Source organism: Granulicoccus phenolivorans DSM 17626 = NBRC 107789 = JCM 15570, from assembly GCF_000423085.1.
In the GTDB taxonomy this organism is placed as follows: domain Bacteria; phylum Actinomycetota; class Actinomycetes; order Propionibacteriales; family Propionibacteriaceae; genus Granulicoccus; species Granulicoccus phenolivorans.
In genome coordinates this window covers 1-42,923 of the sequence record NZ_AUHH01000038.1, presented here as the reverse complement: position 1 = coordinate 42,923, position 42,923 = coordinate 1, and the positions used below count along the sequence as shown (strand labels likewise).

Here is a 42,923-nt window from a genome sequence, read left to right as displayed (position 1 = left end):
CCAGGGTCGCTTGCGGTGGTACGTCGGTGCGGATCGTCGGCTGCTGGACCAGCGGGCCCAGATCGGGCCACGCTCGGCCGCCGGCCAGCACCTCTTACGACAGGAGAGTTGTGGGTGTGCTGTCCTGCGACGGGAAAGTTGTGGGTGGGCCGTCCCGCGACAGAAAAGTTGGGCGTGGGCGCTCGTGCGACAGGAAAGTTGGGCATGGGCCGTTCTGCGACAGGAAAGTTGGGCATGGGCCGTTCTGCGACAGGAAAGTTGGGCATGGGCCGTTCTGCGACAGGAAGATCCATCTCGCATGGGCGCGGGTGATCCCGCGGTTGCTCCAACAGGCGCGGGATTCCGTCCCAGTCGCTGGGTCGTCTTTGGCGGTGCGGGAAGCGTGCCACCTGGCCGCGGGGTGCACCCGTCGGCGCCTCAGGTGTCCACGTCCGGGCTGACCTCGCCTCGTGGGTATAGGAGCCCCGGGGCTCACGGTCATCCAGCGCCGCATTCGAGGAATCGGCGATGCCAGCCACGTCCCGCGCCTGCTGCACCGGGTGCTGGTTCCGTATCTCCGTCGCGGAAGGGAGGTTGCTGTCGCGGGAGGGCTGGCTCCTCAGCATGCTGTCGCGGAATGGAGGAAGCTGTCGCGGGAGGGCCGGCTCCGGAGATTGCTGTCGCGGGACGGGCGGTGCGCTCCTGCGTCCGCCACCCACCAGCCCCCCGTCGACGCACCCGCGGTACGCCCGCCCCGCCGACGCATCCGCCGTACGCCCGCCCCGCCGTGATGCCAACCAGACACTCGGCGGGCGGCAAAGAAAGTCTCCCGAATCAGGGAATACCCGGGGATACCTCAGAGTTGAGTCTACATAGCTCAACTTTGCAGCTCACATCCTTGCGTCACCCGGACTCAAGGAGCATAGTTGAGTGCAGGCCGCTCAAGGAGTGCCGCACCGCGAGGCGCGACCCCCTCCCCGAGAGTTCGAGCGGCGAAGACCCGGCTGGGAGAACCCAGTCGACACTGTTCAACTGGAGGAACACTTATGGCCCGTGCAGTCGGTATCGATCTGGGCACCACCAACTCCGTGGTTGCCGTTCTCGAAGGTGGCGAGCCCACCGTCATTCCCAACGCCGAAGGTGCCCGTACGACTCCGTCGGTCGTCGCGTTCGCCAATGGTGGCGAGGTCCTGGTCGGCGAGGTCGCCAAGCGCCAGGCCGTTACCAACGTCGACCGCACCATCCGCTCGGTCAAGCGTCACATGGGCACCAACTGGACCACCCCCGAGATCGACGGCAAGAAGTACACCCCGCAGGAGATCTCCGCTCGCGTGCTGATGAAGCTGAAGCGCGACGCCGAGGCGTACCTGGGTGAGACGGTCACCAACGCCGTGATCACCGTGCCGGCGTACTTCTCCGATGCCGAGCGTCAGGCCACCAAGGAAGCCGGCGAGATCGCCGGTCTGACCGTCGACCGCATCGTCAACGAGCCCACCGCCGCCGCCCTGGCGTACGGTCTGGATCGCTCTTCCGACGACGAGGTCGTGCTGGTCTTCGACCTCGGTGGTGGCACCTTCGACGTGTCCCTGCTCGACATCGGTCACGACAACGGCAAGTCCTTCTTCGAGGTCAAGGCCACCAACGGTGACAACAAGCTCGGTGGTGACGACTGGGACAACCGCGTCGTCGACTGGCTGGTCACCCAGTTCAAGAACAAGAACGGCGTTGACCTGTCCCAGGACAAGATCGCCAAGCAGCGTCTGGCCGAGGCTGCCGAGAAGGCCAAGATCGAACTGTCCTCGGCCTCGGAGACCTCGATCAACCTGCCCTACATCACCCTGGGCGCGTCCGGCCCGCTGCACCTGGAGGAGAAGCTGTCGCGCGCCGAGTTCCAGCGGATGACCTCCGACCTGCTGGACCGCTGCAAGGCGCCGTTCCACTCGGTCATCAAGGACGCCGGTATCTCTGTCTCCGACATCTCCCATGTCGTGCTGGTCGGTGGTTCCACCCGCATGCCGGCCGTGGTCGACCTGGTCAAGGAGCTCACCGGCGGCAAGGAGCCGAACAAGGGCGTGAACCCCGATGAGGTCGTCGCCCTGGGTGCCGCGCTGCAGGCCGGTGTGCTGAAGGGTGAGGTGAAGGACGTCCTGCTGCTGGATGTCACCCCGCTGTCGCTGGGCATCGAGACCAAGGGGCGCGTGATGACCAAGATCATCGAGCGCAACACCACGATCCCGACCAAGTCGTCGGAGGTGTTCACCACCGCCGAGGATAACCAGCCCGAGGTGATGATCCAGGTGTACCAGGGCGAGCGCCCGATGGTCACCGACAACAAGCTGCTGGGTCAGTTCCAGCTGACCGGGATCATGCCCGCCCCGCGCGGCGTCCCGCAGATCGAGGTCACCTTCGACATCGACGCCAACGGCATCGTGCACGTCACCGCCAAGGACCTGGCCTCCAACAAGGAGCAGTCCATGACCGTGACCGGTGGCTCCGCGCTGAGCAAGGACGACATCGACCGGATGGTCAAGGATGCCGAGGCGCACGCCGAGGAGGACGCCAAGCGGCGCGAGGCGGTCGACACCAAGAACGAGGCCGAGGCCCTGGTCTTCCGCACCGAAAAGCTGCTGGCGGACAACGCCGAGAACATCGACGAGCCCGTCAAGACCCCCGTCGAGGAGTCGCTGAAGGCGCTGAAGGAGGCCATCGAGTCCGACGACACCGATCGGATCAAGGCGGCCACCGACGACCTGAACACCAAGGCTGCCGCGATGGGTCAGGCGATGTACGCCAAGGCCGCCGCAGCGCAGCAGGCCGGGGCCGAGTCGGCCCAGTCCGGCAACGCCTCCGGTGCCCAGGACAACGCCGATGACGTCGTCGACGCCGAGATCGTGGACGAGGACGACAAGAAGAACAAGTGATCCGTCGGCCCCGGGCCTGACCCCGCACGCATCGTGCGGTCCTGCCGACCGGGGCCGGGAATCCATCCCGGGTCGGGCCATCGGTACGCATCGATGGCCCGACCTGTCATGATCGGGGCATCAGCCCCGACAACCGAACCGGGGCGAACGCGCCCCACCGAAAACCGGGCGGGAGAGCAGAGCCCGCCGTCCGTACAAAACGCATGGAGGATCCGTGGCACCCGAGCAGAACCCCGACCAACCCGAACGCCAGCAGCCCGAGGACGCCCAGCCCGCGTCGGAGCAGCCGAAACCGGGGAACCCCGGGGCGGCTCCGGACGCCGAGGGCGAGGTGATCGTCCCCGACACGATCGAGGAACTGGAACTGCTGGAGGAGGCCGGTCCGGCCGATCGTGAGGCCGACCTGGCCAAGCAGCTGGCCGAGCGTACCGAGGACCTGCAGCGCCTGGGCGCGGAGTACGCCAACTACAAGCGCCGAGTCGACCGGGACCGCGCCGCGGCCCGACAGGCCGGCATCGAATCGGTCCTCAACGACATGCTGCCGGTGCTCGACAGCATCGCTGCCGCCCGTCAGCACGAGGGCGAACTCACCGGCGGCTTCAAGCTGCTGGCCGATGAACTGGAGAAGCTGGCGACCAAGCACGGCCTGGTCTCCTACGCGGCCAAGGGCGAGCCCTTCGACCCGCAGATCCATGACGCGCTGATGCAGGCGCCGATGCCCGGGGCGACCGAGCCGACCGTGCTCGACGTGATGCAGCAGGGCTTCAAACTGAACGACCGCGTCCTGCGCGCGGCCCGGGTTGCGGTGGGGATGCCGGCCGAGGAGCCGGCCACCGACAACCAGACCGACAACAACTGAACTGACCCCGAGGAGGGCGGCCGATGAGTACCAAGGACTGGATCGAGAAGGACTTCTACAAGGTTCTCGGGGTCGACAAGAACGCCAGCGCCGACGACATCAAGAAGGCCTTCCGCAAGATTGCCCGGGAGAACCACCCGGACCAGAACCCCGACAACGCTGCGGCGGAGAAGCGGTTCAAGGAGGCCTCGGAGGCCAACTCGGTCCTGTCCGACCCGAAGAAGCGCAAGGAGTACGACGAGGCGCGCAAGCTGTTCGGCGGCGGTGGCGGGGGCTTCCGGTTCCCGCGCGGCGGCTCCGGCAGCGGCGGGAGCAATCCGATGGACGACCTGTTCCGCAACGCCCAGGGCGGCGGCGGGAACTTCGGCGACCTCTTCGGTGATCTGTTCAACCGGGGCGGGCGGACCACCGGTGCCACCGGTCGTGGGCCGCGCCGCGGTACCGACATCGAGGGCGAGGTGTCGCTGACCTTTGAGGAGTCGGTCGAGGGCAAGACCGTGCCCATCCAGCTGACCTCCACCGATGCGTGTCCGTCCTGCCACGGCACCGGCGCCCGCGCCGGGACCATGCCGCGGGTCTGTCCAACCTGTGAGGGATCCGGGATGCAGACCTCGTCCTCCGGCGGGGTGTTCGCGGTCACCGAACCGTGTCGCGACTGCCGCGGCCGGGGCCTGATCGTCGATGACCCCTGCCCCGAGTGCAACGGCTCCGGGCGGGCCAAGTCGACCCGGACGATGCAGGTACGCATCCCGGCCGGCGTCAACGACGGCCAGAAGATCCGGGTCAAGGGCAAGGGCGGTCCCGGCGAGAACGGGGGCGCGGCCGGTGACCTGTACGTCCTGGTGCATGTCGCCTCCCACCCGCTGTTCGGCCGCAGTGGGGACAACCTCACCGTGACCGTACCGATCACCTTCCCGGAGGCGGCGCTGGGCGCGGAGATCACGGTGCCGACCCTGAAGGGCCCCGCGGTGCGGATCAAGATCCCGGCCGGGACCCCGAGTGGGCGTACGTTCCGGGCCCGCGGCAAGGGTGTACCGCGCAAGGACGGTACGCGTGCGGACCTGCTGGTTACCGTGGAAGTAGTCGTTCCGCAGAAGTTGGATCCGGCGGCCCAGGAGTCGCTGCGCGAGTACGCCGCCGCGGCCGGGGAGCCCGATCCGCGCAAGAACCTGACCCGCTGAGCCGGCGCACCGAGGGAGGAGACATGGCACGTATCAGGGCCGACGGTCATGGCCTGCAGAAGGTCGATCCCGACGCGCCGATTTTCGTGATCTCGGTGGCGGCCCAACTCTCCGGGATGCATCCGCAGACGCTGCGCAGCTACGACCGGATGGGGCTGGTCCGGCCCAGTCGGGCCAGCGGCCGGGGGCGGCGGTACTCCGCGCGCGATGTGTCCCGGCTGCGGCTGATCCAGAAACTGTCCAAGGAGGACGGGATCAATCTGGAGGGGATTCGGCGCATCCTGGAGATGCAGAGCGAACTGGAGGAACTCCGGGGCCAGGTGGCGGAACTGACCGAACAGATCCGGATTGCCCAGCGCGGCACCGGGCAACGGCTGTTTTCGGCCGATCGGTCGGGTGGAGTTGGTACGCTGCAACATCCGCGCCCGGCGGGCTGGCAGCGGCAACGCGCGCTCCCGGCCAAGTGATCGGGCGCTCGCGGACAGGAGGGTGAGGATGGCCGGTGCTTCTGGGCAGGGGACCGATGTGGTGGTGCCGGCGACCCGCGCAGCCGCGAAGGCGGAGCGACGCATCGAGATCCTGGCAGCGGCTGCCCGGTTGATGGCCGCTCGCGGCTTCCACAGCGTGCGCCTGGACGACATCGGCCAGGAAGTAGGCATTTCCGGCCCGGCCATGTACCGGTATTTCGACTCCAAGGAGGGGGTCCTGGCCGAACTGCTGGTCGGGATCTCCGAGCGGCTGCTGGCCGGCGGGCAGCAGGTCCGCGACGCCGACCTGGCCGCCGACGAGGTCGTGGCCGGCCTGATCGCGCGGCACGTGGACTTCGTGCTGACCGAACCCGACCTGATTCTGATCCAGTTCCAGGACCTGCGCAGCCTGCCGGAAGGGCCGCGGCACCAGGTGCGCACCCTGCAGCGCGAGTACGCCGAGATCTGGGGCGATGCGTTGCAGGCACAACAGGCCGGCCTGGACCGGACCGAGGCCCGGGCCCGCGTCCATGCGGTGTTCGGGCTGCTCAACTCCAGCCCCCGACTGCCGGTAATGGCAGCGGAGGACCTGCGTCCGATCCTGACCCGGATGGCCCTGGCGGCGCTGGCCGCCTGATTCCCCGGGCAATCCCGCGCCGCCGGATCCAGCTGGCTGCGGCGGAGTGTGCGGATCGTGCTGCTACTTCCGAGTAAATGGGCCGATTGGACTGATTCGTGCCATCGAGGGACAGAATCCGCACACAGGAGGGTTGGCAGGATCGGCCTACTGTCGTCCCAGCGATCAATCTCAGCACACATTCCACGAAACGTCGGATATGTTCCCGGAGTATCGGAAGAATCGACCCTCAGGGCATAGACATGACCCCGTGGTGCGCGTTACACTCGTCTCAGTTAATACGACTTAACTTAATTGCAACTAACTGAACGCTGGGGGCCGTCGATGGAGACCGCTGCGAACTCGCCGCGAGACGAACACCTGAACCTGGTCGCCGACCTGCGCGCCCGGCTCGATCGCGTCGCCCTCGGCGGCGGGGAGAAGGCCCGGGCGCGGCACCTGGAGCGCGGCAAACTCCTGGTCCGCGACCGGATCGACGTGCTGCTCGATCCGGGCAGCCCCTTCCTCGAGCTGGCTCCGCTGGCCGCCGAGGAGATGTACGGCGGCAAGGCGCCCGCCGCGGGCATGGTCGCCGGCATCGGCCGGGTCGAGGGCCGCGAGTGCATGATCGTCGCCAATGACGCCACCGTGTCCGGCGGCACCTACTACCCGATCACGGTGAAGAAGCACCTGCGGGCCCAGGAGATCGCCCTGGCCAACCGGCTGCCGTGTATCTACCTGGTCGACTCCGGCGGCGCGATGCTGCTGGAGCAGGACGAGGTCTTCCCCGACCGGGACCACTTCGGCCGGATCTTCTACAACCAGGCCACCATGTCCGCCGAGGGAGTGCCGCAGATCGCCGCGGTGCTCGGCTCGTGCACCGCCGGCGGGGCGTACGTGCCGGCGATGAGTGACGAGGCCATCATCGTCCGCAACCAGGGCACGATCTTCCTGGCCGGGCCGCCGCTGGTGAAGGCGGCCACCGGCGAGGAGGTCACCGCCGAGGAACTGGGCGGCGGCGACCTGCACGCCAAGATCTCCGGGGTGGTCGACCACCTGGCCACCGACGACTACGACGCGCTGATGCGGGTCCGGCAGATCATCGCGACCACGCCGCGCCCCGAGCCGGCCCCGTGGGAGATCCTCGAGACCGTCGACCCGATCCGCCCGCAGACCGAGCTCTACGACCGCGTCCCGGTTGATTCGCGAACCCAGTACGACGTCCGCGAAGTCATCGAGACCATCGTCGACGGCGGCGAATACACCGAGTTCAAGGCCGAGTACGGCACCACCCTGGTCACCGCCTTCGCCCACATCCACGGTCACCCGGTCGGCATCATCGGCAACAACGGGGTGCTGTTCAGCGAGTCCGCGCTCAAGGGTGCCCACTTCATCGAACTGTGCGACCGGCGCAAGATCCCGCTGGTCTTCCTGCAGAACATCAACGGCTTCATGGTCGGCCGCGAATACGAGGCCGGCGGCATCGCCAAGAACGGTGCCAAGATGGTCACCGCCGTGGCGTGCGCCCGGGTGCCGAAGTTCACCGTCGTCATCGGCGGCTCCTTCGGGGCCGGGAACTACTCCATGTGCGGCCGGGCGTACTCACCGCGGTTCCTGTGGATGTGGCCGAACGCGAAGATCTCGGTGATGGGTGGCGCCCAGGCCGCCGACACCCTGGCCAGCGTCCGGGCGAACCAGGTCCGCCGCTCCGGCGGGGAGTGGACCGACGCAGACCAGGCCGAGTTCACCGCCCCGATCCGCGAGCAGTTCGAGACCCAGTCCTCGGCGTACTACTCCACCGCGCGGCTGTGGGACGACGGCGTGATCGACCCCGCCGACACCCGCACCGTCCTCGGCCTCGCCCTCTCCGTCGCCGCCAACGCCCCCCTCGCGCCGGTCAACAACGGCGTCTTCAGGATGTGATCACCGTGACCTCGACTCCCACCACCGGTATCTCCTCGGTCCTCATCGCCAACCGCGGCGAGATTGCTTGCCGGGTCATCCGGACCCTGCACGAACTCGGCATCACCGCCATCGCGGTCTACTCCGATGCCGACGCCGGCGCCCGGCACGTTCGCGAGGCCGACCTGGCCGTACGCCTGGGCCCCGCCCCGGCAGCCCAGTCCTACCTCGACATCGCCAAGGTGATCGCCGCGGCCAAGGAGACCGGTGCCGACGCGATCCACCCCGGCTACGGCTTCCTGTCCGAGAACGCGGCCTTCGCCAAGGCCTGCGAGGAGGCCGGGATCATCTTCATCGGCCCGCCCGCCTCGGCGATCAACACGATGGGCGACAAGATCTCCGCCAAGGCCGCCGTGTCGGCCCGCGGAGTCCCCACGGTGCCCGGGATCAGCCGCCCCGGTCTGACCGACGCCGACCTGATCGGGGCCGCCGCCGAGGTGGGCTACCCGGTTCTGGTGAAGCCGTCGGCCGGCGGTGGCGGCAAGGGCATGCGCCGCGTCGAGCGGGCCGAGGACCTGCCGGAGGCGCTGGTCTCCGCGCGCCGCGAGGCGGCGTCCTCCTTCGGCGATGACACGCTCTTCCTGGAGCGCTTCGTGGACACCCCGCGGCACATCGAGGTGCAGATCCTTGCCGATCGACACGGCAACGTGATCCATCTCGGCGAACGCGAATGCTCGCTGCAGCGGCGCCACCAGAAGGTGATCGAGGAGGCGCCGAGCCCGCTGCTCGATGCGGCCACCCGCGACCGGATCGGCGCCGCGGCCTGCGATGCGGCCCGCTCGGTCGACTACGTCGGTGCCGGGACCGTGGAGTTCATCGTTTCGGCGAAGGCGCCGGAGGAGTTCTTCTTCATGGAGATGAACACCCGGCTGCAGGTCGAGCACCCGGTCACCGAAATGGTCACCGGCGTCGACCTGGTCGCCTGGCAGGTCCGGATCGCGGCCGGGGAGCCGCTCACCCTGGCCCAGTCCGACATCACGATGACCGGACACGCCATCGAGGCCCGGGTGTACGCCGAGGACCCCGGCAACGGATTCCTGCCGACCGGCGGCACCGTGCTGGCGCTGCGTGAGCCGAGTCGCCCCGGCGTACGGGTGGATTCGGGGTTGCGGGAGGGCACCGAGGTGGGCTCCCACTACGACCCGATGCTGGCCAAGGTGATCGCCCATGCCGCCGACCGGAGCCAGGCGCTGCGGGCGCTGGACGCGGCCCTGGCCGACACTGCGGTGATCGGGCTGCGGACCAATATCGACTTCTGTCGCTTCCTGCTGAACCGGCCTGAGGTGCTCGCCGGCGATCTCGACACCGGTCTGCTCGATCGCTCGGTCGACAGCTACACCCCGACCCCGGCCCCGGTCGGCGCCCTGGTCGCGGCCGCGATGAGTCGTACCGAGGCCCGCTGGGCCGCGGTCCCGAAGAACCATCGCAGCGCCTGGGACATCCCCAACGGCTGGCGGATCGGTGAGCGGGCCCCGGTCTACACCCGCGTCGATGCCGGCTCCGGCACCGCTGCGGTCACCGTCGGCCTGCAGGGTACGCCGCAGGACGCGACGATCACCCTCGGCGATGCGCTGATCGGCGCGGCCACGCCGACCGAGGCCCCGACCCGGCACCACGCCCGGGTCGCCCGGGACGGCGAGCAACTGCGGATCACCGTCGACGACCGGCAGCAGATCTGGCTGATCCGGCGGACCGGCGACACGTTCTGGGTGCACGGCGAGCGCGGTACCTGGGACCTGCGGCTGCGGCCGCTGATCGATCCGCGGATCCATGACGGCGCGGTCGCCGATGCCGAACTGCGCAGCCCGATGCCCGGCGCGGTGATCGCGGTCCATGTGGCCGACGGCGCCGAGGTCGCCGAGGGCGACCCGGTGATCACCGTCGAGGCGATGAAGATGGAGCACACCCTGCGCGCACCGCTGGCCGGGACCGTCCGGCTGCACGCGGCCGTCGGGGCGCAGACCACCGCCGAACAGGTGCTCGCCACGATCGATCCCACCCCGGCCGAGCCGGCCGAATCCACTGACGCAGGAAACAAGGAGTAACCCCGATGTGGGAATTGGAAGACCACTACCGCGATGTGAAGGCCCAGGTCGCCGACTTCGCCGACAAGCAGGTCGCGCCGGTCTCGGAGAAGCACGACGTCGAACACAGCTTCCCCTATGAGCTGGTCGCCCAGATGGGGGAGATGGGCCTGTTCGGGCTGCCGTTCCCCGAGGAGTTCGGCGGCGCGGGAATGGACTACTTCGCCCTCGCCCTGGCCCTCGAGGAGCTCGGCCGGGTGGACCAGTCGGTCGCCATCACCCTGGAGGCCGGCGTCAGCCTCGGCGCGATGCCGCTGTTCAAGTTCGGCACCCAGGAGCAGAAGGAAACCTGGCTGCCCGATCTGGTCGCCGCCAAGCGGCTGGCCGGCTTCGGTCTGACCGAGCCGGAGGCGGGCTCGGACGCCGGCGCCACCCGGACCACCGCCCGGCTGGTCGACGGGGAATGGGTGATCAACGGCGCGAAGCAGTTCATCACCAACTCCGGCACCGACATCACCTCTCTGGTCACCGTCAGTGCGGTCACCGGGGAGAAGGAGAACGGGAAGAAGGAGATCTCCACGATCATCGTCCCGTCCGGCACCCCCGGGTTCGTCGCTGAGCCGGCGTACAACAAGGTGGGGTGGAACGCCTCCGACACCCACCCGCTCTCGTTCACCGACGTCCGGGTGCCCGAGGCCAATCTGCTGGGCGTCCGCGGGCGCGGGTACGCGCACTTCCTGAGCACGCTGGACGAGGGGCGGGTGGCGATCGCCGCCCTGTCCACCGGTGCCGCCCAGGGCTGTGTCGACGAGTCGGTGCGGTACGCCAAGGAGCGGATCACCTTCGGCGTGCCGATCGGGCGCAACCAGGGGATCTCGTTCAAGATCGCCCGGATGGAGGCCCGCGCCGCGGCGGCTCGGGCGGCCTACTACGCTGCTGCCGGCAAGATGCTGGCGGGCAAGCCGTTCAAGAAGGAAGCCTCGATCGCGAAACTGGTCGCCTCCGAAGCGGCGATGGACAACGCGCGCGACGCCACCCAGGTGTTCGGCGGGTACGGCTTCATCAACGAGTTCCGGGTCGCCCGGCACTACCGCGACTCCAAGATCCTGGAGATCGGGGAGGGCACCACCGAGGTCCAGCTGATGCTGATCGCACGAGAGTTGGGACTGGGATGAGCGAAGGCTCGGCAAATCCGCCGCGCAAGGAAGTCGTGCAGCGCGGGCTGTGGTTCGAGGAGTTCGAGGTCGGGACGGCGTACCTGCACCGGCCCGGGCGCACGATGACCGAGGCGGACAACGTGCTGTTCACCACGCTGACCATGAACACCCAGGCACTGCATCTGGACGCGGCCTGGGCGGCGGAGAACTCCGGGTTCGACGGCCAGCGGCTGATGAACTCGATGCACACCCTGGCGACCCTGGTCGGGCTGTCGGTCGCGCAGCTCACCATGGGCACGATCGTGGCGAATCTGGGTTTCTCCGAGGTCAATTTCCCCAAGCCGATGTTCCACGGGGACACGCTGTACGCCGAGACCCTGATCACCGACAAGCGCGAATCGAAGTCGCGGCCCGGGGAGGGGATCGTCACGATGGAGCACATCGGGCGCAACCAGCACGGGGACATCGTGGCCAGAGCGACCCGCAAGACCCTGGTCAAGCTGGCACCCGAGGGGAACGCATGAGCGGGTGGGTGCCGGCCGGTCCGGCGTTCCTGTTCTGCCCGGCCGATCGGCCTGACCGGTACGCCAAGGCGGCCGATCGCTGTGACGTGGTGATCCTCGATCTGGAGGACGCCGTCGCGCCGGGCGCGAAGGCCGCGGCCCGCGAGGCAGTGTTGGCACAGCCGCTGGATCCGGCGCGGACGATCGTGCGGATCAATGCGCTGTCCACCGAGTACGCCGAGGCCGACCTGGCCGCGCTGGCGCAGACCGACTATCGCGTGGTGATGCTGGCCAAGGCGGAAACCGCGGCCGATGTGGCTCGGGTCGCCGACGCCGGGTTCGGCGTGCTGGCGCTGCTGGAGACCCCGCTGGGCATCCTGAATGCCGCCGAGGTCGCCGCCGCGCCGGGGACGGTCGGCCTGATGTGGGGCGCGGAGGACCTGGTCGCCGGCCTGGGCGGAGCGACCAGCCGGTTCACCGACGCGGAGGCGGGGCAGCCGGTCGGGAAGTACCGCGACGTGCCCCGGTACGCCCGCTCGGCCGCGGTGCTGGCGGCGGCGGCGTACGGGCGGTTCATGATCGACTCGGTGCACCTGGACATCGCCGATACTGCCGGGCTGCGGGCCGAGGCACTGGATGCGGTGAATCTGGGGCTGGCCGGGACCGCGTGCATCCACCCGTCGCAGGTGGCCGTGGTGCGGGAGGCGTACGCGCCGAGCGATGAGCAGGTCGCCTGGGCGAAGAAGGTGCTGGCCGCGGCCGAGGGGAACGCGGGCGTCTTCCAACTCGACGGTCAAATGGTCGATGCGCCGGTATTCCGGCAGGCGGAGGCGATCCTGCGCCGCGTGCGCTGAGCCGACCGCGGGTCTCCGCCGCGAAGCGTCGTTTTCGATGTAGTCAAACCGACGGCGGTCCAGTCAGACCGCATTTGAGGAGGCGTCGGGACGATCGAGTGCATCGAAAACGACGAATGCGCGGTTGTCCCCGCCCGGAGGCCTTCCCCGCTGACGGGGCCGCGCCCGGAGCTTGCAGGGCTGTGCCCGACCCACCCACGGGTACAGTCGTCCGGGTCTGATCGACCCGAGGAGGCATTATGTCCATTGGTGGTGGAGGGATCCTGGGGATCCTGCTCATCGTATTGCTCGTCATCATCGTGGGCGCGGTGATCGCCTTCGTGCTGCTTCGACGCAACAGGACCAACACGCCGCCGCCGTCGATCCCGACCGGCGGCCCGGGCTACGGCCAGCAGCCCCAACAGGCGGCTCAGCCCTGGAACCCCGGCCAGTCGGGCCAGGTTCCCGGCCCGCAGAACGGCCCGTCCGGCCCGCAGAATCCGGGCCCGCAGGCCCCCGGCCAGTGGACCCACTCGCCCCATCAGTGACCGCCGACGCCGGGGTACGCACCGGCTGAGGTGAACCCCGCCGGCCGAGGCGTCGGCGGGGCCGGTCCGGGGCGGTGCCACGCCCGACGCGGCCCAACCCGGCAGTGCCGCCGGTGCCGCATCCCCCGTCCGCATGTGCCCCGCACCCGGGACATTCGTCAGCCCAGCAGTACCAGAGCCCAAGTTGACCCCTTCTTCGCTCACGTCCTAGCATGCTAGTACGAAACACCGAGCAAAGGAGCTTGCATGTCTGCACCGACGCAGACGGACGCCATCGTGGCCCCGGACTCCACCGGCGCCCCGAAGACCAACCCGGCCCGCGTGGCCGTGGCGAGCCTGGTCGGCACCACCGTCGAGTACTACGACTTCTTCATCTTCGGGACCGCGGCCGCCCTGGTCTTCCCGCACCTGTTCTTCCCCGGCTCCGATCCCCTCACCGGCACCCTGCTCTCCTTCGCCACGCTCGGCGTCGGCTTCCTGGCCCGCCCCCTGGGTGGCATCGTCTTCGGCCACTTCGGCGACCGGATCGGTCGCAAGAAGATGCTGGTGATCACCCTGCTCGGCATGGGTCTGGCCACCGTCCTGATGGGCCTGCTGCCCAGCTACCACACCATCGGCATCGCCGCGCCGATCCTGCTGACGCTGCTGCGTCTGGTCCAGGGCTTCATGGTCGGCGGCGAATGGGGCGGCGCCACCCTGATGGCCGTCGAGCACGCCCCGGCCGGCCGCCGTGGCTTCTTCGGCTCCTTCCCGCAGATGGGCGCCCCCGCCGGCGTCGGTCTGGCCACCGCCGCCTTCCTGGTCGCCGCCACGCTGCCCGACGAGCAGTTCCTCGCCTGGGGCTGGCGGGTTCCGTTCCTGCTCAGCGCCGTGCTGGTCGTGGTCGGCCTGGCCATTCGCCTTGCGGTCTCGGAGTCCCCGGCCTTCCGCGCGATCGAGCAGGATGACAAGAAGGAAGCCCTGCCGATCGCGATCGCCTTCCGCGATCACTGGAAGTCGATCCTGCTGATCGCCGGGGTCTACCTGAGTCAGGGCGTCCTGGCCTATATCTGCATGTCCTACTTCGTGAACTACGGGTCCAAGCAGGTCGGCATCCCGCGGGTGGAGGCGCTGCTGGGCGTGCTGGTGGCCTCGATCGTCGCGCTCATCCTGTACCCGATCTTCGGTGCCCTGTCCGACTTCTTCGGCCGCAAGACCATGTACCTGATCGGTGCGGCAGCCATGCTGGTCAGCATCATCCCGGCCTTCCTGCTGATCAACACCGGCAACTCGGTGCTGTTCGCCGTGGGTGTCACGCTGATCTTCGGCATCGCGATGTCGCCGGCCTCCGGGGTCACCGGACCGCTGATGTCCATGGTGTTCCCCAAGGAGGTGCGCTACTCCGGCGCCTCGATCGGCTACACCATCTCCCAGCTGGCCGGCTCGGCCTTCGCTCCGATGATCGCCGCCGCCCTCTTCGGGGCCACCGGCAGTTGGTGGTCGGTCGCGATCTACCTGCTGGTCGTCGCCGCGATCTCGGTGATCGCCACCTACCTGCTGCCGCGTCCGATGGGTCGGGCCGAGGCCACCCTGCAGCGCGCCGAGGTGCACTGATATGAGTGTTCCCATGGATGCCGTGACCGATCCGCAGTTCGACACCGACGTGCTCGTCGTGGGGGCCGGCCCGTTCGGGGTCACCACCGCGCTCGCCCTGGCCCAGCAGGGCGTCCGGGTCCGGATGATCTCCCGCGCCCCCTGGGTGGCCAACACCCCGCGGGCCCACATCACCAGCCAGCGCACCATGGAGGTGTGGCGCGACCTCGGCGTCGAGGAGCGCGCCAAGGCCGTGGCCACCCCGTGGGACCAGATGGGCGAAGGCCTGCTCGCGGTCAGCCTGACCGGCCCGGAGATCGCCCGGATGCCGTCGTGGGGCAGCGGCTTCGCCCGGCACGGCGACTACGTCGCGCACAGTCCCTGCGACTACCTCGACATCCCCCAGGACCGAATCGAACCGGTCCTGGTGGATGCCGCCGGGCAGGCCGGGGTGACCATCACCTATCACACCGACCTGGTCAGCTTCGAGCAGGACGCGGACGGCGTCACCGCCACCCTGCAGAACCGGCTGTCCGGGGCCGAGGAGATCGTCCGGGCCCAATACCTGGTCGGTGCCGACGGCGCCCGGTCCAAGGTGGCCGAGACGATCGGTCTGCCCTTCGAGGGCCACGTCAGCCGGGCCGGGACGATCTACACCCAGTTCCGCGCCGACCTGAGCGAGTACGTGGCCCACCGGCCGAGCATTCTCAACTGGTTCTTCAACCCCGGCACCGCCGTCGGCGAGATCGGGCTGGGCCTGCTGCGCTGCACCAAACCGTGGAACGAGTGGATCTGCGGCTGGGGCTTCCTGGTCGAGGACGGCGTCCCCGAACTCAGCGACGCGGAGGTCACCGCGCGGATCCGGGAGCTGGTCGGGGTGCCCGACCTGGAGATCGACATCTTCAACCGGATGATCTGGTACGTGAACCAGCAGTACGCCACCACGCTGTCCAGCGGTCGGGTGTTCTGCGGCGGCGACGCCACCCACCGGCATCCGCCGAGCAGTGGCCTGGGCCTCAACACCTGTGTCCAGGACGCGCACAACCTGGCCTGGAAGTTGGCGTACGCGGTCAAGGGGTACGCCGGTCCGGGCCTGCTGGAGTCCTACTCCGCCGAACGGGCCCCGGTCGGCAAGCAGATCGTGCTGCGGGCCAACCAGTCCCGGCTGGACTACGCCGCGATCCGGGACTGCCTGGACACCTCCGGGGACGCCGATCCGGCCACCAACGCGATCGCCAACCTGCAGGCCCCGACCGAGGCCGGCATCGCGCTGCGCGCCAAGCTGGAGGACGCCCTGCAGCTCAAGGAGTACGAGTGGAATGCCGAGGGGGTGGAGAAGAACCATCGCTACGTCTCGACGGCGGTGCTGCCCGATCCGACCCAGGCCCCGGAGGCGTTCGAGGATCCCGAGTTGTTCCACCAGCCGGCCGTACGCCCGGGCGCCAAACTCCCGCACGCGTGGCTGGTCGGCGCCGACGGGCGGCGGGTCTCGACCCTCGACCTCGTCGGCAAGGGCCGGTTCACCCTGCTGTCCGGGCCGGCCGGAGTGGCCTGGCGTACGGCGGTCGACGGGCTCGCCGAACCCTGGCTGGACTGCGTCCTGATTGGTGCCGATGACCGGGCGCAGGACCTCTATCACGACTGGTACCGTAAGCGAGAGGTCCATGAGGCGGGTGCTCTGCTGGTACGTCCGGACGGTGTGATCGCCTGGCGATTGCCCCACGCGGTCTGGGATTCGGCAGAGGCAACGCGGCTGCTTCGGACCGCACTGGACGAAGTACTCGATGTGAACAATCCGGTTCCCGACGGAGCAGATCCGTCGGTTCCCGACGGAGGAGATCTGTGAGCATTTCTGGAGGAATATCGTGAGCGTTTCCCTGGTGTGCATGTCGCACACACCCCTGATGGCATTCAATGAGCCCGCCCCGGGCGTCCGGGATGAGGTGGACGCGATCTTCGACGAGGTCCGTGCCTTCGTCAAGGAGATTGATCCGACCCTGGTGATCTCCTTCGGACCGGATCACTTCAACGGCTTCTTCTACGACCTGATGCCGCCGTTCGCGGTCTGTCTGCAGGCCGTGGGGGTCGGCGACTTCGACACCGCCGTCGGGGATCTGAACGTCCCCGAGCAGCGCGCCTTCGACCTGGTCACCTACCTGGCCGGGCAGGAGCTGGACATCACGATGTCGCGCAAGGCCCAACTGGACCACGGCTCGGTGCAGATCCCGGAGATGGTCCTCGGTGGGCTGGACACCTACCCGATCATTCCGATCTTCGTGAACGGGGTCGCCCCGCCTTTCGTCCCGATGAAGCGGATCCGCCTGCTCGGCGAGGCGGTCGGTCGCTGGGTGAACGAGTTCGCCGCCGACGAGCGGGTCCTGGTGATCGGCACCGGCGGGCTGTCGCACGATCCGCCCGTGCCGCGCTGGGGCACCGCCACCGACCAGCAGAGGGCATTCCTGTTGGAGGGTCGCAATCCGACCCCGGAGGCCCGCGCGGCCCGGCAGGAGCGGACCATCACCACCGGGCAGAAGTTCGCCAAGGGGGAGGCCGACATCATGGACCTCAATCCCGAATGGGACCGGGAGTTCCTGGAGATCTGCGCCAGCGGTGATACCGCCAAGTTCGACGCGTACCAGCCCGATGAGATGACCGCCGCGGCCGGCAACTCCTCCCACGAGGTGCGCTGCTGGGTCGGTGCGGTCAGTGCCGCCCGGGAGGCCGGTCAGCTGCAGGTACGCACCCAGTGGTACAAGGAGATCCCGGAGTGGATCGCCGGCTTCGGCGTCCTCACCGCCACCACCGCCTGAACCAGTACTCGGCGCTTACGGCGCGATCCACGATCACATCTACGAAGGAGACAGTCCATGTCGCTGACCTACGAGAGCACCAGCCAGTTCGTCAAGACCAAGAACTGGAACATCCACACCAATCAGGCCGGCGAGGGCGAAGCGATCGTCCTGCTCCACGGCTCCGGCCCGGGGGCGACCGGATGGTCGAACTTCAACAAGAACATCCCCGTCCTGGCCGACGCCGGCTACCGGGTGATCGCCGCCGACATGCCCGGCTGGGGCGAGTCGGATCCGTGCCCCTGGGAGAAGCGTGAGCACTACCTCGCCGTCGCCGAACTCCTGGATGCCCTGGAGATCGAGAAGGCGACGCTGATCGGCAACTCGATGGGTGGTGGCACCACCGTCCGCTTCGGCTACGAGTTCCCCGAGCGGGTGAACAAGCTGATCACCATGGGCTCCTCGATGGGGGCGCCGACGCTGTTCGGTCCCGGTGGTCTGACCGAGGGTCTGAAGATCCTCCAGCAGGGGTACCGCGAGCCGACCTTCGACACGATGAAGCGGCTGGTCGACGTGATGACCTTCGATTCGTCCTTCGCCACCGACGAGCTGATCCAGGGCCGGGCGGACATGACCGCTGCCCATCCGGAGCACAACAAGAACTTCATCGAGTCGATCGGCAAGAAGGCCGTGGTGGAACTGGACCACAAGCAGGTCCAGACCATCCAGGCCCCGGCGTTGATGTTCCACGGTCGCGATGACCGGGTCGTGCACTTCGAGAACACCCTGCGCCTGGTGCAGCTGATCCCGAACGCCCGCATGGTCCTGATCAACAGGTGCGGCCACTGGCTGCAGATCGAGCACGCCGACACCTTCAACCGAATGGTGCTCAGCTTCCTCGCCGAGTGAGTCGGTCCGTGCCCGGCGTCGCACCCGGCGCCGGGCACGGGATTCGCCCGCTCCCGGCCGCCGGGTGACAGGCAGGCAGCATTCGTTTCACCCGGGCGGCCAGAATTGGCGTTCTACGCGCACCGATGTCGCCTCCCTGTCATCGGAGTCCTGAAGGAAGCAATCAGCATGGCCAGTCGTCGCCCCCTGGGCAGCCGCGCCGGCGTCGTCGGTGGGCGGCTGGCCAGCGCGCTCTACGACGACCTCAAGCAGCAGTTGATCGCCGGTCGGCTCGCCCCAGGACAGGCCCTGGTGGTCACCGAGATCTGTGCGGAGCACGGAATCAGCAAGCAACCGGTGATGGAGGCGCTGCGCGCGCTGGCCGCCGACCGGCTGGTCGAGATCCAGCCCCAGGTGGGTGTGCGGGTACGCGAGTTCACTCCCGCGGAGATCGAGGCCTTCTTCTGGCTGTTCTCCCGGTCGGAGGGTGCGCTGGCCCATCGGGCCGCACTGCAGCGCACCGACGCCGAGGTGGCGCAACTCGAGGTGTTGTGCACCCGGTTGGAGGCACTGGAGGCCGCTGCGCCGACCGAACAGCAGCAGGGCTACCTGGCCGCGAACCAGGACCTGCACGCCCTGATCCACCAGATGGCCCGCTCGGAACTGGTCGAGGAGATCAGCCAGGGCCTGTGGGATCTCAGCGACTTCCTGATCGCCACGCACGGCGACGGCGTACGCGGCCGGCTGCCCGAGCGCAATCACGGGCACCGACAGATCCTGGACGCCATCCGCGCCCGCGACGGCCATGCCGCCGAGGCGGCGATGATCGCCCACATTCTGGCCACGCCGCTGGCCGGGCGGGGTGAGGAACCGCTGTCGACGGCGTCCTGACCCAGTAGCCCCGCAGCCGGCAAGCCCGAGAGCCGGTGCCCCGGACGTTCCCGCGGCAGTGCGGGAGGCCCGGGGCGTACGGATCACTGGGCCTGGCGCGCCCACAGGTCGGGACCGAAGACCTCGTACTCGATCTGATCGGCCGGGACACCGCGGTCGATCAGGGTCTTGCGGGCCGCGGACATGAACGGCAGCGGACCGCACATGAACACCCGCGGGTTCTCCGGCAGATCGACCTTGGTCAGATCCATCCGGCCCGGGAGCGCGGGCCTGCGGGTGGGCGCGTCCTCGGCACCCTGCTCGTACCACAGCTGGCCCTCGTAGTCCTTCATCTGCAGGACCTGACCGAGCATCCGCTGGTAGAGCGCCTGCGACTCGTGGGCCCGGTCGGCATGGAACAGCCGAACCGGCCGCCGGGGCTGGCGCTGGGCCAGATCCTCCATGATCGCCGCGACCGGGGTGATCCCGATCCCGGCCGAGATCAGCACCAGCGGCTGCTCGGTGTTGTCCAGGATCACGTCCCCGGCCGGCTGGGACACATCCAGCACGGTCCCGACCTGGGCGTGGTCGCCCAGCCAGTTGGAGACCCGCCCGTCCGGGGCGCCGTCCTCGCCGCGGACCCGCTTGATCGTCACCCGGAAGGCGTCCCCGCCGGGAACCCCGGAGATCGTGTACTGGCGGGGCTGACGCTCGGTCGGCGAGAGGTCGACCGCGATCGAGACGTACTGACCGGTGGTGTGCGGAGGCAGCGGGCCCTCCACCGGCTGGAGTTCGAGGGAGAAGATCTCATCGGTCTCGTCGAACCGGTCGATCACCCGGTACTTGCGCCACGGCTGGTCCGGCGCGGAGCCGCCCAGGGTGTACAGCCGGGCCTCCTCGGCGATCAGCTGGGTCGCGAACAGCCAGTAGACCTCGTCCCAGGCGGCGGCGACCTCCGGGGTGACCGCATCGCCGAGCACGTCGCCGACGGCCCACATCAGGTGGTGTCCGACGATGGTGTACTGCGGGCCGGTGATCCCCAGCGAGACGTGCTTGTGCGCAATGCGCCGCATGATCGGGCCGAAATCGGGGGCGAACGGATCGATCAGGTGGACCGCATAGGCGACCACCGAGGCGGCCAATGCCTTCGCCTGATCCCCGGCGACCTGATTGGCCATATTGAACACCCGCTTGAGTTCGGGGCGCGCCTCGAACATGTGCGCGTAGAAGCGCTTGGTGATCTCGTCGCCATTCTCGGCGACGACTCCGGCGGTGGCCTTGACCACGGCTTCGGATTCGGGGGACAGCAGCATTGCTTCTCCTTCGGGACGGTCAGTCAGTAGACGGACAACCAATAAACACGGAACAACAGTACAAAAGCTAGCGGTCGGCACGCCGTTGTGCAGCCGGATCCGATCCGCAGTGACCGGTCTCACGATTGAAACAGTTGGCAACCCCCTCGGCGGCACCGGGGTGGGGTAAGGAGAATGAACACATGATCGAACTCCCCGAGGCAATCACGCTGGAAACCGGACGAGGCGGCCTGCCCGTGGTCAAGGTGGCTACCGCGGCCGTGACGGGGGAGGTCTACCTGCTCGGTGCCCACGTCACGGCCTGGACCCCCGCGGGCGAGGCGCCCGTGCTGTGGGTCAGCGAGCAGTCGAACTTCCTGCGCGGTACGCCGATCCGCGGCGGCGTCCCGGTATGCGCGCCGTGGTTCGGCCCCGGCCGGCACGGGGACAAGCAGCCGGCGCACGGGTGGTTCCGGATCAGCGATTGGGAGCTCACCGGCGCCGAGGTGGTCGACGACGAGGCCCGACTGACCTTCGCACTGACCGGGCCGGGCGGGATCAGCGCGGAATACCGGGTGCTGCTGGGGCGCAGCCTGCACCTGGATCTGAGCGTCACCGCCGGCGCGGACCCCCTCGACCTGGAAGAGGCCACCCACGCCTACTTCGCGGTCAGCGACATTCACGGCGTACGGGTGGACGGGCTGGCCGGGGCGCACTACGTCGACAAGGCGCCCGGCGGGGCCAGCGACAACGTCGAACTCGGTCCGGTGACCTTCACCGGAGAAACTGACCGGGTCTATGCGCACACCGGGCCGGCCACGGTGATCGACCCCGATGGCCGGCACATCACCCTGAGCAAGCACGGATCGAACAACACCGTGGTGTGGAATCCCTGGGTCGACAAGGCCGCGGCGATGGGTGACTTCGGCGACGACGAGTGGCCGGGCATGATGTGCCTGGAGGCGGCCAACGCGCTCGACGGGTATGTCGCCCTGCAGCCGGGGGAGACCCATACCATGCAGGTGACCTACGCCCTGAGCTGAGGCCGGCGCCCTGAGCTGAGGCCGGCCCCCGTCGGCGGCGGCGATCCGGCGTAGCCTGGAAGCGTCGACCGGCGGGGGAGTCATGTCGAAGTATCACCTGCTCTACCGGCTGCGGATCACGCCGTGGGAGCGGTACCGCACCGCCGCGGCCGGAAGCGTGGCCCGGTTGCTCAATCGGGAGGCGCACGAGCGCCCCGAGCTGGGCCGGGCGCTGGATCTGGGCTGCGGCCTGGGCCACTACACCCGAGAGCTCGCCCGCCAGGGCTGGACGGCCACCGGGATCGACGCCGTCGCCGGCGCGATCGAGCGGGCCCGGACCTTCGGTGACGGCGACGTCGGGGACGGCCATGTCCGCTTCGTCGAGGGCGACGTCCGGGACCTGGCCGAGGACCTGGGCACCTTCGACTTCTTCCTCGATGTGGGCTGTCTGGAGGGGCTGGACGACGCCGACCTCGCCCGCGCCGCGGCGAGCATCACCGCCCGGGCCAATCCCGGGGCGACCCTGCTGATGCTCGCCTTCGGCCCGCGCTTCCACTGGTTGATCGATGGCCTCTCCCGGGAGCAGATCGAGCGCGCGTTCGCCGGCTGGACCATGCTCCGGGTCGAACCCGCCCAGACCCGGGGGCTCGGCTGGCCGATGAACATGACCTCCCCGCACTGGTACCGGCTGCGCCTGGCGTGATCCAGCGACGGCGCCGGATCCGGTGATGCCGAATTCGGTCGGCGGGGCGCGACGAATCCGGCGGGGGTGGCACGTATATCCCGGTGACTCGAATCCAGGAGGAGCCATGACCATCGACGATCCCGAAATCGCTGTCCGCGCCGAGGGTGATCTGTACGCCCGCACCGTGGCCGAGCGGGCCCGACTCACCGATCTGCTGAGCGACCTTCCGGCGCAGGCCTGGGGCACGGCCAGCCTGTGCGCCGGCTGGAACATCCGCCACGTCGTCGCCCACATCAACATGTCCGACACCCGAACCATGGCGGAGTTCCAGGACGCGGTCGCCGCGGCCGGGGGAGACATCAACCTGGCCTGTGACCGGATGGCGCGCGCCGACGTGGCCCGGTCCAGCGACACCGAACTGCTCGCCATCCAGCGGGCGCGGATCGCCAGTCACTGGACGCCCGGCCCCGGAAACCAGCAGGGGGCGCTGGCCCACGAGGCGATCCACGGCCTCGACATCACCGTGCCGCTCGGCCTGCCGGCAGCCGCCCCCGACGTGCTCGCGGCCGCGCTCGGGGATGCCGACCCGGCCTCGCTGGCCTTCTTCGGGGTGGATCTCACCGGCGTCCGCCTGGTCGCCACCGACGGGCCGCTGCGGATCGGCCCCGGACCGCGGCACGTCGAGGTGACCAGCGCCGAACTCGTGCTGATCGTGACCGGCCGGCACCGGCTGCCCGCGCTGCCCGCAGCGACCCCGGCCGACGGCGGGGTGATGATGGGGTCATGACATCGGCGCTGGACGAGGCGGCGCTGGCCCGATTGCGCCCCGAGCTGATCGGCTACTGCTACCGGATGCTCGGCGACGGCGCCGCCGCGGAGGATGCGACCCAGGAGATCCTGCTGCGGCTGTGGCGGGCCCGCGATCGCTACGACCCCCGCCGTGCCGGCCTGCGCACCTGGGCGTACGCCATCGCGACCCGGTACTGCATCGATGTGCTGCGGGCCGCACCCCGCCGGGCGCTGGCCACCGACCTGGTCGATGTCTGCCGCCCCGGCGACCCTTTCGGTGCGCCGCTGCCGGCCGGCGGCTGGGTCACCCCGCTGCCCGACGACCCGGCCGAGATCGCCGAGCGCCGGGACGCGATCCGGCTGGCCTTCGCGGCGGCCCTGCAGCGGCTCACCCCGCGGCAGCGGGCCGTGCTGATCCTGCGGGACGTCTACGGCTACACCGCGGCGGAGACCGGCGAGTTGCTCGGGGCCGGCACCGCCGCGGTGCACTCGATCCTGCAACGGGCCCGGCGGGCGCTGGTGGACCGCTCCGATCCCGCCCGCGACCTGCCGGCGGCGGAGATCGACCCGGGGCTGCTCGCCGCCTTCGTCACCGCCTTCGAGAACCATGACGTGCCGGCCCTGACCGCCCTGCTGGATTCCGCGGTGGTCAGTTCGATGCCCCCGGTCGCCTTCTGGGTGGCCGGGCGTACCGACGTGATCGACCTGTTCGCCTCCGGCGACGGCTGCCGCGGACATCGCCTGATCCCCACCACCGCCAACGCGCGCCCGGCCTTCGGCCAGTACGCCCCCGACGGGGCCGGGTTGCGTCCGTTCGCGCTGTTGCTGCTGGCCAGCGACGGGCAGCGGATCACCCGGATGACCACCTGCCTCGATCTGGCCGACCGATTCCCGGCATTCGGGCTGCCCGCGCGGCTGCCCGGGTGAGCTGTGGCCGGGGTGGGTGCGCCGCGGCGAAACCGGCTTCCTAGGATGGCTGTGCAACCGATTGCCGACCGTACGCAGCGGGGGGCGGGTTCGCCATGTCGATTTGGCGTGTCGATTCCGGATCGGAGATCTGATTGATGGGAGCTATGGCCAACATCCATGCAAGCAATCAATGAGATCTTTCAAAATCGGCGATCTTGATATACAGTAGTTATCAAGTTCGAGACAGCATTCCACAGAGAAGAGGTTCCGCATGTCGCTCATGAACACCAAGATCAAGGACTTCAGCACCGAGGCCTACAAGGACGGCAAGTTCGTCACCGTCACCCAGGACGACGTCCTGGGCAAGTGGGCGGTGTTCTTCTTCTACCCCGCCGACTTCACCTTCGTCTGCCCGACCGAGCTGGGCGACATGGCCGACCACTACGAAGAGCTGCAGAAGCTCGGCGTCGAGGTCTACTCGGTCTCCACCGACTCCCACTTCGTGCACAAGGCCTGGACCGAGGCTTCCGAAGAGGTCGGCAAGATCAAGTACTTCATGCTGGGTGACTCCTCCGGTGTCATCACCAACAACTTCGACAACATGCGTCCGGGTGCGGGTCAGGCCGACCGCGCCACCTTCCTGGTGGATCCCGAGGGCGTCATCCAGTACATCGAGTCCACCGCTGAGGGCATCGGCCGTGAGGCCGGCCAGCTGATCCGCAAGATCAAGGCCGCTCAGTACGTCGCCACCCACCCGGGTGAGGTTTGCCCGGCCAAGTGGGAAGAGGGCGAAGCCACCCTCACCCCGGGCATCGACCTCGTGGGCAAGATCTGATCCGATCTGCAACCAGTGGTGGCAGGTCCGGTCCGGGCCTGCCACCGCCGCGGATCATCTCCGCACCCGGTTCGCCCCCGGAGCAGGTTGACCCAGGTCCTTTCGACACCGGTCCCGCCCGACGCGTGGCGACCATCCCGGCGCAGCGCCCCTTGCGGCCGCGCCCTTCCCGAATCTTCGGCTCACCGCCGACGGCCGAGCAACGGCCGAACCGCGTTTTTGCTGTACCCGCGAGGGTCCGCCTCGCGTACCAAAATTTGCGCCGACCCCGGCGCACCGACCCAGTGGAGGAATCGTGTCCGTGCTCGACGAGAATCTGCAAGTCCAGCTCAAGCAGCTGCTGACCAACCTGAAGGAGCCGATCGAGCTGCAGAGCTCCCTGGACGACTCCGCGAAGTCCACCGAGATGGCCACCCTGCTCGACGAGGTCGCCGCCCAGTCCGATCTGGTCACCGTGCGGCGTACTGATGACAACGAGCGCCGGCCGTCGTTCGCGATCGTCCGCCCGGGCAGCGACATCTCCGTCCGCTTCGCCGGTTCCCCGCTCGGGCACGAGTTCAGCTCCCTGGTGCTGGCCCTGCTGCATGTCGGCGGTCACCAGATCAAGGAGGAGCAGGAGGTCATGGACGCCGTCCGCAACCTCCCCGGCAAGTACGAGTTCACCACCTACATCTCGCTGACCTGCACCAACTGCCCGACGGTGGTCCAGGCGCTGAACTCGATGGCGGTGCTGAACCCGAACATCACCCACGTCGCGGTCGAGGGGGGCACCTTCAAGGAGGAGGTCACCGAGCAGGGGATCATGGCCGTGCCCACCATCTACCTGAACGGTGAGGAGTGGGGCTCGGGCCGGATGGGGATGGCCGAGATCGTCGCCAAGCTGGATGTGAACGCCGGCGCGCGGGCGACCGAGTCGCTGAACCACAAGGAGCCCTACGACATGCTGATCGTCGGCGGCGGGCCGGCCGGTGCCGCGGCCTCGATCTACGCCGCCCGCAAGGGTCTGCGCGTGGGGCTGGCCGGCGAGCGGATGGGCGGCCAGGTGCTCGACACCAACGCCATCGAGAACCTGATCACCGTGCCCTACACCGAGGGCCCGGAACTGGGTGCCGCGCTGGAGAAGAACGTGCACGAGTACAACGTCGACGTGATGTCGATGGTCGTGGCGAACAAGCTCATCCCCGGGGACAAGGGCGAACTGCACACCGTCGAGTTCGAGGGCGGCGGCGCGCTGAAGGCCAAGACCGTGATCATCGCGACCGGTGCCCGCTGGCGTCGGCTCGGGGTTCCCGGCGAGGAGGAGTACCGCACCAAGGGGGTCACCTTCTGCCCCCACTGTGACGGACCGATGTTCGCCCAGAAGCCGGTCGCGGTGATCGGTGGCGGCAACTCCGGGATCGAAGCGGCTCTCGACCTGTCCGGGGTGGTCAAGGACGTCACCGTGCTGGAGTTCCTGGACTCCTGCCGCGCCGATGACATCCTGATGAAGAAGGCCGAAGCCGCCGACAACATCAAGATCATCACCAATGCGGCCACCAAGGAGGTCACCGGTGACGGCAAGAAGGCGACCGGCCTGACCTACACCGACCGGGCCACCGACACCGAGCACAGCATCGACCTGGACGGTGTGTTCGTGCAGATCGGGCTGCTGCCCTCGACCGAGTGGCTGGCCGGCTCCGGGGTGGAGCTGTCCGACCGCAAGGAGGTCGTGATCGGCCACGACGGTTCGACCAACATCCCCGGCATCTACGCCGCCGGCGATGTGACCACCGAGCCGTTCAAGCAGATCGTGATCTCCCTGGGCGGCGGTGCGACCGCGGCCCTGTCGGCCTTCAACTACTTGATGCTCGCCTGATCGTGAATCTCCGCGATCTGGAGTACCTCGTCGCGCTCGATGAGCACCGCCACTTCGGGCGGGCAGCGGCGGCCTGCTATGCCTCGCAGCCGACGCTGTCCACCCAGCTCCGCAAGCTGGAGCACGAGTTGGGGGTGTCGCTGATCGAGCGCGGCGGGCGTACCGTCCTGTTCACCGCGGCCGGTGAGCAGGTCGTGGCGCGCGCCCGGAAGATTCTGGCCGAGGTCGAGGACATCCGCCGGGTGGCGCGCCAGTCGGCCGATCCGCGGGCGGGCACGCTGCGGCTGGGCGCCTTCCCGACGCTGGGGCCCTATCTGCTGCCGCACGTGATGCCACTGCTGCACCGGCAGTTGCCCGAGCTGGAGGTGCTGCTGGTGGAGGAGAAGACCGCCGACCTGTTGCACCAGGTGCACACCGGGGCCATCGATGTGGCCGTGCTGGCGCTGCCGATCGAGGACGATTCGCTGCACGTGGAACCGTTGTTCCATGAGGAGTTCCTGCTGGCCGCGCCGGTGGATTCCGACCTGGGCCGCGACGCCGGACCGGTCAGCGCCGCCGAGCTCGCCGGGCACGACCTGCTGCTGCTGACCGAGGGACACTGCCTGCGGGATCAGGCACTGTCGTTCTGCCGTACGCAGGGCGTCGCCGAACGTGACGGGTTCCAGGCCACCAGCCTGGAGACGCTGCGGCACATGGTGGCCTCCGGGGTCGGCGCGACGCTGATGCCGCGGCTGTCGGTGTCGCCGCCGGTCACGGTCAATCCGGGGCTGGCGCTGCGCGAGTTCGAACCGCCGGCACCCTTCCGGGACATCGCCATGGTCTGGCGCAAGGCGAGCGTCCAGGGCGAGCTGTTCACCGAGGTCGCCGACGTCTTCCGGCAGGTGCCGACCGAGCTGGTCAGCGCGTTGGCCCCCGAACCCGCCTGACCGTCCGGTTCGGCGTACCCGGAAAGGGGCAATTTCACCCACTGCGGGGGAGCGTCGAGGTATGTCAGGATCGGGGCTGTGCCCGACGCGGGAAGCCCCGCCCGATCAACGAGGATCATTGTGACCACTGCGAACCCGGAAATCGGCCAGTCCCTGCGGACCGGCGACATCATCACCAACTATCACGATGTCAGCAGCCCCGAGACCGCCGACGGGACGCCGCTGCTGCTGCTGCACGGGTCCGGGCCCGGTGTGAGTGCCTGGGCGAACTGGCGCCTGGTGATCGAGCGGCTGGCCCCGAAGGTACGCATCCTGGCGCCCGACCTGGCCGGTTTCGGCTTCTCGGAGGTGCCCGACGGGATCGAGTACACCCGGCAGCGCTGGCTGGACCAGATCGTCACCTTCCTCGACGAGCTCGGGGTGGACCGGGTGCACGTGGTCGGCAACTCCTTCGGCGGCTCGATGGCGCTGGCGCTGGCGATCGCGCACCCCGACCGGGTGTCGAAGCTGATTATGATGGGGGCGGTCGGCGTACCGTTCGAACTCACCGACGGCCTGGACCGGGTCTGGGGCTACACCCCGTCGCAGGAGAACATGGCGAGCCTGATGCGCGACACCTTCTCCTACAACGGGGACCTGGTCACCGACGACATGATCCGCGCCCGCTACGAAGCCAGCACCCGGCCGGGCATGCAGGAGGCCTTCTCCGCGATGTTTCCCGCCCCCCGGCAGCGCTGGGTCGATGCGATGGCCCACCCCGAGGCCGACATCCGGGCGATCACGCACCCGACGCTGCTGGTGCACGGCCGCGATGACAAGGTGATTCCCCTCAGCACCTCGCAGACCATGCTCGACTGGATCGACGACTCGCAGTTGCACGTGTACGGCCGCTGCGGGCACTGGACCCAGATCGAGAAGGTCGATCCCTTCTGCCGGCTCGTGGCTGATTTCATCGAGGTCTGAGCCGGCCCCCCAGAACGCGGTCGTCGCGGCGTCAGCCGCCCCGGGACGGGAATTCAGCGGACCGAACCGAGGTGGGCAGCGTCGCGGCGATCGTGCCCGAGACCTACGCGGTGGGCAGGACCGTCGCGGTAGCCGGGACCCGCGCGGCGATTTCGTACGCGGCGGGCATCCGGGCGGCGGCCCGGTTCGGGTCGACGAACGCCGCGGTCGCCCAGACATCGGCCCAGGTCAGGTCCGGCCCGACCACGGTGACCGAGGCCAGGGTGGACCGGGCCGGCGTACCGGTCCGCGGGTCGATGATGTGACTGCCCCGCTGCGCGGTCCCCGACGTCGCCAATGCGCCGTCGGAGATCTCCAGCACCGCCGACACCTGCCCCGGATCGGTCGGGTCGGCGATCCCCACCCGCCAGGCGCGCGGAATCGCCGGGTCGGCGTCCGGGCCGTGTCCGGCGACCAGGTCACCGCCGACATTCAGGCAGAACACGATCCCGGGGACCTGCCGCAACCCGGCGGCGGCCCGTTCGGTGGCCCAGCCCTTGACCAGGCCGGTCGGGTCGTACCCGCGGGTGCCGTCCGGGCCGGTCAGCTCGCTGGTGAACAGGCCTCCGGTGGCCGTCCCCGCCTCGGTGCAGAGGGCGCGCACCGGGGCGTACCAGGGGTCGGCCGCCGATTCGGCCAGGGCGCCCCGCCGGATCCGGAGCAGATCCGAATCCGCCCGGTAGGGCGAGAAGACCCGGTCGGCCCGGCGCAGGATGTCGAAGGCCTGCTCCGCCGCCGCGGCCAGGGCCGAGTCCGACGCGGCGCCGGGCGTACCGGACTCGGGCGTACGGATGTGCAGGGAAGCGGTCGTCCCCATCGTGTCGGCCACGAAGGCCCGGGTCTGCCACCTCACAGGTGGGCCTGATCGAGCGCGGACTGCAGGCTCTGCTTGTAGCCCTGGGAGGTGTAGGTCGCCCCGGAAACCATGTCGATGTTGGCACTCTGGGCCTTCACCGCCGCGGAGTTGAGGACGGGGATCGCGCGGGAGTTGATCATCCGGTCCTTGCCGCTCTCGGTGGGGTAGGTGATCGCTTCGGCCGCGGTGACCTTCCCGCCGGAGACGGTGATCCGCACCTGGACCGGGCCGAACTGGGTCGAGACGCTGCTGCCGGTATAGGTCTGCGAACCTGCGGTGGTGCCCGAACCCGAGGACGTGCCGGAGCCGCTCGAGGACGTGCTGGAACTGCTCGAGGGCGAGCTCGAACTGCTCGACGTCGACCCGGATCGGCGGGACGAACTGCTCGTCGCGGACGGGCTGGGAGCCGACGACGTCGACGAGGAGCCGGTGCTCGGGGCGGCCGAGCTGGTGGCGGCCGCCGGGCCCGCCGAGGTATCGGCACTCACCGCCTGCAGGGAGGTGCGGTAACTGAACAGCAGGACGAGCACCGTCGCCGTGCCCATCAGCCAGCCGAGGATGCGTTTCATGATGGTCTTCCTTCTCGTCGGTCGAAATCTGTGGTGGCGCTCAGAGGGCGAAGCGCTCGATGTGGATCTGGTTGCTGGGCACGTGGAGGCGATGCAGGGCAGCGGCAACCGCATCCATCCAGCCCGGACCGCCGCAGACATAGACGTCGCGGTCCACGATGTCGGGGCACAGCAGCAGCAACGCCTCGGTGTCGGCGAGGTGGGCGTACTCCTCGGGCAACCAACTGGCCCGCTCCCGGACCCGGTGCCCCGGCAACTGGTAGTACTGCGCGCCGCGGGCGTCCGCGATCCGGCCGATCTCGTCGGCCAGGATCAGGTCGTGTTCGTCGGAGTGGCGCTGGACGATCGTCGCCTCCAGCCGACCGGTCCGGGGATCGGTCGGGAGCGATTCCAGCAGGGCCCGCAGCGGTGTGATCCCGATTCCGGCGCCGAGCAGCAGGGCGCCCGGCCGGGTGGCAGCTCCGGCGTGCATCTTGCCGTACGGGCCCTCGACGCTGACCCGGGTGCCCGGCCGCAGCGTGGCCAGGCGGCGGGAACCGTCGCCCACGATCGCCGCGGTGAAGCGGAGGTCGGTCGAGCCGTCCCGGTGGGTCCGCGGAGCCGCCGACAGCGAGTACGGGTTCGCCCGGGTGAAGCCGGGGCCGGCGAAGCGCCAGTTGAAGTACTGACCACCCTGGGCCTGCAGCGCCGCGGCATGCCGGCCGGTCGCGGTGACCTGGACGACGCCGGGTTGCAGTTGCTCCACCTTGGTCACCCGGAGTCCGGCTCGCAGGGTGCCGATCAGCGGCTTCAGCACGCGGAACACCAGCACCGCGCCGATCGAGCCGAGGTACAGCGACCACCAGAACACGGTGGCTGCCGGCGAGGCGAGGAAGTCCCGGCCGGTCCACAACTGGTGCGGCAGCGCCAGCCCGACGCCGAGGAAGGCGTACAGGTGCAGCAGGTGCCAGCTCTCATAGCGCATCCGGCGCCGGGCCACCCGCAGGCTGGTCACCACCACCATGATCAGCGCCAGGGTGCCGGCGATCGCCAGCAGCATCGCGGGATAGTTGAGGGTGAAATCGACCAGGGTGCCCCAGATTCCGGCCTGGGTGTCGGCCGCGTAGCCGAGGGTGATCAGCACGATGTGCGCCAGCATCAACCAGAACGACCAGAACCCGGTGATGCGGTGGCCGCGGGTCACCGCATCCTGCCCGAAGGCCCGCTCCACGAAGGGGATCCGCGCCATCCCGAGTACCTGCACCAGCAGGAGGTAACTTGCCGCGAGTCCGGTCAGTCGGCCGAGCTCGTTGAGAATGCCGGCGGTTCCGGTCATCATGCCGGTAATGCCGCCGTTGCTCACCCACAGGGCGACCACGAACAGGCCGAGCGCCCACAGCAGGAACACCGTCAGTGACGACCACCAGCCCGGGACGCGCCGTACTGGGAGCGCCTCCCGACGGGCGAATTGGGCACGGGGCTTTTCCTGCAGCATTGTCATGTTTCCATCATCTGGATTCATCTGTGTCTTCGCTGTGACTGTGCCGTGGCCACGCTCAGAACCTGATTCGGTGGGGTCGGAGCCGGTTCCTGGGGCGCGGCTCGCGGGTTCCATGGCGGGTACGCGGGTGCTCCTGGCTTTTCGCGGGGTTCCATGGCGGGTTCGCGGGTGCTCCTGGCTGCTCGTGGGTCCACATCCGGTTCTGCGGGTGCTCCTGGCTGCTCGTGGGTCCACATCCGGTTCGCGGCCCCTGCAGCGCCCGCGTACCCGAATTCAGCCCGCGCCGCCGAGCTCAACCCCGCGCCGCCGAGCTCAACCCCGCGCACGCGAGTCGGGAGATCGCAGGTTCCATGCGGTTCGCGGGTGCTCATGGCTGCTCGTGGGTCCACATCGGGTTCGCGGCCCCTGCAGCGCCCGCGTACCCGATCTCACCCCGCGCCGCCGAATCCAGCCCGCGCACTCGAGCTCACCCCCGCGCCGCGGAGCCCACCCCGCGCCGCGGAGCCCACCCGCGCCGCGGAGCTCACCCCGCGCCGCGGACCCCACCCCGCGCCGCGGAGCTCACCCCGCGCCGCGGACCCCAACCCGGGGATCGCGTACAATGGTCGGCCTGTTTTGCCCCGCCGTTGCGCGGCCCGCTCCCCGAAACGGGATACGGGCGGCTGATAGCGTCGGGTTCATCCACCGAAGGGAGCACCGGATGTGTGGCATTTGTGGCGAGATTGCGAAGGACCGACCGGCCGACATGGGGGCGATCGGCGCCATGTGCCAGACGATGGTTCCACGTGGGCCCGACGCCGCCGGCAGTTGGTCCCAGGGGTCGATCGGCCTGGGGCACCGACGCCTGCAGATCATCGACCTGTCCCCGGCCGGGTCCCAGCCCATGCACGACGCGGACCTGGGGCTGACCGTGGCCTTCAACGGCTGCATCTACAACTATCCGCAGTTGCGCGAGGAACTGATCGGTAAGGGCTATCGGTTCTTCTCCCACTCCGACACCGAAGTGATCCTCAAGGGCTACCACGCCTGGGGATCGGACGTGGTCACCCACCTGTTCGGGATGTTCGCCTTCGCGATCACCGAGCGGGACACCGGCCGGGTCATGCTGGCCCGCGACCGGCTCGGCATCAAGCCGCTGTACTGGGCGCAGACCGCGGATTCCTTCCGCTTCGCCTCGTCGCTGCCGGCGCTGGTGAACGCCGGAGGCATCGACACCTCACTCGATCCGGTCGCGCTGCACCAGTACCTGAGCTTCCACTCGGTGGTGCCCGCGCCGCACACGATCCTCGCCGGCGTACGCAAGCTCGCCCCGGCGACGCTGATGTTCATCGAGCCGGACGGGACCCGCACCGAGCGGACGTACTGGACACTGGAGGCCCGGCGCCGCAGCGAGCATGCCGAGTGGACCGACGCCGACTGGACCGACGCCCTGCACGAATCGCTGCGGGTCGCGGTGCGGCGCCGGCTGGTCGCCGACGTCCCGGTCGGCTGCCTGCTGTCGGGCGGGCTGGATTCCAGCCTGATCGTCGGGCTGCTCGCCGAGGAGGGACAGCACGGGCTGGCGACCTTCTCGATCGGTTTCGAGGCGGCCGGGGGTGAGTCCGGGGACGAGTTCCAGTACAGCGACGTGATCGCACGCCACTTCGCCACCGATCATCACCAGATCCGGATCGACACCGCCCGGATGCTGCCGGCGCTGGGGGACGCGATCCATGCGATGAACGAACCGATGGTCAGCCATGACGCGGTGGCGTTCTACCTGCTCAGCCAGGAGGTCGCCAAGCACGTCAAGGTCGTCCAGTCCGGCCAGGGCGCCGATGAGGTGTTCGCCGGGTATCACTGGTATCCGCCGATGACCGCGGTCGGTGACGCCGACATCGACGGGGCGGTGGCGACCTATCGCAAGGCGTTCTTCGACCGTACGCACGACGGCGTCGCCGCGCTGCTGCAGCCACAGTGGCTGGTCGATTCCGATGTGTCCGGGGAGTTCGTCCGGGAGCACTTCGCCCGGCCCTACGCCGACTCCGCGATCGACCGTGCGCTGCGGCTGGATTCGCAGGTGATGCTGGTCGACGATCCGGTGAAGCGGGTCGATTCGATGACGATGGCCTGGGGCCTGGAGGCCCGGGTGCCGTTCCTGGATCACGAACTGGTCGAGCTGGCCTTCGCCGCCCCGGCGCACCTCAAGACCGCCCAGGACGGCAAGGGCGTCCTCAAGGACATCGGTCGCCAAGTCATTCCCGCCGAGGTGATCGACCGGCCGAAGGGGTACTTCCCGGTTCCGGCGCTGAAACATCTGCAGGGCCCGTACCTGGACATGGTGCGCGACGCGCTGACCAGCCGGGCGGCCCGGGACCGGGGGCTCTACCGGCCCGAGGCGGTGGATCGGCTGCTCGCCGACCCGAACGGCAACCTGACCCCGCTGCGCGGCAACCCGCTGTGGCAGATCGCACTGTTGGAACTGTGGCTGCAGAGCCACGGGATCGGAGGGCGCTGATGTCGCTCGAGCCCGGCGGACGCCTCGATCCCGATGGCGAGTGGAAGCACGACACGGTCCTCGATCTCGGCTGGGGGCGTCTGGTCTTCGGCAACACCTTCACCGATCATGACGATCTGGGGCAGGTGCTGCGCGATGAGACCTCCGGTCGGCGCGATATCTGCATCTACCTGACCGATCCGCACATCCTGGTCGCGCTGCACCCGGCCGATTTCTTCATCGATCCGAGCCTGACCTATCGCCGCGAGCTGACCGAACCGGTGCCCTGGCCCGATTCGGAGCTGGTCCGGATCGAGGAGGCGACCGAGGAGGACCTGCCCCGGATCAACCGGATCTACCAGATGAACAAGATGGTCCCCGCCGAGCTGGACCAGATGCTGCACAACCGGCGCGAGGAACCCGGCGTGACCTACTTCGTCGCCCGGGACGACCGGGGGGCGGTGATCGGCACCGTGACCGCGATCGATCACAAGCAGGTGGTCGGGCCGGCGGCGCACGGGGCGGGCCTGTGGTGTCTGGCGGTCGATCCGGACAACGTCGTGCCCGGGGTGGGCGGGATGCTGACCGATGCGGTCTGCGCCTGGGCGTACCGGCGTGGGCTGGAATTCGTCGACCTCTCGGTGATGTACGACAACACCCCCGCGATCACCCTCTACGAGCGCCGCGGATTCCAGCAGGTGCCGGTGCTGTCGGTGAAGCGGAAGAACTCGATCAACGAGGCCCTGTTCGCGGCCCCGCCGACCGAGGGCCTGGACGACCTCAATCCGTACGCCCGGATCATCGCCGACGAAGCGATCCGGCGCGGGATCCGGGTCCGCATCCTCGACCCGCACACCGGATATCTGGAACTGGAGCACGGTTCGCGCACGGTGATCACCCAGGAATCGCTGTCGCAGTACACCTCGGCGGTCGCGATGAGCCGATGCCAGGACAAGCGGGTCACCCGGGCGGTGGTCGAGGAGGTCGGCGTACGCGTGCCGCGCGGGGTGGCGGCCACCTTCGGACCGGCGGATCTGGAGTTTCTCGCCGAGGTCGGATCGGTGGTGGTGAAACCGGCGCGCGGCGAGCAGGGCGCCGGAATCACCATCGGCGTGGAGACTGCCGAGGAGCTCGAGGCCGCGCTGAACCGGGCCGGCGGGCACGGGGCGGAGATTCTGCTGGAGGAGTTCTGCACCGGGGAGGATCTGCGGGTGCTGGTGATCGACGGGAAGGTCGTCGCCGCGGCGATCCGACGGCCCGCCCGGGTGATCGGGGACGGCAAGAAGACCGTCCGCGAGCTGATCGAGTACACCTCCCGACGGCGGCAGGCGGCCACCGGCGGGGAGTCCCGGATCCCGATGGACGACCTGACGACCAGTTATGTCGAGCAGCAGGGCCACACGATGGACGAGGTGCTCGAGGCGGGCACGGTGCTGCCGGTACGGCGTACGGCGAATCTGCACACCGGCGGGACGCTGCACGATGTGACCGAGGAACTGCATCCCGAACTGGCCAAGGCGGCGCTGACCTCGGCGAAGGCGATCGGGATTCCGGTGACCGGGATCGACCTGCTGGTTCCGGCCGCCGATCAGCCGGAGTACGTGTTCATCGAGGCGAACGAGCGCCCCGGACTGGCCAACCATGAGCCGAACCCGACCGCGCAGGCGTTCATCTCCTACCTGTTCCCCAACACCCACGAGCAGCCGTACGCCTGGCACCCGGGCACCGCTCCGGAACCGGAGGAGGAGCCGGCCGGCTGAGAGGTCACCAAAATTGCTCGACCCCGGCGGCCGGATCTGCCAGATTGGGGTCATGAGTGATGAGAATCCCGAGGTGGCCGCGCCCGATCCCAAGGCTCAGATGCGCGAGGCGCTGGAGCGCAAGAACGGCAATGCCCACCGCAGCGCCCAGGCGGGCGGCGGCTCCGGGCCGGTGTCCGGGGCCGCGCACGGTCAGGTCGGCGGCAAGCGCACCTTCCGGCGCAAGACCGGCGGCTGAGCCGATGGTCCGGGGCGCAGGCGTGGTGGGATGACCCGGTCGATGCGGGCCTGGCGGGTGCGTACGCCCGGCCCGATCCGGGAACGGCCGCTGGAACTGGTCGAAGTCCCGGTGCCCGAGCCGGCGCCGGGTGAGGTGCTGGTGCGGGTGCTCACCTGCGGGGTGTGCCGGACCGATCTGCACGTCGCCGAGGGCGATCTGCCGGTACGCCGCCCGCACGTCACCCCGGGCCACGAGATCGTGGGCGAGGTGGTGGCCCGCGGCGCCGACCTGCCCGGCGCGGTGCCCCGGTTCGCGATCGGGGACCGGGTCGGGATCGCCTGGTTGCGCAGCACCTGTGGTACCTGTCGGCACTGCCGGGCCGGGGCGGAGAATCTGTGCGTCGCCTCGCAGTACACCGGCTGGGACGCCGACGGGGGCTACGCGGAGTACGCGGTGGTCCGGGAGGCGTACGCGTACCGGATCCCCGACGGCTTCGACGCCACCGCGGGCGCGCCCCTGTTGTGTGCGGGAATCATCGGCTATCGGGCGTTGCGGCGGGCCCAGGTGCCGCCCGGCGGACGGCTGGGCCTGTACGGGTTCGGCGGCTCGGCCCATCTGACCGCGCAATTGGCCCTCGCCCAGGGGGTGGAGGTGCACGTGCTGACCCGGGGCGAGGCTGCCCGGGCCCTGGCGCTGCGCCTGGGGGCGGCCTCGGCCGGTGACGCCCGCGAACTGCCTCCGGTCGCGCTGGACTCGGCCATTCTGTTCGCCCCGGCCGGCGACATCGTCCCGTACGCCCTGGCGGCGCTTGCCCCGGGCGGCACCCTGGCGGTCGCGGGAATCCACCTGTCCGACATCCCGGCGCTGAACTACCAGCAGCATCTGTTCCATGAGCGCACGGTGACCTCGGTCGAATCGAACACCCGGCGCGACGGGGAGGAGTTCCTCACCCTGGCGGCCCGCCTGGGCATCCGGGCGCACACCACCGAGTACGCCTTCACCGACGCCCCGCAGGCGCTGGAGTACTTGGCCGCCGGGGACGTCGAGGGCGCCGGAGTGCTGCGCATCGGTTGAGTGGCCGCACCCGGCCCCCCGTCCTCGGCGGCGTCCGCTCAGGACTTCGGATTCGGTGTGAACTGATGGCCCAGGGCGGCCGATACCGGCACGAAGATCCGGACCGCCGGGTCGAGGCAGGGCAGATTCTTCGGGTTGTCCGGCAGGGTCGGTGATTCCGAGCAGTCACCGGAGGCGATGTCGCTGTTCACCATAACGGTCACCGTGGTATCGGAGCGGGTGTCGTAGTACAGGGTGGTGTTGTATCCCGGCAGTTCGCCGGTGTGGCCGTACCAGCCGTCGATGCAGCCGACCCCCAGGCCGTATCCGGGACCGTTGGGAAAGTTGAGCCGCTCGGTCTGGATGTCGGCCCGGAGCAGGCCCTGGCCGGTGCCGAGCGCACGGCCGTAGGTGAGCAGATCCGATGCCGTGGAGATGATCGCGCCGGCCGACCAGCCCCAGGACGGACTCCAGTTGGTTGCATCCTGCGGGGTGGTGGCCCCGTCGGGCAGGCCCTGCAGGGTCACTCCGGTGGCGTGTGGGTCGGGTTGGGCTCCGCCCGGGCCGGGCATCGAGGTCCCGGTGAGGCCGAGCGGGCCGATGATCCGGTCCTGCAGCGCTTGGGTGTAGGTCATCCCGGATCGACGTTCGATGATCTTGCCGAGCAGGATGGTGTTGGTGTTCGAGTAGTCGAACCGGGCTCCGGGCTCGAACGGGCGGGGAAGTTTCAGCCCGATCGCGATCAGCTCATCGGGCGTCCATTCCTTGGTCGGCTCGCTGAACAGCACCCGTTGGAACTCCGGATCCATGGAGTAGCTCGCGATCCCGCTGGTCATGTTGAGCAACATCCGGATCGTGATGTCATCCCCGCGAGGTACCCCATCGAGGTGCCGGCTGACCGGGTCGTCGAGGGAGAGAACGCCCTGCTGGACCAGTTGCAGGATCAACGTCCCGGTGAAGGTCTTGGTGACCGACCCGATCCGTTGGTACATCTGCGCGGTCATCGGGGTGTTCGTGGCCTTGTCGGCGAGGCCGTACGCCTTGATGAAGGTGCCCTGGGGGCTGCGGACGCCGACGATCGCACCCGCCACCGGCGCCTGGGCCAGGCCCTCGGTGGCGGCCTTGTCGAGGGCATCTGCGGTGGCGGCCGGCAGTTCGCCGGTGGCGGCTGCGGGCAGGGTGCGGGCGATGACTGCGGCCGGATCGGCGATACACGGCCCGGTGCCGGCCGACGGCGCGGGTGCAGTGGCCGCGCCCGGGCCGGTCGGGCTGCTTGCCGGGGACGTACACCCGGCCAGCGAGAGGGTGAACGCCGTCGCCACGGCAGCGGTGAAAAGCCACGTCGAACCCATGAGCAGATCTTTCTCGATGGGCGGCCGAGTGGCGCGCCGATCCTCCAAGTCTCGCCGCAGGCCTCGCGCCGCGCAATGGCTGCGCGGGACGTCTCGGGCCTGAAAGGCGACCGGCAGCACCCGGAGCAGTCGATCAGGGCGTACGCCGACGCGCCAGCGTCGCCACGATGCGGCAGTGACGACCGGACGAACGATGGAAGCGATCGGCCTCGGGCCGGTACTCGCTGGGGCAACCCAGCTTCAGACAAGGCAACCCAGCTTCTGCGCGCACTGAAGCTGGATACCCAAAACTGACGCTGGATGACCACAGCGACGGGTGCCAGTTTCGTCCGGCCCCGGAATCTGCGGATCGATCGGTGCCCGTGATCCGGCCACCGGATGAAGCTCATTGGGGACCCAGGTCTATGGCTGGCGCTCGGTCGGACCGGCACGCTGGGGTGAGGTACCCCGTGGCGGCACGGAGACACAGATCGAACGGAGACCCTGTGATCAGCGGAAGGCGCATCGCCGGCCCGGCCATGACGGTGGCACTGGTGACCCTGATGGCTGGGTGTGTGGCCGCTCCGGCCCGGTCGGAGAGTGCCGTCGGCACGTCGCCGTCCAGCACCTCGTCGCCCACCACCGCCTGTGTCGCAGACCCCCGGGCCGTCGCGCTGCGTACGTTACCGGAGCAAGCCAGGGCCGAGATGCCGAACGCGAGCGCGGCGTCCTTGGACGCAGCGGCTGTCGCGGGATTCAGGGCCGCGGCCACGTCGGGGGCCGTGGTGGCCGTCCGGAGCCCGCAGGGAACCTGGATCAGGTCCTACGGTGTGGCCGATCCAACCACGAACGCCCCGATGACGACCGATGTCTACCAGCGGATCGGATCGGTCACCAAGACCTTCACCGGCACCCTCGTCCTCCAACTCGCCGAGCGGGGCAAGCTGACGCTGGACGACCCCATCGACACCTACGTCGGGGGTGTCCCCAACGGCAACACTGTCACCCTGCGGATGCTCCTCACGATGACCAGCGGGATCGCCAGCTATACCTCCGACCAGCACTTCATCGACCAGTTGTTCGCCGACCCGCAGAAGGTGTGGACGCCGGACGAGCTCCTCGCTGTCGGGCTCGCCCTGCCGCCGCTGTTCGCCCCCGGGGAGAAGTTCAACTATTCCAACACCAACACCATTCTTCTGGGCAAGGTCATCGAAAAGGTCACGGGGGAGCCGTACGCCGATGTCCTCACCACGCAGATCCTCGGCCCCCTGGGACTGACCCGGACCTCCATGCCGCCCGCCGGCGACACGCTGCCCGAACCCCACGCCGGCGGATTCACCCTGCAGGGCACGCCCGACTCGTCGACGAACCCGGTGAACGCGACCGACTGGAACCCGACGTGGGCCGGGGCCGCGGGCCAGATGGTCTCGTCGGCCGAGGATCTCCTGAAGTACGGACGGGCGCTCGGTACGGGCCAAGGGCTGCTCGGAACGCAGGCCCAGGAGGAACGACTCGCCTCCGTCCCGGGGCAGGCCGGCTACGGCCTGGGGGTCGGCTGCATCGACGGGTGGGTGGGGCACACCGGGGAGCTGCCGGGTTACAACACGACGCTGTTCTACGACACGACCGCGGACACGACGGTAGTCGTCCTGGCCAACAGCGACATTCCCTCCGGCGGCTGCACCGAGTCGAAGACCTTGCCGGATACCGACAAGGCGCTGCCGTGCATGGATCCTGCGGTACGCATCTTCACCGCTGTCTCCACGGCCACCGGGCACACTTTCACGCCCAACCCCAAGTCCTGACGTGCTGGTCCGGGAATGGGGTGCGGCAACCCTGCCGAGCGTGCCGCCCGGTCGACGTGGCGGGACTAAATTTCGGTACATGCGCCGCTTAGCCGTACGGCCCGCCCTTGCCCGCTCGCTGGACCGGGCCCTGCTGGCGATCCTCTGTGCGGGCCTGGCGCTCGTCGGGGTCGAGGCGGCACTCCTGCCGTGGGGCGGCGCCGGGCGAATCGTGCTGGTGCTGTACCCGATCGTCTGCCTGACCTACCTCGGTGCCGGGATCGTGGCCTGGTACCGGCGCCCCGGCAATCGTCTCGGTGCGGTGATCCTCTTCGGCGGTTTCGCCATGTGGCTCAGCGGTCTGCAGGACACGGACATCCCGGTGCTCGTCGCCGTTGGGTCGGTCGGGGCCACCCTGATCCTCGCCGTCCTGGTGCACCTGCTGCACGCCTTCCCCTCCGGCCGGCTACCGGGACCGGTGTCGGTGACCACGGTGTCAATCGCGTACGTCACCTCGCTGGTTCTGCAGGCCCCCAAGTATCTCTTCAATCCGGACGCGGGGGTGCCGGCGCTGTTTCTCGCAGACGATCCCACGGCGCTGGCAGTCGGTGCGATGCTGCAGAGCCTCGTCGGCGCCGGTGTCATGGTCGCTACCGCGGTGGTCCTGATCGGGCGACTGCGGCGTGCGGGGCCGGCCGGGCGACGGGTCCTGGCGCCGCTGTTCGCGTACGGCAGCGGAGCCGCCCTCTTCATCCCGGTGAGTACCTTGGTGCTGACTCCGCTGCTCGGCCTGACCGACGTCGAGCGGACCGCGTTGCAGTTGGTGGTCCTGGGGTGCGTTCCGTTGGCGTTCGCGTTCGGCATGCTGCGCGGGGGCTTCGCCAGGACGGGTGAAGTCGAGGAACTCGGCACGTGGCTGGGCGCCTCCGACGGGAGCAGGCCTGCCCTGACCCGAGCACTGGCGCGGGCCTTGGGCGATCCGTCCCTGGCCCTGTCGTTCTGGGTGGCGCGGCAGCGCATCTTCGTCGATGACCACGGGGTCCCGATCGTCCGGGACTCGAGCCCGGAGCGCGGCCTGGTCCCGGTCGAACTGGAGGGCCGTACGGTCGGCGCCATCCACTATGACTCCCAGCTCATCGCGGACCCGGAACTGGTGCGGACGGCGGGGCAGGTGATCGCCATCGCCGTGGACCGGGAACGGTTGACCGCGGAGCTGCGGGAGAGCCAACGTGCCCTGCAGCAGTCCCGGGAGCGGCTGGTCGATGCCGCTGACCGCGAACGGCGACGGATCGCCCAGGATCTGCATGACGGGCTGCAGGTGCAGTTGGTGCTGCTGGCGCTCGAGGCCCAGCAGTTGGCGAACGCTGCCGGGACCGACACCGCCATCGGGGAACGCGCCACCCAGCTGCGCCAGCGGATCGACGACGCGGCGGCCAACCTGCGCCAGTTGGTGGCAGCCGTCATGCCGGCCGGGTTGATCGAACACGGTCTCGGCGCGGCCGTCGAAGACCTCGCCGACAGGATGCCCATCCCGACCACGCTCGAACTGAGCATCGACGAGATCCCGGCGTCGTCGGCCCTCGAGAGCACTGCCTACTTCGTGACCGCCGAGGCGTTGACGAATGCCGTCAAGCACGCCCGGGCGTCGTCCGCCTCGGTCCGCCTGACCTCGGACGACGGATGGTTGATGATCGAGGTGTCCGACGACGGGATGGGTGGGGCCAACCCCGGACGAGGCAGCGGTCTGCGCGGCATGACGGACCGGGTCGACGTCCTCGGCGGGCACCTGCGCATCGCCAGCGAACCCGGTCAGGGGACTCGGATCGAGGTGGCCCTGCCGTGCGCGTGATCATCGCCGAGGACGAGACCCTGCTCCGGCGCGGGCTGCAACTGCTGTTGGAGGAGGGTGGACTGCAGGTCGTTGCCGCGACCCCCGACTCGGAGACGCTGGAGGAAGCCGTCGACCGATTCCGGCCGGACCTGGTCATCACCGATATCCGGATGCCACCCACGCACACCGACGAGGGGTTGCAGGCGGCCCTGCGGATCCGTCGGAAGTACGCGGACGTCGCCGTGGTCGTCCTCTCCCAGCACGTCCAGCGCCGCTATGCCAGCGAGTTGCTGGCCTCGCCCCAGGGCAGGGTCGGCTATCTCCTCAAGCAGCGGATCGCGAACGTGGACACTTTCCTGGCCGACCTTCGCGAGGTAGCGGCGGGAGGCACGGCACTCGATCCGGATGTCGTCGCCGTGATGGTTGCCCGCGCGACGCTCTCGAACCAAGCCGTACGGGCGCTGACGCCGAGGCAGCAGCAGGTCCTCGCGCTGATGGCGGAAGGGCGCAGCAACGCGCGGATTGCCGCGGAGCTGTTCCTCACCGAGAAGGCCGTCGTCCAGCACACGTCGCGGATCTACGACGCGCTGGGTCTGCCCGTCGACTCCGATTCGCACCGCCGGGTACTCGCGGTGGTGCGCTACCTCAGCCGGGGCTGAGGCCTCGCCGATCACCCGGCCCGCGCCGCGCTGCCCCCAGGTGGCCATCGACGATCGACCATGCCCGGGGCGGACGCGGGGCCGGGACTGGCGACCCAGGTCCATTCCCGTTCGCCGGGCCGATCCGTAGCGTGCCGGGAGGGCCACGATGCGTGGGCCCGGGACACGAGGGGGAGGAAGCGGATGGTGATCACGAGAGCGCGGCGGTTGGCGGCTGTCATGGTCGCGCTGGCACTGGGCGCGCAGGCGATGGTCGGTACGCCGGCCGGAGCAGTACCCAAGGACGGCATGCCGGACACGGCCAAGAACGGCCGCAGCAACAGCGATCAGAACAATGGCAACAACGGCAATCAGAACAATGGCAACAACGGCAATCAGAACAATGGCAACAACGGCAATCAGAACAATGGCAACAACGGC

At 69.2% G+C, this 42,923-nt stretch carries 38 protein-coding genes; 33 read left to right on the top strand and 5 right to left on the bottom strand.

Annotation, left to right across the window (positions count from 1 at the left end):
- Positions 1 to 1,025 precede the first annotated feature (1,025 nt).
- The 16 genes from dnaK to G531_RS22830 all read left to right on the top strand — a co-directional run bounded on the left by dnaK (position 1,026) and on the right by G531_RS22830 (position 19,190).
- Complete coding sequence (gene dnaK / locus G531_RS0114445) at positions 1,026 to 2,900, top strand: molecular chaperone DnaK (protein ID WP_026927797.1); 1,875 nt, start codon at positions 1,026 to 1,028, stop codon at positions 2,898 to 2,900.
- Between the two features lie 331 nt (positions 2,901 to 3,231).
- Positions 3,232 to 3,759 carry a nucleotide exchange factor GrpE gene (locus G531_RS22845; RefSeq protein WP_051215535.1) on the top strand — a complete coding sequence of 176 codons (528 nt, stop codon included), beginning with the start codon at positions 3,232 to 3,234 and terminating at the stop codon, positions 3,757 to 3,759.
- Positions 3,760 to 3,782: 23 nt separating this feature from the next.
- Positions 3,783 to 4,940 carry a molecular chaperone DnaJ gene (gene dnaJ / locus G531_RS0114435; protein WP_026927796.1) on the top strand — a complete coding sequence of 386 codons (1,158 nt, stop codon included), beginning with the start codon at positions 3,783 to 3,785 and terminating at the stop codon, positions 4,938 to 4,940.
- Between the two features lie 23 nt (positions 4,941 to 4,963).
- Entirely contained in the window at positions 4,964 to 5,407 is a 444-nt protein-coding gene (locus G531_RS0114430; RefSeq protein ID WP_051215534.1) for a heat shock protein transcriptional repressor HspR, read from the top strand.
- A 28-nt stretch (positions 5,408 to 5,435) separates the two neighbouring features.
- Positions 5,436 to 6,044 carry a TetR/AcrR family transcriptional regulator gene (locus G531_RS0114425; RefSeq protein WP_026927794.1) on the top strand — a complete coding sequence of 203 codons (609 nt, stop codon included), beginning with the start codon at positions 5,436 to 5,438 and terminating at the stop codon, positions 6,042 to 6,044.
- 324 nt (positions 6,045 to 6,368) lie between these two features.
- Complete coding sequence (locus G531_RS0114420; protein ID WP_026927793.1) at positions 6,369 to 7,946, top strand: carboxyl transferase domain-containing protein; 1,578 nt, start codon at positions 6,369 to 6,371, stop codon at positions 7,944 to 7,946.
- Between the two features lie 5 nt (positions 7,947 to 7,951).
- Complete coding sequence (locus G531_RS0114415) at positions 7,952 to 10,030, top strand: acetyl/propionyl/methylcrotonyl-CoA carboxylase subunit alpha (protein ID WP_026927792.1); 2,079 nt, start codon at positions 7,952 to 7,954, stop codon at positions 10,028 to 10,030.
- A gap of 5 nt (positions 10,031 to 10,035) precedes the next feature.
- Entirely contained in the window at positions 10,036 to 11,184 is a 1,149-nt protein-coding gene (locus G531_RS0114410) for an acyl-CoA dehydrogenase family protein (RefSeq protein ID WP_026927791.1), read from the top strand.
- Complete coding sequence (locus G531_RS0114405; protein ID WP_026927790.1) at positions 11,181 to 11,690, top strand: MaoC family dehydratase; 510 nt, start codon at positions 11,181 to 11,183, stop codon at positions 11,688 to 11,690. The genes G531_RS0114410 and G531_RS0114405 overlap by 4 nt, the downstream gene beginning before the upstream one ends.
- Positions 11,687 to 12,523: an HpcH/HpaI aldolase/citrate lyase family protein gene (locus tag G531_RS0114400; RefSeq protein WP_026927789.1), complete on the top strand. Its 837-nt coding sequence runs from the start codon at positions 11,687 to 11,689 to the stop codon at positions 12,521 to 12,523. The genes G531_RS0114405 and G531_RS0114400 overlap by 4 nt, the downstream gene beginning before the upstream one ends.
- A 239-nt stretch (positions 12,524 to 12,762) precedes the next feature.
- Positions 12,763 to 13,050, top strand: a complete 288-nt coding sequence (locus G531_RS0114395; RefSeq protein WP_026927788.1) for a hypothetical protein — start codon at positions 12,763 to 12,765, stop codon at positions 13,048 to 13,050.
- A 246-nt stretch (positions 13,051 to 13,296) separates the two neighbouring features.
- Positions 13,297 to 14,643, top strand: a complete 1,347-nt coding sequence (locus tag G531_RS22840; protein ID WP_051215533.1) for an MFS transporter — start codon at positions 13,297 to 13,299, stop codon at positions 14,641 to 14,643.
- Between the two features lies 1 nt (position 14,644).
- The gene (locus G531_RS22835; RefSeq protein WP_217996386.1) at positions 14,645 to 16,468 is read left to right on the top strand and encodes an FAD-dependent oxidoreductase; all 1,824 of its coding nucleotides are present in this window, start codon (positions 14,645 to 14,647) and stop codon (positions 16,466 to 16,468) included.
- A 19-nt stretch (positions 16,469 to 16,487) separates the two neighbouring features.
- Positions 16,488 to 17,432 (top strand): 3-carboxyethylcatechol 2,3-dioxygenase, encoded by a 945-nt coding sequence (locus G531_RS0114380; protein ID WP_026927787.1) that lies wholly within the window; start codon positions 16,488 to 16,490, stop codon positions 17,430 to 17,432.
- 57 nt (positions 17,433 to 17,489) lie between these two features.
- Positions 17,490 to 18,320 (top strand): alpha/beta fold hydrolase, encoded by an 831-nt coding sequence (locus G531_RS0114375; protein ID WP_026927786.1) that lies wholly within the window; start codon positions 17,490 to 17,492, stop codon positions 18,318 to 18,320.
- Between the two features lie 168 nt (positions 18,321 to 18,488).
- Complete coding sequence (locus tag G531_RS22830; RefSeq protein WP_051215531.1) at positions 18,489 to 19,190, top strand: GntR family transcriptional regulator; 702 nt, start codon at positions 18,489 to 18,491, stop codon at positions 19,188 to 19,190.
- A gap of 83 nt (positions 19,191 to 19,273) precedes the next feature.
- Here G531_RS22830 and G531_RS0114365 read toward each other — a convergent pair whose 3' ends face one another.
- Entirely contained in the window at positions 19,274 to 20,482 is a 1,209-nt protein-coding gene (locus G531_RS0114365) for a globin domain-containing protein (RefSeq protein ID WP_026927785.1), read from the bottom strand.
- 182 nt (positions 20,483 to 20,664) lie between these two features.
- Between G531_RS0114365 and G531_RS22825 the strand changes: the two genes are divergently transcribed.
- The 8 genes from G531_RS22825 to G531_RS0114325 all read left to right on the top strand — a co-directional run bounded on the left by G531_RS22825 (position 20,665) and on the right by G531_RS0114325 (position 28,445).
- On the top strand, positions 20,665 to 21,504 hold the full coding sequence (locus tag G531_RS22825) for a D-hexose-6-phosphate mutarotase (RefSeq protein ID WP_035759093.1): 840 nt from the start codon (positions 20,665 to 20,667) through the stop codon (positions 21,502 to 21,504).
- Positions 21,505 to 21,586: 82 nt separating this feature from the next.
- Positions 21,587 to 22,186: a class I SAM-dependent methyltransferase gene (locus G531_RS0114355; protein ID WP_026927784.1), complete on the top strand. Its 600-nt coding sequence runs from the start codon at positions 21,587 to 21,589 to the stop codon at positions 22,184 to 22,186.
- Positions 22,187 to 22,292: 106 nt separating this feature from the next.
- Positions 22,293 to 22,955 carry a maleylpyruvate isomerase family mycothiol-dependent enzyme gene (locus G531_RS22820; protein ID WP_051215530.1) on the top strand — a complete coding sequence of 221 codons (663 nt, stop codon included), beginning with the start codon at positions 22,293 to 22,295 and terminating at the stop codon, positions 22,953 to 22,955.
- On the top strand, positions 22,952 to 23,884 hold the full coding sequence (locus tag G531_RS22815) for an RNA polymerase subunit sigma-70 (protein WP_035759091.1): 933 nt from the start codon (positions 22,952 to 22,954) through the stop codon (positions 23,882 to 23,884). Before G531_RS22820 ends, G531_RS22815 begins: the two co-directional genes overlap by 4 nt.
- 253 nt (positions 23,885 to 24,137) lie before the next feature.
- A complete protein-coding gene (gene ahpC / locus G531_RS0114340) occupies positions 24,138 to 24,701 on the top strand; it encodes an alkyl hydroperoxide reductase subunit C (protein ID WP_026927783.1) in 564 nt (187 codons plus the stop codon).
- A gap of 301 nt (positions 24,702 to 25,002) precedes the next feature.
- Positions 25,003 to 26,556 carry an alkyl hydroperoxide reductase subunit F gene (gene ahpF, locus G531_RS0114335; RefSeq protein WP_026927782.1) on the top strand — a complete coding sequence of 518 codons (1,554 nt, stop codon included), beginning with the start codon at positions 25,003 to 25,005 and terminating at the stop codon, positions 26,554 to 26,556.
- A gap of 2 nt (positions 26,557 to 26,558) precedes the next feature.
- Positions 26,559 to 27,482 carry a LysR substrate-binding domain-containing protein gene (locus tag G531_RS0114330; RefSeq protein ID WP_026927781.1) on the top strand — a complete coding sequence of 308 codons (924 nt, stop codon included), beginning with the start codon at positions 26,559 to 26,561 and terminating at the stop codon, positions 27,480 to 27,482.
- A 120-nt stretch (positions 27,483 to 27,602) separates the two neighbouring features.
- Positions 27,603 to 28,445: an alpha/beta fold hydrolase gene (locus G531_RS0114325; RefSeq protein WP_211221861.1), complete on the top strand. Its 843-nt coding sequence runs from the start codon at positions 27,603 to 27,605 to the stop codon at positions 28,443 to 28,445.
- A 103-nt stretch (positions 28,446 to 28,548) separates the two neighbouring features.
- Here the strand turns inward: G531_RS0114325 and G531_RS22810 are convergent, their stop codons facing one another.
- Together G531_RS22810 and G531_RS26790 are read right to left on the bottom strand one after the other, a co-directional pair.
- Positions 28,549 to 29,337 (bottom strand): FAD:protein FMN transferase, encoded by a 789-nt coding sequence (locus G531_RS22810; RefSeq protein WP_211221860.1) that lies wholly within the window; start codon positions 29,335 to 29,337, stop codon positions 28,549 to 28,551.
- Entirely contained in the window at positions 29,334 to 29,558 is a 225-nt protein-coding gene (locus G531_RS26790; protein WP_245630512.1) for an FMN-binding protein, read from the bottom strand. The genes G531_RS22810 and G531_RS26790 overlap by 4 nt, the downstream gene beginning before the upstream one ends.
- A 61-nt stretch (positions 29,559 to 29,619) precedes the next feature.
- Between G531_RS26790 and G531_RS26785 the strand changes: the two genes are divergently transcribed.
- Positions 29,620 to 29,850, top strand: coding sequence for a hypothetical protein (locus tag G531_RS26785; RefSeq protein ID WP_245630511.1), 231 nt, complete (start codon positions 29,620 to 29,622; stop codon positions 29,848 to 29,850).
- Between the two features lie 99 nt (positions 29,851 to 29,949).
- Here the strand turns inward: G531_RS26785 and G531_RS0114310 are convergent, their stop codons facing one another.
- The gene (locus G531_RS0114310; RefSeq protein ID WP_026927778.1) at positions 29,950 to 31,389 is read right to left on the bottom strand and encodes a ferredoxin reductase family protein; all 1,440 of its coding nucleotides are present in this window, start codon (positions 31,387 to 31,389) and stop codon (positions 29,950 to 29,952) included.
- Positions 31,390 to 32,089: 700 nt separating this feature from the next.
- Here G531_RS0114310 and G531_RS0114305 point away from each other — a divergent pair.
- From G531_RS0114305 to G531_RS0114290, 4 genes are read left to right on the top strand one after another with little or no spacing between them, the layout of a single operon-like run.
- On the top strand, positions 32,090 to 33,886 hold the full coding sequence (locus tag G531_RS0114305) for an N-acetylglutaminylglutamine amidotransferase (protein WP_026927777.1): 1,797 nt from the start codon (positions 32,090 to 32,092) through the stop codon (positions 33,884 to 33,886).
- On the top strand, positions 33,886 to 35,625 hold the full coding sequence (ngg, locus tag G531_RS22805; RefSeq protein ID WP_051215529.1) for an N-acetylglutaminylglutamine synthetase: 1,740 nt from the start codon (positions 33,886 to 33,888) through the stop codon (positions 35,623 to 35,625). The genes G531_RS0114305 and ngg overlap by 1 nt, the downstream gene beginning before the upstream one ends.
- Before the next feature lie 52 nt (positions 35,626 to 35,677).
- Positions 35,678 to 35,863: a DUF5302 domain-containing protein gene (locus G531_RS0114295; protein WP_026927776.1), complete on the top strand. Its 186-nt coding sequence runs from the start codon at positions 35,678 to 35,680 to the stop codon at positions 35,861 to 35,863.
- 30 nt (positions 35,864 to 35,893) lie between these two features.
- Complete coding sequence (locus G531_RS0114290) at positions 35,894 to 36,919, top strand: zinc-dependent alcohol dehydrogenase family protein (RefSeq protein ID WP_035759087.1); 1,026 nt, start codon at positions 35,894 to 35,896, stop codon at positions 36,917 to 36,919.
- Positions 36,920 to 36,957: 38 nt separating this feature from the next.
- Here G531_RS0114290 and G531_RS22800 read toward each other — a convergent pair whose 3' ends face one another.
- Positions 36,958 to 38,250 (bottom strand): serine hydrolase domain-containing protein, encoded by a 1,293-nt coding sequence (locus tag G531_RS22800; RefSeq protein ID WP_081684146.1) that lies wholly within the window; start codon positions 38,248 to 38,250, stop codon positions 36,958 to 36,960.
- Positions 38,251 to 38,654: 404 nt separating this feature from the next.
- On the opposite strand from G531_RS22800, the gene G531_RS22790 reads away from it, so the two are divergent.
- From G531_RS22790 to G531_RS25785, 4 genes are all read left to right on the top strand, one after another.
- A complete protein-coding gene (locus tag G531_RS22790; RefSeq protein WP_306304602.1) occupies positions 38,655 to 40,034 on the top strand; it encodes a serine hydrolase domain-containing protein in 1,380 nt (459 codons plus the stop codon).
- Positions 40,035 to 40,113: 79 nt separating this feature from the next.
- Positions 40,114 to 41,862, top strand: a complete 1,749-nt coding sequence (locus G531_RS22785) for a sensor histidine kinase (protein WP_051215528.1) — start codon at positions 40,114 to 40,116, stop codon at positions 41,860 to 41,862.
- A complete protein-coding gene (locus tag G531_RS0114270; RefSeq protein WP_026927774.1) occupies positions 41,853 to 42,503 on the top strand; it encodes a response regulator in 651 nt (216 codons plus the stop codon). Before G531_RS22785 ends, G531_RS0114270 begins: the two co-directional genes overlap by 10 nt.
- Before the next feature lie 183 nt (positions 42,504 to 42,686).
- Positions 42,687 to 42,923, top strand: a 237-nt coding sequence (locus tag G531_RS25785; RefSeq protein ID WP_026927773.1) for a hypothetical protein, incomplete at its 3' end; no start/stop codon positions are given.

What these genes read in the sequence shown, in the direction of transcription:
- G531_RS0114405 (WP_026927790.1), top strand. Translation starts at nt 11,181, where the DNA reads ATGAGCGAAGGCTCGGCAAATCCGCCGCGCAAGGAAGTCGTGCAGCGC.
- G531_RS0114295 (WP_026927776.1), top strand. Translation starts at nt 35,678, where the DNA reads ATGAGTGATGAGAATCCCGAGGTGGCCGCGCCCGATCCCAAGGCTCAG.
- G531_RS0114365 (WP_026927785.1), bottom strand. Translation starts at nt 20,482, where the DNA reads ATGCTGCTGTCCCCCGAATCCGAAGCCGTGGTCAAGGCCACCGCCGGA.
- G531_RS0114305 (WP_026927777.1), top strand. Translation starts at nt 32,090, where the DNA reads ATGTGTGGCATTTGTGGCGAGATTGCGAAGGACCGACCGGCCGACATG.
- G531_RS0114375 (WP_026927786.1), top strand. Translation starts at nt 17,490, where the DNA reads ATGTCGCTGACCTACGAGAGCACCAGCCAGTTCGTCAAGACCAAGAAC.
- dnaJ (WP_026927796.1), top strand. Translation starts at nt 3,783, where the DNA reads ATGAGTACCAAGGACTGGATCGAGAAGGACTTCTACAAGGTTCTCGGG.
- G531_RS0114355 (WP_026927784.1), top strand. Translation starts at nt 21,587, where the DNA reads ATGTCGAAGTATCACCTGCTCTACCGGCTGCGGATCACGCCGTGGGAG.
- G531_RS0114395 (WP_026927788.1), top strand. Translation starts at nt 12,763, where the DNA reads ATGTCCATTGGTGGTGGAGGGATCCTGGGGATCCTGCTCATCGTATTG.
- G531_RS22785 (WP_051215528.1), top strand. Translation starts at nt 40,114, where the DNA reads ATGCGCCGCTTAGCCGTACGGCCCGCCCTTGCCCGCTCGCTGGACCGG.
- ahpC (WP_026927783.1), top strand. Translation starts at nt 24,138, where the DNA reads ATGTCGCTCATGAACACCAAGATCAAGGACTTCAGCACCGAGGCCTAC.
- G531_RS0114400 (WP_026927789.1), top strand. Translation starts at nt 11,687, where the DNA reads ATGAGCGGGTGGGTGCCGGCCGGTCCGGCGTTCCTGTTCTGCCCGGCC.
- G531_RS22825 (WP_035759093.1), top strand. Translation starts at nt 20,665, where the DNA reads ATGATCGAACTCCCCGAGGCAATCACGCTGGAAACCGGACGAGGCGGC.
- G531_RS22820 (WP_051215530.1), top strand. Translation starts at nt 22,293, where the DNA reads ATGACCATCGACGATCCCGAAATCGCTGTCCGCGCCGAGGGTGATCTG.
- G531_RS22830 (WP_051215531.1), top strand. Translation starts at nt 18,489, where the DNA reads ATGGCCAGTCGTCGCCCCCTGGGCAGCCGCGCCGGCGTCGTCGGTGGG.
- G531_RS0114420 (WP_026927793.1), top strand. Translation starts at nt 6,369, where the DNA reads ATGGAGACCGCTGCGAACTCGCCGCGAGACGAACACCTGAACCTGGTC.
- G531_RS0114290 (WP_035759087.1), top strand. Translation starts at nt 35,894, where the DNA reads ATGACCCGGTCGATGCGGGCCTGGCGGGTGCGTACGCCCGGCCCGATC.
- G531_RS22800 (WP_081684146.1), bottom strand. Translation starts at nt 38,250, where the DNA reads ATGGGTTCGACGTGGCTTTTCACCGCTGCCGTGGCGACGGCGTTCACC.
- G531_RS0114410 (WP_026927791.1), top strand. Translation starts at nt 10,036, where the DNA reads ATGTGGGAATTGGAAGACCACTACCGCGATGTGAAGGCCCAGGTCGCC.
- G531_RS22790 (WP_306304602.1), top strand. Translation starts at nt 38,655, where the DNA reads ATGGCTGGCGCTCGGTCGGACCGGCACGCTGGGGTGAGGTACCCCGTG.
- ngg (WP_051215529.1), top strand. Translation starts at nt 33,886, where the DNA reads ATGTCGCTCGAGCCCGGCGGACGCCTCGATCCCGATGGCGAGTGGAAG.
- dnaK (WP_026927797.1), top strand. Translation starts at nt 1,026, where the DNA reads ATGGCCCGTGCAGTCGGTATCGATCTGGGCACCACCAACTCCGTGGTT.
- G531_RS0114310 (WP_026927778.1), bottom strand. Translation starts at nt 31,389, where the DNA reads ATGACAATGCTGCAGGAAAAGCCCCGTGCCCAATTCGCCCGTCGGGAG.
- G531_RS22815 (WP_035759091.1), top strand. Translation starts at nt 22,952, where the DNA reads ATGACATCGGCGCTGGACGAGGCGGCGCTGGCCCGATTGCGCCCCGAG.
- G531_RS22835 (WP_217996386.1), top strand. Translation starts at nt 14,645, where the DNA reads ATGAGTGTTCCCATGGATGCCGTGACCGATCCGCAGTTCGACACCGAC.
- G531_RS0114425 (WP_026927794.1), top strand. Translation starts at nt 5,436, where the DNA reads ATGGCCGGTGCTTCTGGGCAGGGGACCGATGTGGTGGTGCCGGCGACC.
- G531_RS0114430 (WP_051215534.1), top strand. Translation starts at nt 4,964, where the DNA reads ATGGCACGTATCAGGGCCGACGGTCATGGCCTGCAGAAGGTCGATCCC.
- G531_RS22840 (WP_051215533.1), top strand. Translation starts at nt 13,297, where the DNA reads ATGTCTGCACCGACGCAGACGGACGCCATCGTGGCCCCGGACTCCACC.